Raw genomic sequence first — 55,899 nt, forward strand, 5'->3', positions numbered from 1 at the left:
CCCCGCAAATGGGTTGGGCCCGGTGCCGTTGCGAAACGCCTCCAGTTCCTTCTGGATCTTGGACTTGATCGGCGCCGAGAAGTTGATCCCCCAGCGCAGCGACGAGCTTTCCGACCGCGCGAAGTTGATCGGCCGGGTATCGAGCCGGATCAGCGTGCCATCGGCATCGCGGGTGAAGCGATCGGGGAAGGCCGCTTCGATCGCCGCCGTTGCTGCCGGGAAAGACGCAATCGGGTTGTCGGTGTGGGTGTTGGTGTAATTGGCGGTGAAATTGATGTCCTTGCCGCTCCACGGCTTGAGCGTCAGCCCGAGCTTGGCGACATGGCGGTTGTCGGCAACAAGATCGGCGTTGCCGCCGGCGAGCGTGGTCACCGTCGCGGTGGTGCCGGTGACATAATCGAACACGCGCACATTGGGCGTGCTGATGTTCGGATTGCCGAGCTGCGCCGCGGTCGGCGCCTCGTCGGCATCGCTGATCGAGCCGATCAGGCGGATCGCGGTGATCGGCGCCCAGTTGATCCCATAGCCGATCGTGGTCAGCGTGCCGAAGTCGGAGAGTTGCTGGGCCTCGGCGTTGACGTTGACCGAGAGGTTGCCGAGCCAGGGCAGCACGTTCTTGCTGCGGCTGGTGAGCGGCACGTCGAGATTGACGCGGCCGCCGATCGAATCGCGGCTGACCTGCCCCGCCCCGACCACGCCGGCACGATAGGAGCTGCTGTCGAAATCGCTGGTATCGGCCTCGATCCGCAGCGCGGTCGACACCGGGCCAGCGGGCAACGAGAACAGGCTGCCGTTGACCAAGGCGGTGGCGCTGCCGGTGCTCGAGGTGGAGTAAGCGCGGGTGGCGGGGCTCGCGGCAAAATCCGAGGCGGTCACCGGGCCGAGCGGGTCGGCGGTGGGATCGTTGGCATTGAGCCGCGCCTGGAAGGCGGTGGCGTCGACCCCGGTCTCGGTGAAGGTTTCGCTGTGGACGCGATCGTAGGTGCCGGTCACCGTCCATTGCCAGCCGGTGCCGATGCTGCCGTTGAGCGTGGTGCCGAGATGCGCGGACAGGGCCGAGTTGCGCTGCGCAAGCGGGGCGAAATCGCCGCCGTCGAGCACGCGGGTGAGGCTGGTGGCGCCGACATCGGCGGCGAAGGGATTGTCGGTCGGCACGGTGAGCGCCACCCGCGGCAGGCCGAACAGGCCGACGCTGTTGCTCGATTCGATCTCGGCATTGACCGTCGCCGACACGTTGCCGATCGGGCGGGCAAAGACCGCGTTGGTGTTGAGCGTCTGGCTGAACGGCAGCAGCGTGCGATACGGGCGCTGGTCAAAGCCGCTGGTATCGCCCGTGCTGTCGTCGCTCCCCGCGGCGATGTTGCGCTCCGATTCGGTGAGCGTCGAGCTTTGGGTATATTTGGTGTGGAGGTTGAAGCGCTTGCCCTGCTGGATCGTCAGCAGATCGACATCGGCCTGGGGGATGTTGCGGCCGCCATCGGTAGCGGCGCGATCGGCGAGCTCGACGGTGGTGGAATGGAAGCGGCGGCGCAGCACGATGTTCACCACGCGCTGATCGGCGCGATAACCGTATTTGAGCGCGACTTCCTCGGGCAGGATGTCGACGCGCGCGATCGCCTCGGTGGGGATGTCGCGGATCTCCTGGAAACCCGAGATGCGCTTGCCGTTGAGCAGCACCACCGGCGGGCCGCCGACGCCGCTGGTGGTCTGCGGCGCAAGCTCGGTGAGCAGGTCCGACACCGAGCTGACGCCATAGCTGCGGATGTCCGCCGGCCCGAGCTGTTCCTCGGGTGGGATGTCGCCGACCACCGAGCCCGGCAGGTTGCGGCTGCCGCGGACGATGATGTCGGGTTCGTCACCCTGATCCTGCGCCTGGGCCGCGGCCGCCGCCTTGGTCGCAGGCGCGGCGGCAGGCACCGGGGCCGCGGCCTGTTGCGCCTGCGCCATCGCCGGCCAGCTCGCCGCCACCATCATCGCCGCCACGTAACGCATGCCTACTCCCGAACTTCTGCGCGGCCTCTAGCGCACAATTGTCGCAGAACTATGCCGGGCATCATTAATGAAGCGGTCGACCAAATCCTGTTATGCAACCGAAAGGCGCGTGCCGCGCTTGCACCGGGCGAACTTGCACGGAACCGACCACGACGATGCCGCAACTTGAGGAAGCCGACTTGGACGACCGCCCGGACCCGATCGATGATGCCGCGCGGGAGAGGATCGGCCTTGGCGCCATGGACATGCGCTCGGTCGCCTCGCTGCTCGGCGGCGCGGCGCTGACCGCGGCCTCGGGCATGGGGCTCGCCTTCTACGCCGATCAGGTGGCGCGCGAGGCGGAGCGGCTGGTGCCGCCCGACGGCGCTTTCATCGAAGTGCCGGGCGCGCGGCTGCACGTGGTCGACACCGGCAAGCCGGGCGACACCAGGCCAGCGATCGTCATGGTCCACGGCCTCGGCGGCCAATCGCGCAACTTCGCCTATGCGCTGGTCGAGCGGCTCGCGCCCGATCACCGGCTGGTAGTGGTCGATCGCCCGGGCTCGGGCTATTCGCGCGTGCTCGGGCCGGGCGTGCCGGGGATCGTCGAGCAAGGGCTGATCATCGCCGCGCTGATCGAGACGCTGGGGCTGAAGCAACCGCTGATGGTCGGCCATTCGTTCGGCGGCGCGGTGTCGCTGGCGCTGGCGCTGGAACGGCCCGAGCTGGTGCGCGGGCTCGCGCTGCTGGCGCCGCTGACCCAGGTGGTGGGTCATGTCCCCGCGGTGTTCAGGGGATTGGCGGCGCTACCGGTGCCGGTGCGCCACGCCATGGCGCAGACGATCGGCACGCCGCTGAGCCGCGTCGCCGCGCCGCACATGCTCGACGCCGCGTTCGCCCCCGAGGCGGCGCCGGCCGATTTCGCGATCCGCGGCGGCGGGCTGCTGGCGCAGCGGCCGTGCAACATCGCCGCCGCCGCCGCCGATCTCGGCAAGGCCAATGAGACGCTGGCGGCGCTCGCCTTGCGCTACCCGGATATCACGGTGCCCGTGTCGATCCTGTTCGGGCGCGACGACCGGGTGCTCGATCCGGCGCTGCACGGCCAACGCACCGCGGACGCCATCCCCGGCGCGCGGTTCAAGCTGATCGATGGCGGCCACATGATCCTGGTGACGGCGCCGGACCGGACCGCCAAGTTCATCGCCAAGGCGGCGCGGCGGTAGGCCGCCATCAAGGCCGCTCAGGAAAGGGCGCGCAACCCTGCGGCATAGCGCCGGGCATTGGCGACATAGGTCGCCGCGGATAGCCTGAGGCCGGCGATCTCGGTGTCGGTGAGCGGCCGCACCAATTTGGCCGGCGCGCCGACGATCAGCGAGCCTGCGGGGAAGGTCTTGCCCTCGGTCACCAGCGCATGGGCGCCGACGATCGAATCGGCGCCGATCACCGCGCGGTTGAGCAGGGTCGCCCCCATCCCGATCAGGCTGTTGTCGCCGACGCTCGCGCCATGGACGATCGCGCGATGGCCGATGGTGACGCCGCGGCCGATGGTGGCGGGCACCCCGGGATCGGCGTGGATCACCGCGCCGTCCTGGACATTGCTGTCGTCGCCGATCGTGATCGGATCATTGTCGCCGCGCAGCACCGCGTTGAACCAGACCGACGCCCGCGCGCCGAGCGTGACACGGCCGATCACCTGCGCGCCGGGCGCCACCCACGCCTCGGCGCCGAGCTGCGGTGCCACATCGCCCAATGCGTAACAGGTCACGGCCACTTCCTTTATCAGCGGCGTCGATCGATATGCGCCGGCCGGTCGGCGTGCAACTTCGGCCCTTGAGCAGGCGACCGATTCGGACTCATTCGCGCCGAGCGCAGCGTGCCCGATTCAACGAATTTAGTGGCTATCGTGACGCCACGCATGGATTTCCGCGGCGGCCGATGCACCCGGCAACAGCCGATTACACTCGAATTGGTTGCTCAACGCCGCATTAAGAACCCGCTGCAATTTTCCTCGCACATCACGAGGCGGACGGTCCCGCCGGCGACAAACGAGGTCCAATCATGTTCAGCTGGTTCGAAAAGCAGGCGCCGATCCGCTTGAAATTCAAGGTGCTGACGCTGATCCAGCTGATCATGGGCGGCATCGGCATCGCCGTCGTCACCATGACCGCAACCGGCATGATCGGCGGCAGCCCGCTGTTCGACATCACGGTATCGGTGCTCACCGTGGCGGTGATGGTGATCTCGACGATCATCGCCGGCCGCATCATCTGCCGGCCTTATGTCAACACGGTGGTGCGGATGGAGGCGCTCGCCGCCGGCGATCTCGCCAGCCCGATCGACTATACCGATTACAAGGATTGCGTCGGCCGGATGACCCGGGCGATGGCGATCTTCGGCCGCAACATGGAAGAGGCCAACACCGTCGAGGCGCAGCGGCTGATGGCCAAGACGCTTGGCGAGGGGCTCGGCCAGCTCGCCTCGGGCAACCTCACCTTCCGCATCGACGGCGGCTTCCCCGCCGAATTCGAGAATCTGCGCACCGATTACAATCGCGCGATGACCGCGATGATGGATGCCGTCACCGCGGTGAGCCACGCCGCCGCCGGGATCAACAGCGGCGCCAGCGATATCCGCAGTGCGTCCGACGATCTGTCGATGCGCACCGAGCAGCAGGCTGCGAGCCTCGAAGAGACCGCCGCGGCGATGGACGAGATCACCTCCACCGTCCGCCAGACCGCGTCGGGCGCCAACCGCGCTAATTCGGTGGTCGCCGAGGCGCGCGTCGAGGCCGAGCAATCGGGCCAGGTGGTCGCCCGTGCGGTGGACGCGATGAGCGGGATCGAGCGCTCGTCGTCGGAGATTTCCGAGATCATCTCGGTGATCGACGGCATCGCCTTCCAGACCAATCTGCTCGCGCTCAACGCCGGGGTCGAGGCGGCTCGTGCTGGCGATGCCGGCCGCGGCTTCGCGGTGGTCGCCTCCGAAGTCCGTGCGCTCGCCCAGCGCTCGGCGGAGGCCGCCAAGGACGTCAAGACGCGGATCCTCGCCTCGTCGCAGCAGGTGGACGCCGGCGTCGAACTGGTCAGCGAGACCGGCAAGGCACTGCAGCGGATCATCGGCCGGTTCGGCGAGATCAGCACGCTCGTCTCGCAGATCGCCACCGCCGCCGACCAGCAGGCCAATGGCCTCCAGCAGGTCAACACCGCGGTGAGCGAAATGGACGGCGTCACCCAGCAGAACGCCGCGATGGTGGAGCAGGCGACCGCCGCGGCGCGGACGCTGTCGGCCGAGGCGGACGAACTCGCCCGCCAGGTGGCGCGGTTCGGAATCGAGGATGCGGGCAGCCCGGCGCGCGGCGGCGGCGTGGTCCACCGTCTCCAGGAGCGCGCCGCCGAGGCGGGCCGCAGCATCGCCCGCACCGCCAAGCGCGGCGGCGGCGGTCGCAGCCCCGCGGTGGCGGTGGCGGTCGACAATGACTGGTCGGCCTTCTGAGCCCTGCCCTCGCGCTGAAAGCACCTGCGATGACGGATCCCTATCCGCTCGGCACCAGTCTCGACACGGCGGCCGCCGGGCCCCTGCGCGCAGCGCTGCTCGGCTTGGTCGAGCGCCGCCAGCCTATGCTGCTCGACGGCGCCGGCGTGGCCCGGGTGGGCATTGCGTGCCTCCAGGTGCTGGCCAGCGCCCGCGCCACCGCGGCGGCCGATGGCCTTGGCTATCACCTCGCCGATGCCAGCGAGCCGCTGGCGGCAATGGCCACGCTCGCCGGGCTTGCCGTCGTGCTCGATCCCGTCAGCTCGAGAGATGACCGATGAACCTCGACGAGATCCAGCAGATCTTCTTCCAGGAGTGCGAGGAAGGCCTTGCGGCGATGGAGGCCAATTTCGGCATCGTCCGCCAGGGCGGTGGCGATCCCGAGACGATCAACACCATCTTTCGCGCGGTTCATTCGATCAAGGGCGGCGCCGGCGCCTTCGGCCATGAGCGGCTGCAGGCCTTCACCCACGATTACGAGACGCTGCTCGACCTGATCCGCAATGGCACGCTGACGCTGACACCCGAGCTGCTCGGCACCATCGTCGCCGCCTTCGATCTGCTCGCCGACCATGTCGCCGCGGCGCGCGACGGCGGCGCGGCGCCGGCCGACGGCGCGATGCTGGCGCGGCTGGTCGCGGCGGCACAGCCGGGCGCGCCCGAGGTGGCCGCGACGGATCCGGTCGCCGCGTCGCCAGTCGCCGCGGTGGCGACTGGCGACGATGGCTTCGACGATCTGTTCGCCATGTTCGACGCCGATGCGGGTGCCGACGAGGTCGTGCCGGCATGGCGCGTCAGCTTCCGCCCCGGCGCGAGCGCGCTGGAGCATGGCGGCGAGCCGCTGCTGCTGCTGCGCGAGTTGGCGCTGCTCGGCGGCGCGGTGATCGACGCCGACCTGTCCGTGCTGCCGCTGCTCGGCGACCTCGATCCCGAACAGCCTTACGTGAGCTGGACGGTGTCGGTGCCCGGCGGCGTCGCCGAGGACGACATTCACGCAGTGTTCGATTTCACCGACGGCGCGCTGCTGGTGGTGGCTCGCGAGGGCGCGGAGCCCCAGGCGGCCGACGAGGAGATGCTGGTCGATCTGTCGCCCGAGCCGGTCGCGGCGCCAGCGCCGCCGGTCGTGCACCCGGAGGCGGTGGTGCAGGATATCCTGCCAGCGGCCGAACCGGTCGCGGTGCGCGACATGCCGGCGCCGTCCGCGCCCGTCGCGGTCGCGCAGACCATCCGCGTCGATCTCGACAAGCTCGACCGGCTGGTCAACCTGGTCGGCGAGCTGGTGATCACCCAGGCGATGCTCGCGCAGCGATTGTCCGAGCAATCGATGGCGGGGATCGCCGAACTGACCGATCTCGAGCACCTCACCCGCGAGCTGCAGGAATCGACCATGGCGATCCGCGCCCAGCCGATGAAGACGGTGTTCAGCCGCGTTCCACGGATCATCCGCGAGCTCGAGACCGAGACCGGCAAGCGCGTCCGCCTCGATGTCGAGGGCGAGATGACCGAGGTCGACAAGACGGTGGTGGAGCGGATCGGCGAGCCGCTCACTCACCTCATCCGTAACGCCGTCGACCATGGCCTGGAGACGCCCGACGAGCGGGTCGCGATCGGCAAGCCCGCCGAGGGCGTCGTCCGCCTCTCCGCGGCGCATCATTCGGGGCGGATCGTCATCACCGTGGCCGACGACGGCCGCGGCATCGATCGTGCGCGGGTGCGCGCCAAGGCGGTGGAGCGCGGCATCATCGCCGTCGATGCGATCCTCACCGACGAGGAGATCGACAACCTCATCTTCGCGCCCGGCTTTTCGACCGCGGCGGCAGTGACCAACGTCTCGGGTCGCGGCGTCGGCATGGATGTGGTGCGCAAGAACGTCCAGGCACTGGGCGGGCGGATCGGCATCCAGTCGGTGCTCGGCGCCGGCTCGTCCTTCTCGCTCAGCCTGCCGCTGACGCTCGCGGTGCTCGACGGCATGATCGTCACCGTCGGCGACCAGACCTTCGTGATCCCGCTCGGCCATATCGTCGAGAGCCTCCGGCCGAGCCTCGGCGGGGTTAAGGTGATCGGACCCAACGCGTCGCTGCTCGACGTGCGCGGCGAATATGTGCCCGTCCACCGCGTCGCCGAGCAGCTCGGCATCGCCGGCGCACAGACCGACCCGACCAGGGCGGTGCTGATCGTGGTCGAATCCGACTCCGGCCAGGCGGTGCTGATGGTCGACAGCATCCAGGACCAGCGCCAGGTGGTGGTGAAGAGCCTGGAGGCCAATTACCAGGCGATCCCCGGGCTTGCCGGCGCCACCATCCTCGGCGACGGCCGCGTCGCGCTGATCCTCGACGTCGATGCGCTGATCTCGCGCTGGCGCGGCGATCCGCGTGCCGGGTGCCTGCCGATGCCGCTGAGCATCGCCGCATGAGCGCCGCGACCAGCCAGGCGATGCGGCCGATGGAATTCGTGTTCGACGCCGCCGATCATCGCGCGATCGCCGCCTTCGTCTATCGCGAAGCCGGGATCATGATGCCACCGGGCAAGGCGCAGCTCGTCTACGGCCGGCTCGCGCCGCGGGTGCGGACCCGCGGGCTGACCAGTTTCGCCGATTATGTCGCGCTGATCGAGCATGACGGCGACGAGCGCACCCTCGCGCTCGACGCGCTCACCACCAACCACACCAGCTTCTTCCGCGAAGCGCATCATTATGATCATTTCATCAAGCAGGAATGGCCGGCGCTCGAGCAGCGGCTCGGCAACGGCGGCCGGGTGCGGATCTGGTCGGCGGCCTGCTCGAGCGGCGAGGAACCCTATTCGCTGCTGATGGCGATGTTCGGCGCGTCGCTCGGCAACGGCCAGCGGCTCGCGCGTACCGACCTGCGCGTGCTCGGCACCGATCTTTCCACCGAGATCCTCGCCGCCGCCCATGCCGGCCGCTACGCGCTCGACGCAGTCAAGACCGTTCCCGCGCCGCTGCGCACGACCTGGCTGCGCCGCGCCGGCGATAAGGCGGAGGTGCAACCGCTGGTCCGCGAGGTCGTCGCGCTGCGCAAGCTCAACCTGCTCGAGAGCTGGCCGATGCGCCGGCCGTTCGACGCGATCTTCTGCCGCAACGTGATGATCTATTTCGACGAGGCGACCAAGGAGCGGCTGCAGGCGCGGCTCGCCGACCAGCTAGTCCCCGGCGGCATGCTCTACATCGGCCATAGCGAGCGGCTCGCCGCCTCGGTGGCGCCGCAGTTCGACTGCGTCGGCCGCACCTCGTTCCGCAAGGTGGCGGCATGACGGTACGCACCCTGGTGGTGGACGATTCCGCGTCGATGCGCGCGATGGTGAGCCATGTGCTCAGCCAGGACGCCGAGATCGAGGTCGTCGGCACCGCCGACGGCCCGCACGCCGCGCGCGAGATGATCAAGGCGCTCAACCCCGACGTGATCACCCTCGACGTCGAGATGCCGGGGATGAACGGGCTCGATTTCCTCGACAAGATCATGCGGCTGCGGCCGATGCCGGTGGTGATGCTGTCGACCCTCACCGGCCGCGGCGCCGAGGCGACGATCCGCGCGCTTGAACTGGGCGCGTTCGACTGTTGCGAGAGGCCCGGCGCCGCGTTTGGCGCAGAGGTGGCCGAGGGCCTGTCGCGGATGGTCAAGGCGGCGGCGCGAAGTCGTGCCCGCGCGCGGACGCTGGCGCCGTCGCGCGGCCCGGCCGACTACAGCCCGCGCGCCGATGCGCTGATCGCGATCGGCTCGTCGACCGGCGGCGTCGAGACGCTGATCGAGCTGCTCGCCGGCTTCCCCGCCAACTGCCCGCCGACGGTGATCGTCCAGCACATGCCCGCGCCCTATGTGCCGACCTTCGCGGCGCGGCTCGACCGATTGTCGGCACCGACGGTGAGCGAAGCCTATTCGGGCGCGCCGCTCAAAGCCGGCCAGGTCTATATCGCGCCGGGCGGCACCTACCATCTCGAGGTCACCGGCGGCACGCTGCGGCGCTGCCGGCTGGTCGCGGATGACAAGATGAGCGGGCATCGCCCCTCGGTCGACCGGCTGTTCCAGTCGGTCGCGCGCAGCGTCGGTGCGCCCGCGGTCGGCGCGATCCTCACCGGCATGGGCGCCGATGGCGCCGCCGGGCTGCTGGCGATGCGCGAGACCGGCGCGATGACGATCGGCCAGGATGAGGACAGCTGCGTGGTCTATGGCATGCCGCAGGCGGCGCACCAGATCGGCGCCGTCACCGTCCAGCTGTCGCTGCCGCGGATCGCGCCGCGACTGCTCCAGGAGTGCCGGGCATGATCGCGATGCCGACCCGCGACGGGCTGACGCGGATCAACATCATCCAGGGCGAGACCCGCGTCTCGGACGACCCCGGCGTGGTGCTCACCACGCTGCTCGGCAGCTGCATCGCCGCCTGCCTCTACGATCCGATCGGCCAGGTCGGCGGCATCAACCATTTCCTGCTTGCCGAGCCGGGCGCCGGCGACACCGATACCGCCTCGCTGCAACGCTATGGCGTCTATGCGATGGAGGTGCTGATCAACGCCATGCTGGCGATGGGCGCCGTCCGCTCCAACCTCAAGGCGCGGATCTACGGCGGCGCGGCGTTGCGCGACGGCTTCCGCGACATCGGTGCGACCAATGCGCTGTTCGCGCGGCGCTTCCTGCGCGACGAGCGGATCACGCTGGTCGGCGAGGATGTCGGCGGCACCGCCTCGCGACGGGTGGAATTCCGCCCCACCCTCGGCCTCGCGCGCTGCCGCACCGCTGCCGAGCGCGTGCCCGAGCGCCGCATGCCGCCCCTGCCCATCCCCGTCGCCGCCGTCGGCGATGTGGAGTTCTTCTGATGACCCGCCTTCCCCAGGAGCTGCCGTTGCAAGCCACGATCATGACCGTTGACGATTCCCCAAGCATGCGGATGCTGCTGCGCGTCGCGTTGACCGACCTTGGCTATGACGTCACCGAGGCGGAGGACGGCCAGCAGGCGCTGGAGCGGCTGGACGGCGGCTTGCCCGACCTGCTGATCACCGACATCAACATGCCCAACCTCGACGGCTTCGGCCTGATCGAGCGGCTGCGCGCCAACCCCGACAACCGCGCGCTGCCGATCCTGGTGCTGACCACCGAAAGCTCCGACGAAAAGAAGCAACGCGCGCGCGCCGCCGGCGCCACCGGCTGGATCGTCAAACCCTTCCACCCCGACAAGCTCGCGGCGGCGATCCGCCGCGTGCTGCACTGAGGATCATCCCATGTCCCGCCAGCTCATCACCTTCCAGATCGGCGACCAGATCCTCGGCGTCGACATCATGGCGATCCGCGAGATCCGCGCCTGGTCGCCCGCGACGCCGCTGCCCAACGTGCCCGCGCACGTCCGCGGCGTCGTCAACCTGCGCGGTGTGGTGCTGCCGGTGCTCGATCTCAGCCACCGCCTCGGCTGGGGGCTGACCAGCCCCAGCGCGCGCCACGTGATCATCGTGGTGCGGATCGGCGACCAGCTCCAGGGGCTGATCGTCGACGCGGTCAACGACATCGTCACCGTGCCCGACGACGGCATGCAGCCGCTTCCCGACATCGGCGACAATGCCGCCGCCAACTTCCTCGAGGGCCTCGCCACCATCGACCAGCGCCTGATCCTGGTGCTGGCGCTGGAGCGGCTGATCGACACCATCGCGCTCGCCCCCTCCTCCCCCTCTCTCGCCGAAGCGGCCTGATCCGGCCCGCCAGAAGGACGTACCAATGGTTGCCCCTACCAAGGTTCTCGTGGTCGACGACTCATTGACGATGCGCGCTTTATTGTCCGGCGCGCTCGAGCGAATTCCTAATGTCGTGGTGGTCGGATCCGCCGATGGTGCCGACGAGGCGCGCTCGATGACCGAGCAGCTCCGCCCCGACGTGATCACGCTCGATGTCGAAATGCCCGGCATGAGCGGTCTCGAATACCTCGCCGAGGTGATGGCCAAGCGGCCGATGCCGGTGATCATGTTCTCCACCCGCACCGAAGCCGGCGCCGAAGCCTCGGTGGAGGCGCTGCGGCTGGGCGCGATCGATTGTTTCCCCAAGCCCAAGGTCGCGGTCGCCGCCGAGTTCGACAAGATCCTCGCCAAGCTCGGCAAGCGGATCAAGGCGGCCAAGGGCATGGTGGTACACGCGCCGGGCGAGGCCAAGCCTGCCGCCACCGGCGCCACGTCCGCACTCGACTGGAACGGGCGCCTGCTCGCAGTCGGCGGCGAAGCGTCGAGCACCCAGGCGATGTTCGCGCTATTCGCGCAATTTCCCGCCAACTGCCCGCCGACGGTGGTGGTGCAGCATCTCGGCCCCGGCTTGGCCGAGACGCTGATCGCCAAGCTCGGCGAGCAGGTCGCCCCAAAGGTCGTGCTCGCCGCCGACGGCATGGAGCTCGAGCAGGGCACGATCTATCTCGCGCCGCCGGGCGACAGCCATGTGGTGGTCGATGGCTGGCCGAACGGCCGGCTCAAGATGCTTAGCCGCGATCCGGTGGCGGGCGAGCGGCCATCAATCTCGATCCTGTTCGCCTCGGTCGCCAAGGCGGCTGGCGGCGAAGCGGTGGGCGTGCTGCTCGGCGCCGACGGCGAGGATGGCGACGCCGGAATCAAGGCGTTGCAGGCGGCCGGCGGCTACGGCCTGGTACCGGCCGAGAAGCGCGCGGACGGCTTCGTGCTCGGCCGCCGCATGGTTTCGCAGCCGGTGCCCGGCGACCAGCTCGGGCGCAGCATCCTCAAGCTGTGCAGCAAGTGATGCTGGATCCTGCTCTCGCGCGGGCGCTGGCGGACGAGCTGGTGGACCTTACCCATCTGCTCTCCGAGCTCGCCTACGATCTCGCCGCCCATCCCGAGACGCTGCGGCGCCACATGCACAGCCTGCAGGCGGTGGATCGCGTCACCCAGACGCAGCTCGCGGTGGCCGAGCTGCTGCGCGCGACCGGGCCGATCGAGCGGCGGCTGGCGGCGGTGACGCTGGAAGACATGGCGGTGCGCCTGAACGACCGGCTGGCGCGTTATAGCGCCGAGGATGCCGCTGCGTGACCGCCGACGTTGTCAGGCAACGCCACGCGTTCGACCCTCGCGCGGTAGCGGTGGGTGCCGCCGCGCTTGCTTTCGGGTTTTACGGGGGTATTTCAGCGGCAGCCGAGGAAGAGTGAGATGACCATGGACGGCACCACAGCAGCATGGCGGATCGCGCGCGAGGAGCATGCGGACGCCTGGAGCGGCCATGCCCAGCATGACGCGACCGGCATCGGCGCGGCCGATCGGCGCGGCCCGGCGCGCGGCAAGGCCGGCAAGAACGATGGCGACGACGACGATCTCGTGCTGGCCGCGCTCGCGCGCGGCATCATCGCCGCCCGCCGCGCGCTGGGCGACGGTTTCGATCCCGCGCTGTTCGCCGATCCGGGGCTCGACATCATGCTGTACCTGTTCGCCGAGGGGCTGGACGGCGCTGGCGTGACCACCAACGCCTGCTGCGGCGCAGCGAGCGTGCCGCGGACCACCGCGCTTCGCTGGATTAAGCTGCTCGCCGATCGCGGCCTCGTCTCCAGCAGCGGCAATGCCAGCGATCGCCGCGTCACCATGCTTCACCTGACTGCCACGGGCCGGGCCGGTATCGCTGCCTGGCTGGCTCAGGCGGAGGTCATGCTCGCGCCACGCCTGTCGCTTCCGGGTCGCTGATCCGGCAGCCGAGATATTCCATCGCCTGGCTGACGTGGATCGCAGCCAGCAACTGATCTTCGGCGTCAAGCAACCGCAGCGCCTCGCCGAGGAGGGCGCAGACATGCTGATGGGCCGCCGTTGCCATCGGTTCGCTCACCGAGCCGATCCGACATCGACGCCAACGTCGACGCGGCACGAACGCCTGAAGCGCCTCTGCCGAACATCTGCACGCTGGATATCAACGAACTGGCTCACGGCGACTCCCTCGTGGATTATACAGATAATAACGCCTAACATGCGTTAGTGCTACTGCCATGTCAGGTAAATGATGCGTTCGACCGCATAAATGTTTCGCCGTGGCCTGCAACCAACTGTTTCGGCGACATTAATCGTCTTCGTCTTCGAACCCAACCAGCGCCAAGGCGCGCGCCTTGATCTGGCGGGTCATGCACCAATGGACCAGCGCGTCTTCACGGCCGTGCGTCACCCACACCTCGCGCGGCGCGATTTCGGTCAGCGTATCGATCAATTCGTCCCAATCGGCGTGATCGGACAGGATCAGCGGCAGCTCGACATTCTTCTGCCGGGCACGCTGGCGGACCCGCATCCAGCCGCTCGCCATCGCCGTGATCGGATCGGGCAGCCGCCGCGACCAGCGATCGTTAAGCGCGCCGGGCGGGCACATCACAACATGGCCAGCCATCTCCGCCTTCTTGGCGTCGGCGACCAGCCGCAGCTCGCCAAGCGGCACGCCGAGCTCGGCATAGAGGTCGCACAATCGCTGCAGCGCGCCGTGGAGGAAGATCGGCGCGTGGTGGCCGCGGGCGCGCAGCTCGGCGATCACCCGCTGCGCCTTGCCGAGCGCATAGGCGCCGACCAGCACGCAACGATCGGGGTTGGCGTGGAGGCGCTCGATGAGCTTGTCGATCTCGTCGCCGGTGTCGGGGTGGCGGAACACCGGCAGCGCAAAGGTCGCCTCGGTGACGAACACGTCGCATTTGACCGGCTGAAAGGGCGTGCAGGTAGGATCGGCGCGGCGCTTGTAATCGCCCGAGACGACGACGCGCTCGCCGCGATGGTCGAGCACGATCTGCGCGGAGCCGAGCACATGGCCGGCGGGGACGAAGCCGACATCGACGCCGCCGCTGCCCTCGGGCCCCATCCGGATCGTCTCGCCATAGGCGACCGGATGGCCGGCCTGCTCGCCGTAGCGCGCGTCCATGATGGCCAGCGTGTCCGGCGTCGCCCACACCGCCTGATGGCCGCCGCGGGCGTGATCGGCATGGCCGTGCGTCACCAGGGCGCGCGCGACCGGCTCGGACGGATCGATCCAGGCATCTGCGGGACGCACGTAAATGCCGTGAGGGTGGGGTTCGACCCAGTCGCCGAGCTTCGCCATGATACCTATATGGGTGAGATGACGGCTTGTTCCATTCCTCGGCGCCTTTGCTCCGTGCCGCTGCAAGCGCAGCGGCGCAGGAGCGCCGGCGCCTGACCGCTCTCCCCGCCCCCCTTGCCGATTGGTTCGCGCAGCGCGGCTGGCAGCCGCGGCGGCACCAGCTCGCGATGCTCGAGCAGGGCCGCGCCGGGCGGCATGCGCTGCTCGTCGCGACCACGGGTGCCGGCAAGACGCTGTCGGGCTTTCTGCCGAGCCTCGCCGAGCTGATCGAGACGCCTACGCAAGGGCTCCACACGCTCTACGTCTCGCCGCTCAAGGCGCTGGCGGTGGACATCCAGCGTAACCTCGTCACCCCGCTCGACGAAATGGGGCTGGACGGCGTGATCCGGGTCGAGACCCGCACCGGCGACACCCCGTCCGATCGCAAGGCGCGCCAGCGGGTCAAGCCGCCGCAGATCCTGCTGACCACGCCCGAATCACTGTCGCTGCTGCTGAGCTATCCCGACAGCTTCACCATGTTCGAAGGGCTGCGCACGATCGTCGTCGACGAGGTCCATGCCTTCGCCACCGGCAAGCGCGGCGACCTGCTCTCCTTGTGCATGGCGCGGCTGCAGCGGATCAGCCCGGGCCTGCGCCGGGTGGCCTTGTCGGCGACGGTGGCGGATGCCGACGGCTATCGTGCCTGGCTGGCGCCCGATGGCGACATCGACACGGTCAGCTTGGTGCAGGGCGAGGCCGGCGCCGATCCGGACATCGCGATCCTGCTGCCCGAGGGACGCGTGCCCTGGTCGGGCCATTCGGGGCGTTATGCCGCCGAGCAGGTGATGGCCGAGATCGAGACCCACAAGACCTCGATCATCTTCTGCAACACCCGCAGCCTCGCCGAGCTGATCTTCCAGGATCTTTGGAAGGTCAATGCGATGAGCCTGCCGATCGGCGTCCATCACGGCAGCCTCAGCCTGGAGGCGCGGCGCAAGGTGGAAGGCGCGATGGCGGCCGGGCGGCTGCGCGCGCTGGTCGCGACCGCCAGCCTCGATCTTGGCGTCGACTGGGGCGATGTCGATTGCGTGATCCAGATGGGCGCGCCCAAGGGCTCGAGCCGCCTGCTCCAGCGGATCGGCCGCTCCAACCACAGGCTGGAGGAATCGAGCGAGGCGATCCTGGTGCCGGGCAACCGCTTCGAATATCTCGAAGCGCGCGCCGCGCTCGACGCGGTCGAGGCGGGCGAGCTCGATCCCGACATCTTCCGCCCCGGTACGCTCGACGTGCTCGCGCAGCATGTCATGGCCTGCGCCTGCGCGGCGCCGTTCGAACAGGCCGGCTTGCTCGACGAGATCCGCAGCGCGCTGCCATATTCGGCGCTCGACGACGCGACGTTCGAGCGCGTGCTCGGCTTCATCCGCGACGGCGGCTACAGCCTCAAGGCCTATGACCGGTTCAAGCGGCTGACCCAGGACGCCGATGGATTGTGGCGGGTCAGCCACCCGCAGTTCGTGGTCCAGCACCGGCTCAATGCCGGGATCATCGTCGAGGCGACGATGCTCACCGTGCGCTTCAAGAACGGCCGCAGCCTCGGCAAGGTGGAGGAAGGCTTTGCCGCGAGCCTCACCCCCGGCGACACCTTTTTCTTCGCTGGCATCTCCTGCGAAGTGGAGCGAATCGACACCGAGGATCTGGTGGTACGCGCCTCGTCCAGGCCGGCGCGGATCCCGACCTATGGCGGCTCGCGGATGCCGTTGTCGACCAGCCTTGCCGATCGCGTCCGCGGCTTTCTCGATTCGCCCGGCGAATGGGCGCGCTTCCCCGACGACGTGCGCGAATGGCTCGAGTTCCAGCGGCTGCGCTCGGCGCTGCCGCGGCCCGGCCAGCTGCTGGTCGAGACCTTCCCGCGCGAGGGGCGCCACTACATGGTCGCCTACAGCTTCGAGGGCTGGAACGCGCATCAGTCGCTCGGCATGCTGATCACCCGACGGATGGAAGCGCAGGGGCTCAAACCGCTGGGCTTCGTCGCCAACGACTATGCGATCGCGACCTATTCGATCGAGAAGGTCACCGATCCCGCCTCACTGTTCAGCGCCGACATCCTTGAGCATGAGTTCGTCGACTGGGTCCAGCAATCGCACCTGCTTAAACGCGCGTTTCGCGAGGTCGCGGTGATCGGCGGGCTTGTCGAGCGCCAGCACCCCGGCAAGCGCAAGACCGGGCGCCAGGTGACCTTCTCGACCGATCTCATCTACGACGTGCTGCGCAAGTACGAGCCGACCCATCTGCTGCTCCAGGCGGCATGGGACGATGCGCGGGCGCGGATGACCGATGTCGGGCGCCTCGCGGGTCTGCTCGACCGCTCCGCCGAGACGATGCTCCATGTCGATCTCGACCGGGTGACGCCGCTCGCGGTGCCGGTGCTGACGCTGATCGGCCGCGAGAAGGTGGCGACCGGCTCGGCCGACGATGCGCTACTGATCGAGGCGGAAGCGCTGGCGGCAGAGGCGATGCGGATCGATTGAACGACGCGTCCCGCGCTAGACGGCGACCTGTTCGCCGAGCTCGACCACCTTGCCGGGCGGGATGCGCAGGAAGTCGGTGGGGTCGCTGGCGTTGCGCTGCATGAACATGAAGATCCGATCCTGCCACAGCGGCATGCCGACATCCGCATCGGGCTTCAGCGTGTTGCGGCCGATGAAGAAGGAGGTCTTCATCGGATCGAGCCCCAGGCTCTCGGCCTTGCCGCCGACGCCGAGGTCGTGCGGCACGTCGGGCGTTTCCATGAAGCCGTAGCTCAGCACCACCGAGGTGAAATTGTCGTCCAGCCGCTGCACGGTGGCGCGGTGCGCGGCGTCCACCACCGGGCGATCCTTGATGCGGATCGTCGCGACCAGATTGTGGGCGTGGAGCACCTTGTTGTGCTTGAGGTTGTGGAGCAGCGCGCCCGGCGCGTCATCGGGGTTGCCGGTGAGGAACACCGCGGTGCCCTCCACCCGCTCGGGCGGGCGCTTGGCGAGCGCCGCGGCGAGATCGGCGAGCGGGATGCTCTGGCGCTGCTCGAAGGTGCGGACGATGCCCTTGCCACGCACCCAGGTGGAGATCAGCAGGCCGATCCCGGCGGCGATCAGCAGCGGCACCCAGCCGCCCTCGATCACGCGCAGGATGTTGGCGCCGAAGAAGATCAGGTCGAGCACCAGGAACGGCAGGATCGCGGCCAGCGCCAGCGCGCGCGGCCAGTGCCAGACGTGGCGCGCGACGATGTAGCCGAGCAGCGTCGTCACCACCATCGTACCGGTGACGGCGATGCCGTAGGCGGCGGCCATCGCCGACGAGGTCTTGAACTCGATGATCAGCACCAGCACGCCGATCAGCAGCAGCCAGTTGATCGCGGGCAGATAGATCTGCCCGGCGAAGGCGGCCGAGGTCTGGCGGATGCGCATCCGCGGCAGCAGGCCGAGCTGCACCGCTTGCTGGGTGAGCGAGAAGGCGCCGGTGATCACCGCCTGGCTGGCGATCACGGTGGCGAGGCCGGCGAGCACGATCAGCGGCCCGCGGAACGATTCGGGCGCCATCAGGAAGAACCAGTCCTGGTTGACGAACGGCTTGCCCGCGCGCGCGGCTTCCTCGAGCCGGGCGAGCGCGAAGGCACCCTGGCCAAGATAGTTGAGCATCAGCGCGGGAAAGGCGAGCGCGAACCAGCCGATGCGGATCGGCAGCCGGCCGAAATGGCCCATGTCGGCGGTCAGCGCCTCGGCGCCGGTGACGGTGAGGAATACCGCGCCGAGCACGAACAGGCCGGTGACGCCGTGGCTGGCGAGGAACTCGATGCCGTAGATCGGCAGCAGCACCCGGAAGATCGAGGGCTCGTCGGCGATATGCCACAAGCCAAGGCCGCCGATGGTCAGGAACCAGACGATGCACACCGGGCCGAACAGCGCCGCCATGCTCGCCGTGCCGCGGCGCTGCATGAAGAACAGCGCGATCAGGATGACGATGGTGAGCGCGCGGATGCTGCTTTCGTTGAACACATGCGCCGCGCTCGGGATGGTGCGCAGCCCCTCCATCGCCGACAGCACCGACAAGGCCGGGGTGATGATCGCGTCGCCATAGAAGAGCGACGCCCCCGCGGCGCCGAGCACCAGCGCGATCGTCGAGCGGCGGCCGAGCGCGCGCCGGGCCAGCGCCGCGAGCGCGAGCACCCCGCCCTCGCCGTGATTGTCGGCGCGCATCAGGAACAGCACGTATTTGACGGTGACGATCAGCGTCAGCGTCCACAGCGCCAGGCTGAGCACGCCGAGGATCTCCGACGGATCGATGCCGTCGCCTGCCGACTGCCCGAGTGCTTCGCGAAAGGCGTAAAGCGGGCTGGTGCCGATATCGCCGAACACCACGCCGATCGCGCCAATGGTGAGGCCGATCAGCGCGGGATGCGGCTGATGATGATCGCTGGGTTCCACTGCGAGCGACATGCGCGCGTCTAATCCTTGAAGGGACGTCGTTTGGACAAAGAACTGGGCTTCGACAAAGAACTGGCCCCCCGGCAGAGGACGGGGCGCTTTACGCTTACTGCGGCAGGGCGCAAGCCCTTACCTATTGCGCTGCACAAGTCGCTGATTTGCGGCTTGATCGGGGCGCGTGACGGCGGCATGGCGGCGGCATGGTTCCCTTTTCGTTCGGCGGTCACGATCTGTATGCCCTGCCCCAGGGCGCGCTGTTCTGGCCGGCGCGACGGGCCTTGCTGGTCGCCGACCTCCATTTCGAAAAGGCGAGCTGGTTCGCGAGCCGCGGCCAGATGCTGCCGCCCTATGATTCGATCGCGACGCTGGCCGATCTCACCGCCTTGGTCGCCGCCACCGGCGCGACCGAAACCTGGTGCCTCGGCGACAGTTTTCATGACAGCGCCGGTTGCGAGCGGCTGCCGGCGCGCGCGCAGGAGATGCTGCGCGCGTTGACCGAGGCCACCCGCTGGACCTGGATCACCGGCAACCACGATCCCGCGATCCTCGACCGCTGCGGCGGCGAGGTGGTGGACGAGGCGGTGGTCGATGGGCTGGTGCTGCGCCACGAGGCGATGCCGGCGGAGACCCGGCCCGAGCTCTCCGGCCATTTCCACCCCAAGCTGCGGCTGCGGGTGCGCGGCAAATTGGTGTCGCGGCGCTGTTTCGTCGGCACCGGGACCAAGCTGATCCTGCCGGCATTCGGTTCGCTGACCGGGGGCCTCGATGTCGACCACCCCGAGATCGTCCGCGCCACCGGCCGCGGTGCCGAGGCGCTGGTGCCGGTGGAGCAGCGGCTGCTGCGGTTTCCGATCGCCGCCTGATCGGCCACCGCGCGCCGCGACGGCGGGTGGCTAGCGCGCGAGGGTCGGGAAGCCGGCCTTGAACGCCGCGACCTTGGGCTTGTCCCAATGGACGATATAGGGGTGGGTCGGGTTGCGGTCGAAGAACTGCTGGTGATACGCCTCGGCCGGGTAGAAGCCGCCCTGCTCGATGCGGGTGACGATCGGGCGCGGGAAGCTGTGCGCGGCGCCGAGCTGGGCGATATAGGCCTTGGCCACCGCCGCTTGGCGCGGATCCTGCGGGAAGATTGCCGAGCGATAGCTCGGGCCGCTGTCCGGCCCCTGGTGGTTCAGCGACGTCGGATCATGGGCGATCGAGAAATAGACGCGCAGCAGCGTCGCATAGCTCACCTGGCGTGGATCGAACGCGACCTTGATCGCCTCGGCATGGCCGGTGGTCTCGGTGGAGACCTGATCATAGGTTGCGGTGTCGCGGCTGCCGCCGGCATAGCCCGCGGTCACGGCGCGCACGCCCTTCACCCGCTCGAATACCGCCTCCATGCCCCAGAAGCAGCCGCCGGCGAACACCGCGGTCTGCACGCCGGGGGTCGCGGCCACGTCGGCGCGCGCGACCGGCAGCGGCACCGCGCGCTCGGCCTGCGCCGCGCCAAAGGAGGTGAACAGGGCGGCGCCGCCGACCAGGGCGGCGATCGCGAGGGGGAATTTGCTCATGACACCCATATGGGGATCACCCCTGCCCGGGCCAAGACGTCAGCGCGCGAGCGGCGCCGCCGTGACTGCGGCGGCGACCGGTGCGGCATGATGGCGGTCGAGCACGCCTGGGTGGCACGCCAGCAAGGCGATCGCGCCGACGGCGAACCCGCCGGCGAACTGTACCAGGAAGCTGGACTTGAGGAGGTTGACCATGATCGGGCCTTCGGATCTCGTTGGCGACTGACGAACGGCGGGGAGCCGGTATCATCCGTGCCCCTACCATGCTGCTAGTGACGTGTTGATGAACCCCGGCTGGGCGGGCCGTTCATCCCCGGCTTAGGTGAGCGCGGCGCAGGCCGCCTGGATGCGGGTGCAGGCCTCGCGGAGGATATCGTCCGAGGTCGCGTAGCTGATCCGGAACGCCGGCGAGAGGCCGAATGCCGCGCCCTGCACCACCGCGACCTTGGCGTCGTCGAGCAGATAGCCGACCATCGCCTCGTCGCTGTCGATCAGCTTGCCCGATGGCGTGGTCTTGCCGATCAGCTCAGGAAAGGACGGATAGACGTAGAAGGCGCCTTCGGGCGTCGGGCAGGTCATGCCGGGGATCGCGTTGAGCATCGACACGACGAGGTCGCGGCGGCCCTGGAAGGCGGCGTTGCGCTCGGCGAGGAACGACTGGTCGCCGTTGAGCGCCGCGGTCGCCGCCGCCTGCGCGATCGAGCAGGGGTTGGAGGTGGACTGCGACTGGAGCTTGGCCATCGCCTTGATCAGCCACGACGCGCCGGCGGCATAGCCGATCCGCCAGCCGGTCATCGCATAGGCCTTGGAGCAGCCGTTCACCGTCAGCGTGCGCTCGAAGAGCTCGGGCACGACCTGCGCGATCGTCGCGAACCGGAAGTCGCCGTAGACGATATGCTCGTACATGTCGTCGGCCATCACCCAGACGTGCGGGTGGCGCAGCAGCACCTCGCCCAGCGCCTTGAGCTCGGCCGCTGAATAAGCGGCGCCGGTGGGGTTGGACGGCGAATTGAGCACCAGCCACTTGGTGCGCGGGGTGATCGCCGCCTCGAGCTGCTCGGGCGTGATCTTATAGCCCTGGTCGGCGCCGGCAGCGACGAATACCGGCACGCCGCCGCAGAACTGGACGATATCGGGGTAGGACACCCAATAAGGCGCGGGCACGATCACCTCGTCGCCCGGCTCCACCGTCGCGACCAGCGCGTTGAACAGCGTGTGCTTGCCGCCAACGTTCACGCTGACCTGATCGGGCGTGTAGGTGAGGCCGTTGTCGCGCGCGAACTTGGCGACGATCGCCGCCTTCAGCTCGGGAATGCCATCGACATTGGTATATTTGGTCTTGCCGTCGCGGATCGCCTGGATCGCGGCGTCCTTGACGAAATCGGGGGTGTCGAAATCCGGCTCGCCGGCGCCGAGGCCGATCACGTCGACGCCCGCCCGCTTCAGTTCCAGCACGCGGCTCGTGATCGCGAGCGTGGGCGACGGGCTGATGCGCCCGAGGGCGGCGGAAGCGTGCATGGGAAAGAGCCTTAGCTGTGTAAGCGGGCGGGCCTATAGACCCGCCAGCGCTTATTCCGCAACTGCGAGACGCGCGGGAATCAACCCGCGCAACGCATTCCCGACGAAAAAGCTCCCGGCAAGGTCGGCGCGCGACAGCTCGCCCTCCCGCGCCCGGCCGGTCGCGAGCAGCTCGGCGCGAAGCACGCCCGGCAGCAGCCCATGCCGTAGCGGCGGCGTCACCAGCACGCCGTCCCGCTCGACGAACAGCGAGGTGAAGCTGCCTTCGGTGAGCCGGCCGTCATGCTCGAACACCACTTCGTCGGTGCCCGCCGCGCGCCGCGCCGCATCGTAGAAGCCGCGGTCGCTGGTCTTGTGGGCAAGGCGGAAGTCGCGCGGCGCAACCGGCAGCGGCACCACCGCGACCGCAAACGGCGCGACGGGGGCAGGCGGCGCCGGCGCCACCTCGATCGCAACCGCACCGCTCGCCGCCAGCAGCAGGCGGAGACGGCAGGGCCGGCGCAGGCGAAAGGTCGCGGCCTGAAGGTCGTTGCGCGCCGCGTGGCGATCGAAGGCAAAGCCCAGCGCCGCGGCGCTTGCCTTCATCCGCGCGAGGTGGCGCTCGAGCAACGGCAGGCCCTCGACAGGGTCGAACGCCATGGTCTCGATCAGGTCCAGCCGGCGCTGCCCGGCGGTGACGAACGCACCCTTGGCGACGCATTCGTGCCACTCGTCGTCGACCCGGCTGTCGGCGACCACCCCCGAGCCGAGCCCGAGGGTCGCATGCTGGTCATCGCCGCGGATCGCGAGGGTGCGGATCGCGACGTTGAACACCGCGCCGCCCGGACTGATCCGGCCGATCGCGCCGGTATAGGCGTCGCGAGCCGAGGTCTCGACCGCGGCGATCACCTCGGCGGCGCGCTGCTTCGGAGCGCCGGTGATCGAGCCGCAGGGGAACAGCGCCTCGAGCGCGTCGACCGCGTCGCGGCCGGGGCTAAGCGTCGCGGTGACGGTGGAGGTCAGCTGGTGGACGGTGGGATAGGTCTCGACGGTGAACAGCGCCGGCACCGCGACGCTGCCGGGGACGGCGATGCGCGCCAGATCGTTGCGCATCAGATCGACGATCATCAGATTTTCCGCCTGCTGCTTGGCGTCGTCGCGGAGCGCTGCCGCCTTGACGGCATCGGCATCCGGCGTGTCGCCGCGGGTGGCGGTGCCCTTCATCGGCCGGCAGGTCAGCTGGTCGCCGTCGAGCGCAAAGAACAGCTCGGGCGACAGCGACAGCAAGGTCGTCTCGCCGGTCGCCACCACCGCGCCATAGCCCGCCGCCGCCTCGCGCCGCAGCCGCGCATAGAGCGCCAGCGGATCGCCGAGGAAGGCGACCTCGGTGCGCATGGTCAGGTTGGCCTGGTAGATATCGCCGGCGCGGATCAGCTCGATCACCTGGGCAAAGGCGCGGTCGTATGCCTCGCGGTCGGCGATGCCGCGCGGCGGCAGCGCACGCGCGCCGGCCGGATCGGGCAGCAGCGCCGTCAGCGTGGCGGCATCGAGCAGCTGATAATCGTCGAACAGCCCGAACCACAGCAACGGCTCGCTGCTCGCAGCCGTGTCGATGGCGCGCGGCATCAGCGCCGAGCCGGCCTCATACGCGAGGTAGCCCGCTGCATGCAGGCCCGCCTGCTGGGCGGCGCGCAGCGCGGCGAGCGCGGGGCGGACCTGTTGCGGCGCATGCGCGGTGACGATGCGGATGGGATTGCGATACAGCCGCCCCGGCGCGGGGGAGCCATCGCCCGCGCCGCGGGCATCGTCCAACAATACGAACGGCGCGTTAAACATGCCCGACAGATGCACGCCGGTGACGCCGCGGCGCAAGCGGCGAGTTGCCCCCCGGCTACGCGCCGCCTATTCCCCAAGCCATGGACAATCCTCCCTTACGTGCCGCGCCCCCCTTGCGTGCCGCGATCGTGCCGGTGACCGCGATCCAGCAGAACTGCACGCTGATCTGGTGCACCGCGACGATGAAGGCGGCGGTGATCGATCCGGGCGGCGATCTGCCGCGGATCAAGGCCGCGATCGCCCAGGCCGGGGTCACGGTGGAGAAGATCCTCCTCACTCACGGCCATATCGATCATGCCGGCGAGGCCAAGCCACTCGCCGACGAGCTCGGCGTGCCGATCGAGGGACCCAACGAGGCGGATCGCTTCTGGCTGGCCCGGCTCGACGACGATGGCGCCGCCTATGGCATTCGTGGCGTGGTGTTCGAGCCCGACCGCTGGCTGGTGGAGGGCGACACGGTGACGGTCGGCGATCTGGTGCTCGATGTCTACGAGACTCCTGGCCACACCCAGGGCCATGTCATCTTCCATCACGCCCCCTCCAAGTTCGCGCAGGTCGGCGACGTGTTGTTCCAGGGATCGGTCGGGCGATCGGACCTGCCGGGCGGCAACCACCAGCAGCTGCTCAAGACCATCGTCGAGAAGCTGTGGCCGCTCGGTGACGACACCGCCTTCATTCCTGGCCATGGCCAGCCGAGCACGTTTGCGCACGAGCGGCGCAACAACATGTTCGTTAGCGATCGGGCGCTGGCAGAATAAACAGGGGCTCACCCTTCAGCCTACCGTCACCCCGGAGAAAGCTGGGTCTCTCGCCACGGCGAGACACGCTTGCGGTAAAAGATCCCAGCTTTCGCTGGGATGACGGGAGCCGCAGCGGCTCCGGCAAGCTTGCAACCCACCGAGAAATCGCTATAGGCCCCCGCTTCGCGATGCGCCCGGCGGTTAAGCCGCGCCCCGCGCAATCGGCTCCATGCCGGTTGCCGTGGCGTCCCTCCGGGCCTATCGGATCTTTCAGATTCGCTTCAAGAACAAGGTGCCGAAATGGCCGTCCCTAAGAGAAAAACTTCGCCCTCCAAGCGCGGCATGCGTCGTGGCCATGATTCGCTCACCGTGGCGTCGTTCCAGGAATGCCCGAACTGCGGCGAGCTGAAGCGTCCGCATAACCTGTGCAACGCCTGTGGCCATTACAACGGCCGCGAGATCGTCTCGGCCGAGGGCTGATCCCTCTAATTACTGGATAAGCGCTGAGCCATGTCCGACAATTCCTGGATCGCCGTCGATGCGATGGGCGGCGATGAAGGGCTTGCGGTCATGCTCGCGGGCGTCGCGCGTGCGCGCCGGCGCCACGAGGGCATGCGCTTCCTGCTGGTCGGCGACGAATCGGCGATCGCCGAGGAGCTGAAAAGCCACCCGAACCTCAGCCAGCACAGCGAGATCGTCCACGCCCCCGAGACCGTCGGCTCGAGCGACAAGCCGAGCCAGGCGATCCGCCGCGCCAAGACGACCTCGATGGGCATTGCCATCGATCTGGTGAAGAAGGGCCGCGCCGGCGCCGCCGTGTCGGCAGGCAACACCGGCGCGCTGATGGCGATGGCCAAGCTCGCGCTGCGCACGCTGCCCGGGATCGACCGGCCGGCGCTCGCCGCGCCGTTGCCGACGCTCGGCGACAATGACGTGATCATGCTCGATCTCGGTGCCAACACCGAGTGCGACGCGCGCAACCTCGTCCAGTTCGCGGTGATGGGCGCCGCTTATGCGCGCACCATCCTTGATCTCGATTCGCCCAGGGTCGCGCTGCTCAACATCGGCAGCGAGGATCAGAAGGGGACCGACGAGATCCGCGACGCCGCGGCGGTGCTGCGCGGCGCGACGCATCTGCCGCTGAGCTTCACCGGCTTTGTCGAGGGCAACCAGCTCGCGCGCGGCGACCATGACGTGATCGTCTGCGATGGCTTTGCCGGTAACATCGCGCTCAAGACCGCCGAGGGCACCGCACGCTTCGTCGGCGACCTGCTCAAGCGCGCCTTCACCAGCTCGGTGCGCTCCAAAGTCGGTTTCCTGATCTCGCGCCCGGCGACCCAGCTGTTGCGCGATCACCTCGACCCCAACAACCACAACGGCGCCGTCTTCCTCGGCCTCAAGGGCATCGTCGTGAAGAGTCACGGCAGCGCCAACGAGCTCGGCGTCGCCACCGCGATCGGCAATGCCGCCAAGATGGTGCGCGCCGATCTCACCCGCCGGATCGCGGACGATCTCGGCAATTTCGAGAAAGCCGCATGATCCGATCGGTCGTCCTCGGCACGGGGTCGGCACTGCCCACCCGCCGCGTTTCCAACGCCGATCTGGCGGCGACGCTCGACACCAGCGACGAATGGATCGTCGAGCGCACCGGGATCCGCTTCCGCCACATCGCCGGCGACGGCGAGACCACCGCGACACTGGCGCGTGACGCCGCGACCCGCGCGCTGGAGGCCGCCGGGATCGCGGCGACCGAGATCGACCTGATCGTGCTCGCCACCGCGACGCCGGACCAGACCTTCCCCGCCACCGCCACCAAGGTGCAGGCGATGCTCGGCATCGACGACTGCGTCGCGTTCGACGTCGCCGCGGTTTGCTCAGGGTTCCTCTATGCGGTGCAGGTGGCTGATGCGATGCTGCGCAGCGGCGTCCAGCGCCGCGCGCTGGTGATCGGCGCCGAGACCTTCAGCCGCATCCTCGACTGGGAAGACCGCACCACTGCGGTCCTGTTCGGCGACGGCGCCGGCGCGATCGTGCTCGAGGCGCAGGACAGCGCCGACGAGGGCGGCCGCGGCATCCTCGCCACCAAGCTCCACGCCGACGGCCGCCATAACGAGCTACTCTATGTCGACGGCGGGCCGTCGACCACCGGCACCGTCGGCAAGCTGCGCATGAAGGGCCGCGAGGTGTTTCGCCACGCCGTGGTCAATCTCGCCGCGGTGATGGGCGAGTCGCTCGCGATCGCCGGCCTGGCGACCAGCGACGTCGACTGGGTGGTGCCGCACCAGGCCAACGCCCGGATCCTCGATGCGACCAGCCGCAAGCTCGGGCTGCCGGCCGACAAGGTGGTGATGACGGTGGACCGTCACGCCAACACCTCCGCCGCCTCGGTACCGCTGGCGCTCGACGCGGCGGTGCGCGACGGGCGGATCCGGCAGGGGCAGATCGTGGTGCTGGAGGCGATGGGCGGCGGCTTTACCTGGGGCGCCGCAGTGGTTCGCTTCTGACGGGCTATACCGTAGTATTAACGTAAAGCAAGAAAAGCCGTTTTCAGTCCCGCTGACCACTGTATAAAGCATTGCAGGAGTTGGCTTTGATCAAGGGAGTGGGAATAACATGCTGATGACCACAACGGGCACGCTGACGCGCGCGGACCTTGCCGAATCACTGCACAGGCAGGTGGGGCTTTCCCGCGCCGACTCGGCGACGATCGTCGAACAGATCCTCGGCGAGATGTGCGGTGCGCTGTCCCGCGGCGAGAACGTCAAGATCTCCGGCTTCGGCACCTTCGTGCTGCGCGACAAGGGCGAGCGGGTCGGCCGCAATCCCAAGACCGGGGTCGAAGTGCCGATCGCGCCGCGCCGCGTGCTTACCTTCCGGGCCAGCCAGATGATGCGTGAACGCATCGTCGACGCCGGCTGAGCCTATGGCGACGTCCCCCAAGGCGAGCGGGGCGTTCAGAACGATCGGCGAGGTGTCGGACGAGACCGGCCTGCCGCAACATATCCTGCGCTATTGGGAAACGCGCTTTCCCCAGCTGAAACCGCTGACCCGCGCCGGCAACCGCCGCTACTATCGCCCCGACGACGTCGCCCTGGTGCGGCGGATCGATGCCCTGCTCAATCATCAGGGCTATACCGTCAGGGGCGTCCAGCAGCTGCTGGCGCAGGCCGATCCCCCCCTGCCCGCTGCTCGCCACGGCGCCGGCGACGCGATCCCGGCACTGCGGGCGATCCGCGATCTGCTCGCCACGGCGCTCACCGAGGATCGCGGCTGATCCCGTCATGTTACGGTGCCCTACCTTACCGCTCGCGAGTGGCGGCAAACTTCACCTTGGCATAGCGATCGGCGATATAGCCGACCTCCCAGGCGCTCTTGGCGAGAAATACCGGGTTGCCGTCGCGATCCTTGGCCATCGCCGAGCGGTTGAGATCCATGAACGCCTTGAGATCGGCGGGGTCTGCGGCCGATACCCAGCGCGCGGTGTCGAACGGCGCCGGCTCCAGCCCGGCCGCCACCTTATATTCCGCGTCCAATCGGCTGAGCAGCACCTCGAGCTGGAGCTGGCCAACGACGCCGATGATCCAGTTGGAGCCGATCTCGGGGTAGAACACCTGGGTGACCCCCTCCTCGGCCATGTCGTCGAGCGCCTTGCGCAGCTGCTTGGTCTTGGTCGGGTCCTTGAGCTGGACGCGGCGCAGGATCTCGGGCGCGAAATTGGGCAGGCCGGTGAAGCGGACGTCGGCGCGCTCGGACAGCGTGTCGCCGACCCGCAGCGTGCCATGGTTGGGGATGCCGATGATGTCGCCGGGGAAGGCCTCGTCGGCGACTTCGCGGTTCTGCGCGAAGAACAGGATCGGCGAATGCACCGCAATCGGCTTGCCCGACCCCGAGGGCGTGAGCTTCATGCCCCGCTTGAAGGTACCCGAGCATAGCCGCATGAAGGCGATGCGATCGCGGTGATTGGGGTCCATGTTGGCCTGGACCTTGAACACGAAGCCGGTCACCTCGTCATTGTCCGGCGACACCGGCGCGGGCTCGGCCGGCTGGGCGCGCGGCGGCGGGGCATAATCGGCGAGCGCGCCGATCAGCTCGGCGACGCCGAAATCCTTGAGCGCCGAGCCGAAATAGACCGGGGTGAGATCGCCGTGGCGGTAGGCCTCGGCGTCGAAGGCGGCATAGCCGGCCTGGGCGAGTTCGATCTCCTCGGCCCAGCGCTCCGACAGCACCGGCGCCGTTTCAGTCTTGCCGAGGAAGGCGCGGCTGTCGCCCTCGGGGCGACTGATGGTGTTGGTGACGAGATCGAGCACGCCCTCGAACTCGCCGCCCATCCCCACCGGCCAGCTCATCGGCGCCACGTCGAGCGCGAGCATGTCGGCGATCTCGTCGAGCAATTCGAAGATCGGCCGGCCCTCGCGATCGACCTTGTTGACGAAGGTGATGATCGGCACCGAGCGCAGCCGGCAGACCTCGAACAATTTGCGCGTCTGCGGCTCGATGCCCTTGGCGGCATCGATCACCATCACCGCCGAATCGACCGCGGTCAGCGTGCGATAGGTGTCTTCGGAGAAGTCTTCGTGGCCCGGGGTATCGAGCAGGTTGAAGGTGATGCCGTTGCGCTCGAAGGTCATCACCGACGACGTCACCGAGATGCCGCGCTGCTGCTCGATCTTCATCCAGTCGGAGCGCGCGCGGCGGTTGGCGCCGCGCGCCTTGACCTCGCCGGCGAGATGGATCGCGCCGCCGAAATAGAGCAGCTTCTCGGTCAGCGTCGTCTTACCGGCGTCCGGGTGGGAAATGATCGCGAAGGTGCGGCGGGGGGAGGTCACAGGCGGAAATCTCGGGCTGAGGCGCGATGGGGGCGCGTGGCAGACAAGGGAAACGGGAATGGCAGCAGCCGCCCGCCATCGTTTACCGCGGGACGGCACGGTGGGCGACCGGTAGCAAGGATCATCGCGCCCTTTGCCAGATGTGGTCGGTCTAGGACAGGGGCAAGATCCGGCCCCCGCGACAACGACCTCCGTCACCCCAGCGCAAGCTGGGGTCTTCCGCGGCTCCTGTCCCCCCGCCCCAAGGAGATCCCAGCTTTCGCTGGGATGACGGATTGAAGCGGATGACGATCAGCGCCTGAGCGTGACGCTCATCGTGATCTCCTTGGCTTCACCGGCCGCTATCTCGAACACGCCGGGCTTATCGTGGAAGTCGCCGGTGAAGTCATGGGGATCGGCGATACCGTGCCACGGCTCGACGCAGACGAAATGCGCGTCGGGCTTGGTCCAGATGCCGAGCCGCGGGGTATCGGGAAAGGCGATCGCGAGCGATGGCCCCGCGCTGGCGCCATAGCTCAGCGCCTGCGAGTGGATCGGATCCCACACCAGTGCGTCGGGCATGAACAGTTCGTCGCGCAGCACCATCTCGCGGCCATCGACCGGCGATGGCGCCTCGGTCGCGGCGATGGTGCCGTCGGAGGCGATCTGCTTGACCGCGCCTGGCTCGTCGGCGGCAAAGACGATGCGGTGATCGGCGCGATCATGGCCATAAGGCAGCGGCCAGGCGAAGGCCGGGTGGAAGCCGAACTGCGCAGGCAGCGCGGTCTCTCCCGGGTTGGCGATCCGTACCGCGAGCGTCAGGGTCGCCGCCTCGAGCCGGAACGCGATCTCGAGCCGGAAGGCAAAGGGGTAGAAGCGGCGGGTGTGCTCGCTGTCGGCGAGCGCGAACACCACATGGCTGTCGCCCTGCTCGACCATGGTGAACGCCAGATCGCGCGCAAAGCCATGCTTGGGCATGGGATATTCCTGGCCGTCGAGCCGGATTACGCCCCCGTTGGTGACGCCGATCACCGGGAACAGCACGGGCGCGTGCTTGGGCCAGAAGGCGGGATCGGCATCGGTCATCAACTCGGCGCCGTCGGCGTCGTGCAGATGGGTGAGCTCGGCGCCATGCGGGTTGATCGCGGCGGCAAGCTCCGGCGTGCGGATCCAGATCAGGTGGGTCATCGGTTCATGCTCCTGTTGGTCGGGATCAGCCGCGCAAGGTGGCGCCCTGCTTGGCCGCGGCGGCGACCACCTTGTCGGCGATCGCCTTGAGGCCATCGTCGGTGAAGCTCTTGTCGGCGGGCTGCAGCACCACCTCCACCGCTACCGACTTCATGCCCTCGTCCACCCCGGCGCCGGTGAAGACGTCGAACACCCGCGCCGAGACGATCGCGACCTTGTCGGCGCCGCGGACGGCGCGGATCAGCGCGTCCGCCGACAGCGCGGCGGGCACCAGGAAGGCGAAGTCGCGGCGCACCGCCTGCAGCGCCGGTGGCGCGAACGCCGGGCGCATGAAGCCGGCGGCGCGCTTGGCGGGCAGCGCATCGAGATACAGCTCCACCGCCGCGACGGCGCCGTCGAGATCGAACGCCTTGAGCAGGCTCGGATGGAGCATGCCGAACCGGGCAAGGATGGTCTTGGGGCCGAGCCGCAGCGTCCCCGACTGGCCGGGGTGCCAGGCCTCTCCCGCCTCGCCCATCACCTGGAGGTTGTCGACCGGCGCGCCCGCTGCGGCGAGCAGCGCCAGCGCCTCGGCCTTGGCGTCATAGGCGTCGAACGCGGCGGCCTTGCCTTCGCGCCAGCCGCGCCCGCGGCGGTCGCCGGCGAGCACCACGCCGAGCGTCGGCCGCTCGGCGTCGGCGAGGTAGCGGCGGCCGATCTCGAACAGTCGGACGCTGCCGGCACCGCGCTTGATGTTGCGCTCGGCGGCGGCGAGCAACCCGGGAAGCAGCGACGGCCGCATCACCTTGAGGTCTTCGCTGATCGGGTTGGCGAGCGTCCAGGCGCCGCCGCCGAACGCGTCGGCCTGGTCCTGCGGCAGGAAGCTCCAGGTCACCGCTTCGTCGAGCCCGCGCGCGGCCGCCGCGCGGCGAACGCGGCGCTCGAGCTTCTGCTCGGGCGTCGCGGTCGGCGTGGCGACGCCGGGCACGCGCGGCAGCGGCACGGGGGCGACCTTGTCGATCCCCTCGATGCGGATCACCTCCTCGACCAGATCGGCGGCACCCTCGACGTCGCGGCGCCAGCTCGGCACGGTGACCTGCCAATCGGCGTCGACCGTGAAGCCGAGCGCTTCGAGTATGGCCCGCTGGCGGTCGGCGGCGACCGCGAGCCCGCCCAGCGTCTCCGCCTTGGCGGGATCATAGCCGATCACCCGCGGCGCGAGCGGCGGCTGGCCGGCGCGGGTGACCGCCGAGGGCGTGCCGCCGCACAGATCGATCACCAGCCCGGTCGCGATCGCCAGCCCCTCGTCGAGGAACGCGGGATCGACGCCGCGCTCGAAGCGCTGGCGAGCATCGCTGGTGAGCAGCAGTTTCTGCCCGGTGCGGGCGATATGGGCGGGATCGAAGAAGGCGCATTCGATCAGCACGTCGACTGTCTCGGCGGTAACGCTCGAATGCTCGCCGCCCATGATGCCGCCGATGTCGTGGACCGCCGCGTCGTCGGCGATCACCGTCATCGTCGGGTCGAGCGTGTAGGTCTTGCCGTTGAGCGCGAGGACCTGCTCGCCATCGGTTGCCAGCCGCGCGACCAGGCCACCGCTGAGCTTGGCGCGATCATAGACGTGGAGCGGCCGGCCGAGATCGATCGAGACGTAATTGGTAATATCGACGAGTGCCGAGATCGGCTTCTGCCCGATCGCGAGCAGGCGGCGGCGCATCCAGGCGGGAGCCTCGCCGTTGACGACGCCCGACACGCCCTGCGCGTAGAAGGCGGGGCAGCCGGCGGGATCGTCGGTGCGGACATCGGGCCCGGCGCCCTCGCCCTCGATCATCGGCACGGCGAGCGGCTTCAGCGTGCCGAGCCCCGCCGCGGCGAGATCGCGGGCGATGCCGCGCACGCCCATGCAATCCTGGCGATTGGGGGTGATGCTGACGTCGATCACCGCGTCGTTAAGCCCGGCATAGTCGGGATAAGGCGTGCCGACCGGGGCATCGGCGGGAAGCTCGATGATTCCGTCATGATCGTCGCCGAGCTCGAGCTCGCGGGTCGAGCACATCATGCCGTTGGATTCGACGCCGCGGATCGCCGCAACCTTGAGCGTGACATCGAGCCCGGGGACATAGGCGCCCGGCGCCCCGAACACGCCGACCAGGCCGGCGCGCGCATTGGGCGCGCCGCAGACGACCTGCAGCGGGCCGTCGCCGGCGTCGATCGAGAGCACCTGAAGCTTGTCGGCCTGCGGGTGACGCTCGGCGCTCAGCACCCTGGCGACGCGGAACGCGCTCAGCGCCGCCCCCGGATTATGGACGCCCTCCACCTCCAGGCCGATGCGGGTGAGGCCGAGCACGATCTCGTCGAGCGTGGCGTGGGTGTCGAGGTGCTGCTGAAGCCAGCTGAGGGTGAATTTCATGCGCCGACTCCTCCCGACAGCGTGGGTACGTCGAGGCTCGAGAAGCCGTAATGCTTGAGCCAGCGGCTATCGCCATCGAAGAAGGCGCGCAGATCGTCCATGCCGTATTTGAGCATCGCCAGCCGGTCGATCCCGCACCCGAAGGCAAAGCCCTGCCACTCGTCGGGATCGTAGCCGCCGGCGATCAGCACCTCGCGGTGGACCATGCCGCTGCCCAGCACTTCCATCCAGCCGCCGTCGGCATCGTCGCCGCTGCCGCCGATCACGCGCTTGCCCTTGACCAGCGTATAGCCGACGTCGACCTCGGCCGACGGCTCAGTGAAGGGGAAATAGCTCGGGCGCAGGCGAAGCGTGATGTCGTCGCGCTCGAAGAACGCCTTGAGGAAGGTCTCCAGCGTCCATTTGAGATGGCCCAAGGTGATGCCCTTGTCGATCACCAGCCCCTCGACCTGATGGAACATCGGCGTGTGGGTGGCGTCGCTGTCCGACCGATAGGTGCGGCCGGGCGCGATGATGCGGATCGGCTGGTTGCCGCCCGCGGCCTTCATCGTCCGGATCTGGACCGGCGAGGTATGGGTACGCAGCACCATCTTGGCCGGCGTTGCGCCGGCGAAACCCGCCGCATCGCTCGCGACATAGAAGGTGTCGTGCATCGCCCGCGCTGGGTGCGTCTCGGGAATGTTGAGCGCGGTGAAATTGTGCCAGTCATCCTCGATCTCGGGCCCGGTGGCGACCGCGAAGCCAAGGTCGGCGAAGATCTCGGCGAGCTCGTCCATCACCTGGCTGACCGGGTGGATGGTGCCGGCTATCGGCGTCTCTGCGGGCAGCGTCATGTCCAGCGTCTCGGTGGCGAGGCGGGCATCGAGCGCGGCGCGCTCCAGCGTCGTCTTGGCGGCGGCGATCGCGGCGGTCACCGCCTCGCGCACGCCCTGGATGCGCGGTCCTTCGATCTGCCGCGCGTCGGGATCCATCTTGCCGAGCGTTTTCAGCAATTGGGTGACGCTTCCCTGCTTGCCCAGCGCCTCCACCCGCACCGCCTCCAGCGCATCAAGGCTCACCGCAGCATCGATTCCGGCGATGAGGTCGGCGCGGAGTTGGTCTAGATCGGTGGTCATGGTCTGTCCGTTCTGTGTACGCGAAGGCTCGAACCGCAGTCGCGGCCCCGGGTCAAGTCAAACCCGGCTGCCGAGCAGCACGCCGCCAAAGCCGATGAAGACGATTCCGGTGCCGCGGTTGAACGCGCGCTGGCGATCGGCCGGCGCCAGCCACCGCGCGAGGCTGCGGCCGCCGAACGCATAGACCGCATACCAGAAGCCCTCGATCACGACGAAGCTCGCCACCAGGATTGCGAGCTGCGTCCAGAACGGCCGGCTGGCATCGAGGAACTGCGGGAACAGCGCCGCGGCGAAGATGATCAGCTTGGGGTTTGACATGCCGGTGCCGAACCCCGCCGCGTAGAGCGCGGGGGCGGCATGGCGGGTATGCGGATCGACCGCGACGTCGCCGCCGACCGGCGCGCGCCACGCCTTGATGCCGAGCCAGATCAGATAGGCAGCGCCGGCATAGCGCAGCAGGTCGAACACCCGCGGCGATGCCTTGAGCAGCGCGCCGAGCCCGGCCGCGGAGGCGACCAGGCAGATCAGCACCGCGCTCATCAGCCCCGCCATTGACGCGAGCGCACGGCGCGGGCCGTGGTGGATGCTCTGGATCATGACGTGGAGCATGTTCGGCCCTGGAATCGCCGAGATCAGGAAGACGGCGGTGACGTAGAGCCACCAGGTGTTGATCGCCATGGCTGGTCCTTTGGTGCTGCGTCACGCCAGCACCAGCCGGGTGACGAGACGGAAAAGGGCGCCGGTGTTGCCACCGACGCCCCTTTGCAAACCGTACGCTACAGGTCGCTGTCAGGCGGCCTGGGGCAGAGCCGCCTTCGCCTGCGCGATGATCGCGCTAAACGCTGCACCCTCGTGCATCGCGATGTCGGCCAGGACCTTGCGGTCGAGATCGACGCCGGCGAGCTTGAGGCCGTGCATGAACTGCGAATAGGTCAGGCCCTCGGCGCGGACGCCGGCGTTGATGCGCTGGATCCACAGGCCGCGGAAGGTCCGCTTCTTAACCTTGCGATCACGATACGCATATTGACCGGCCTTTTCGACGGCCTGGCGGGCGATGCGGATGGTGTTCTTGCGGCGGCCATAATAGCCTTTTGCCTGTTCAAGAATCTTCTTGTGCTTGGCGCGGGTGGTTACACCCCGTTTGACGCGTGCCATGTCCTGGTCTCCTTATCTAAGGCCGTACGGCGCCCAAGCCTTCACCGTCGCGGTGTCGGCCTTCGACAGCACCTTGGTGCCGCGATTCTGGCGGATGTACTTGCCGTTGTGGTGGAGCAGGCGGTGGCGCTTGCCGGCGACGCCGTGCTTCAGCAGACCGGTGGCGGTGAACTTGAAGCGTTTCTTGACGCCGCTTTTCGTCTTCAGCTTGGGCATTTTGGTCCTTTCGGTTGATCAGCGGATGCAACGAACCGCCGCGGCAGCCCACACTGGCCGGGCGATTCTCTCCACGCATACGCTGGGGAAGCGGGGCGCATAGCTCGCGGCCCGAGCAATTGCAACCGATGCGGAACCGGAACGAGGTACGAAGCGATTCCGCCTGCATGGATACACCGGCCCCTCCGTCGGCAGACGCCGCACCCGCCTCCCCCGTGCCGCGCCGGCGGATGGCGCGGCCGTGGCGGATCGCGCGCAACGTGGTGCTCGGCCTCATCGCCCTCGTCGCCGCGATCTGGCTGATCCTGTTCATCACCAAGGGCCGCTTCCTCAAACACCCGTTCGAGCGCTTCGTCGGCGGCCAGACCCACCGCCCGGTGCGGATCGACGGCGATTTCCAGCTCTATTTCGCGCCGCTCAAGATCAAGCTGCTCGCCGAGCGGATGACGATCGCCAACCCTGCCTGGGCAACCAAGCCCTATCTGTTCCAGGCCGACAAGCTCGACACCATGATCGCCCCGCTGTCGCTGCTGTTCGGCAAGCGCCGGCTCTACTGGCTCGACCTCGAGAAGGGTGCGGTCGATCTCGAATGGAATGCGGCACACACCACCAACAGCTGGACCTTTAGCGAGGCCAAGGGCGGCAAGCCGCTCGATTTCCCACGGATCGACATTGCCACCGTGCGCGGCACCACCGTCCGCTACAAGGACCCGCGGATGCGGCTGCTCGCCGACCTCGCCATCGAGGATATCCGCTCCACCAACGCGAGGATCGGCAAGGCGGTGGGCGTCAGCGGCACCGGCATGATCCGCGACACGCCGTTTCGCGTCACCGCGCAGCTGCTCGCGCCCGACGCCACCGTCAACCGCGGCCGCAACGAGCTCACCCTGCGTGCCTGGGCCGCGCATAACGTGATCGACGTCGCCGGCACCCTGCCCTCGATCGCCGACATCGAGAACGTGCCGCTGCAGACTCGCGCGCAGGGGCGCAATCTTTCCGAGCTGCTCGGCATCATCGGCGTCGCCTTGCCCAATACCCGTACCTACCGGCTCCATGCGCAGCTGGTGAAGAACGGCGACGCCTATCGCTTCACCCACCTCGCCGGCACCTTCGGCAACAGCGACGTCGCCGGGCAGCTCACCATCACCAACGGCGAGCGGCTCAAGCTCGATTCGACGATCGCCACCAAAAGCCTCGACATCATCGATGCCGCGCCGTTCCTCGGCTACAACCCGGATATCGTCGCGGCCAAGGGCACGGTGGCCGCCGCCGCCGCGACCGGTGCCGCGCCGCAGCGGCTGTTCCCCGACGCGGCGCTGCCGATCGAGACCATGCGGCGCTTCGATGCCGATCTCAAATGGACCATCGGCGTCGTCAAGTCGCGCAACGTGCCGGTCTCCAACGTCGATCTCACCCTGGCGCTCGACCATGGCCGGCTGGCGCTGTCGCCGCTGACCTGGGCGATGGCGCGCGGCAACGTCTCGTCCGACTTCATCTTCGACACTCGCCAGCGGCCGAGCGCCGACAGCTACGACATCCGGCTGTCGCCGACCCCGATGGGCCGCCTGCTCGCCGGCTATGGCGTCGCCGAAGCGGGCACGACGGGCACGATCAAGGGCCGCATCCAGCTCGCCGGGCGCGGCGACACCATCCATGATTCGCTCAGCACTGCACACGGCAGGATCGCGTTCGTGATGCCGCACGGGCAGTTGTGGACCCGCAACGTCCAGCTCGCCGAGCTCGACCTCGGCACCTTCGTCCAGAAGATGTTCGAGGATAAGCTCAAGAAGCCCGTCGAGGTGAATTGCGGTCTGGTCGGCTTCACTGTCCGCAACGGCGTCGCCGCGGCGGACCCGATCCTGATCGACACCACCAAGAACGTGATCGTCGGCCGTGGCGGGTTCAGCTTCAAAACCGAGGCGGTCGACCTCGCCTTCCGCGCCGACGGCAAGAAGTTCAGCCTGTTCTCCGGCCAGTCGCCGGTCGGCGTGCAGGGCTATTTCTCACAGCCCAAGCTCAATGTGCTGAGCGGGGCCTTGCTCGGTCGCGCCGGTGCCGGGCTCGGCCTCGCGCTGGTGGCGACGCCGGTGGCGGGGATCCTCGCCTTTGTCGACATCGGCGATGCCAAGTCGGCGGCGTGCGGCCCGGTGCTGGCCGGCGCGAGCGCGAGCGCGCAGCGCACCACCAAGGGCAAGCCGCGCGACGACGTCGGCCATGGCACCACCGCGACCGCGGAGGATGGCAAGAAATCGGCGGGTGAGCGCAAGAGCCAGAAGAAGAAGTTCCTCGGGATCTTCTGACGAGGAAGCTTGTCCTAGTCGTCACCCCAGCGAAGGCTGGGGTCTTGTGCGGTCTGGCCGGTCGATGGCGCGGTCGCTGGAGACCCCAGCTTGCGCTGGGGTAACGGGTTCAAGCGTGGTCGTGTCCGTTGCCATGATCGTGCCCGTGATCATGCTCGCCGGCGACGCCGTGGAGCGCCTCCAGCACGTCGTCGGTCCGCGCCGGGTCGCCGATCGCGAGGACGTGGCCGGTGCTGGTCGCGGTGAGCGGATCGCCGTTCCAGTCGCACATCCGCCCGCCCGCGCCCTCCACCACCGGTACCAGCGCGGCATAATCGTAGAGCTGCAGCCCGGATTCGGCGACCACGTCCAGATAGCCGCTCGCGAGCAGCCCGTAATTGTAGCAGTCGCCGCCATAGACCGGCCCCTGGCGCGCGTGGCCGCCTGAGGCGGCGGCGACCAGCGCAAGATAGTGCGGCACGTCGCCATCGCCGAACAGGTGCGGGCTGGTGGTCGCGACCACCGCGCCCTCGAGCGCCGCGCACGTCCGCGTGCGGGTGGGCGCACCGTTGAACAGCGTCGGCCGCCCGGCGACGCCAAGCCAGCGTTCGCGCTGCACCGGCTGGTCGATAATCCCGAGCACCGGCCAGCCATCCTCGACCAGCGCGATCAGCGTACCGAAGATCGCCCGGCCGACGGTGAAGCTGCGCGTGCCGTCGATCGGATCGAGCACCCATTGGCGGCCGGTGACGCCATCCTTGACGCCATATTCCTCGCCGATCACGCCATCGCCCGAGCGCTCGGCATCGAGCAGCCGGCGCATCGCCGCTTCGGCCTCGCGATCGGCGAGCGTCACCGGCGATTTGTCCGCCTTCAGCTCGACGCCGTGCGGCTGGCGGAAATAGGGCCGGATGACGGCGCCGGCGGCGTCGGCAAGGCGGAGGGCGAGATCGATGTCGGCGCGGGTGACGGGCATGGCAACGTGCCTATCGCGTCGCGCCGCCGCGCGCTAGGACGAGCGACCAATCGATCAGGAGAGTTTCGCGATGCGTCTGCTGCCTACCCTTGCCGCCACCATCCTCGGCGCGATCCTGATGACCGCCCCCGCCGGCGCGGCGCTCGCCCCCGGCGCCAAGGCGCCCGATTTCACCACCCGCGGCGCGATCGCCGGCAAGGTGTTCCAGGTTCATCTCGCCGAGCAGCTCAAGAAGGGGCCGGTGGTGCTGTACTTCTTCCCCGCGGCCTTCACCGGCGGCTGCAACGCCGAGGCTCATGCCTTTGCCGAAGCGATCCCCGATTTCCAGAAGGCCGGCGCGACCGTGATCGGCATGTCCGCCGACGACGTGTCGACGCTGCAGCGCTTCTCCGCCGAGAAGTGCGCAGGCAAGTTCGCGGTGGCGAGCGCCGGCCCGCGCGTGGTCAGCGGCTATGCCGTCGGCAACGCCGGGGGATCGCGCACCACCCGCACCAGCTATGTGATCGATCGCCACGGACGCATCGTCTTCGTCCATGACGATGCCGACGCCGCCCACCATGTCGAGATGACGCTCGCGGCGGTACAGAAATTGGCCCATTCCTGATCTTTCCTGCAACTCAATCCTAACCAATCGCGATTATCCCCTGCGGATCGAACGGGGGTGGCGGAATGCGCGGGAGTGTCGCGGCAAGGCGGGGAAGCAGGGACGATCTGTATCTACAGATCGGCCGTTTTCTTGCTGACCACGGCCTTCCTCCGGAGCCCGCGCATTACAGCTTTGCCTTTAACGTCCTCACCGATCCCGATGGCGTCATCGCCACCGCGGTGGCGCGGCTGACCGACGGCGGGGTGCGGCTGCGCAGCAGCGACATCGAGAAGCTCGGCGGCACCGTGGTGTTCCGGCCGGACGGCGGCGCGGGCGAGTTCGGCGGTGCCCATACCGACCAGGACGATGCGGCGCAGCTCGTCGCCGAAACCCAGGCGCAGGTCGACGGCTTTGCGACGATGATGCGCGCGATGCACGACGAGACCCGCGGCTTCGGCCGCGATCTCGCGCAGAGCGCCGCCGCGATCGAGCGCAGCACGCCGGGCAACACTACTGCGGGCCTCGACGAGATCGCACGGATTACCGGCTCGATGCTCAGCCGCATCCACGATGCCGAGAGCCGGCTCGCCCGCGCCACCACCGAGGCCGATGCGTTGCGTGCCAAGCTCGCCGAGGCGAATGACAGCGCCCGGCGCGATCTGCTTACCGGCCTGCCCAACCGCCGCGCCTTCGAGGAAGCCTTCGTCACCCGCATCGAGGCGGAGGGGCCCTATTGCCTCGCGGTGTGCGACATCGATCGCTTCAAGCGGATCAACGACGATCATGGCCACCCGGTCGGCGATCGCGTGCTCATCGCCGTCGCGCAGACGCTGGCGGAAACCTGCCAAGGCCAGCTCGTGGTACGCCATGGCGGTGAGGAATTCGCGATCCTGTTGCGCGGCATCGACCTGTGCAAGGCGGCTGATCACCTCGATTACGTCCGTGCCGCGGTTGCCGACCGGCGCTTCCGGGTGCGCGAGAGCGACCGGCCGATTGGCCAGGTGACGCTGTCGATCGGCGTGACCGCGGTGCAGCAGGGCGAGCAGAGCGACGCCGCGTTCGATCGCGCCGATCGGCTGCTCTACACCGCCAAGGCGGATGGCCGCGATCGGGTCTGCGCCGCCTGACGGTCGGTCGCGATGCACCACGCGGGCCCACTATCCAAAGGTCGGCGGATTTTACCACGTTGGTCTGGCGGATTACGCCACATTGCCCGCTCAGTCGGTGCCCCGTCCCAGCGTTATCCGGGATTTACCGGCACTTGGGTAAACTGGCACGGCCTCTGCAATGTCCCAAGCATCGCTGCCGGATGGTCCGGCGCCGCGATGATCAAAGGACCAAGCCCATGTTTCTCCGCCTCGAAGCTGCCCAGCGCGCCCTCTTCTCGGTCGCCGCTGCCCTGCTGTTCGCCGCCGTAGCCGTCAGCGCCGCCGTCCCCGTGATGCCGATCGCCTGATCGTCACTCCAGCCGGAGCATTGCCATGTACCGCAGCCTCTTCATCGGTCTCGCCGCTTTCTGCACCACCGCGCTGGTGATCGCCAGCCAGGGCAGCGTCACCCTGGGTTAAGCCCCAGGGCCCCCTTCGGCGTCAACCGGAACGCGCGGCCTCGCCGCCGCGCCGTCCCGCTCTCTCTCGTTCACGCGCTGGCGAGCGCCCCATCCGGCCCGATCAGCGCTTCCTCGCCCCGGCCATAGGTGCCGATCACCACGCCCGCGGCGAGCACATGCCCCGCCATCGCCTCGATCATCGCCCCGCGGCCCGGACTGTCACCCGGATCGCCCGCCCCCGCATCCAGCGCGAACAGCTGGAAGGCATAACGGTGCGCGCCATGGCCCGTCGGCGGATCGGGTGGCAACCAGCCTTCGCGCAGGAACGAATTGCGGCCAATGTCGCGGCTGCCGGTACCCGGGCCGTCGGCGACGATCGAGCCTTCGGCGAGCCGACCGGCATCTGCCGCCAGTCCCCAGACAATCGCATGCACCAGCGGCTGCAGCGCCGGCGCGTCGGCGTCCTCGACCAGCAACGCCAGGCTGGCGGTGCCCGCCGGCGACGATCCCCAAGTCAGCGGCGGCGACACGCCCGTGCCGTCGGCGGTGAACCGCTCGGGCAGCCGCGCGCCATCGGCGAAGGCCGGGCTCGACAGCGCAAGCCACTGGAACTCGCGCCCTTGCGGGCTGAGTTCGGGGCGGACGATCGCCAGTTTCTCGGCACCGGCGCGGACGTCGCTCAGCGCCTTGCCGAGCCAGGCGGGGACATGTTCGAGCATCGCATCTACTCCGAAGGGCAATCGCCGGGGCGGGTCGCCGGAGCGCCGCCGGCGTACCAGCGGCTGGCGTTCCCCATCGTGCTGGCGTCATGGTAGCAGGCCTCGGCCGTGTTGCCGTCGGCGCGGACCAGCAGCGTCCAATTATGGTCGCTGCAATTGTGCGCCTCGCAGCCATGGGCACCGAGCGAGGGACCGCGCTGGAAGATCGGCGTGGTGGTCGCCTCATGCGCGGTCATGGTCCGGCGGATCTTGTCGTCCCCCACCGCGCCGACCAGCGCATTGGCGACCTCGGTGCGATCGTAGAAGGTCACACCCTCTACCGCCTCGGTGGGATAATGGCCCACATAGGCGCTGATCGGCTTGCTGTGCCCTTGCCCCGGCAGCGGCGTCGGCGCCTGAAGCGGCGGCGGCACGAACGCCGCGGCTGCCGCGTTATTGTCGGCGGGCTGATCGTGATGCCCGCAGCCGCCGAGCAGCAGGACCGTACCGAGCGAACAGAGGAGCAAGCGCATGGGCAGGATAACGCCACAACATCCGTTACGGTTGCGAACCCGATGAGCGGGCCGCTCGATCGCTTCGTCGAGGCTCAACAGGGCGTGTACGCGTCCGCGCTCGCCGAGCTGCGCCGTGGCCACAAGACCAGCCACTGGATGTGGTTCGTGTTCCCACAGATCGCCGGGCTCGGCCGCAGCGCCACCGCACAGCATTATGCGATCCGGGACCGTGCCGAGGCGAGTGCCTATCTGGCCCACCCGCTGCTCGGCCCTCGGCTGGTCGAGGCGACGCAGGCGGTCACCGCGGCCACGGGAAGCGCGGAGGCGATCCTCGGCGGCATCGACGCGATCAAGCTGCGCTCGTCGATGACGCTGTTCGCCGCGGTTGCCGATGATCCGGCGCCGTTCGCGGCCGCGCTCGCCCGCTTCTTCGCCGGCGAGCCCGACCCGGCGACGCTGGCGCTGATTAGCTGAGCGCGCCGAGTCGGGTGATGAGCGCCATCGCGTCGGCGGTGGCATGGCCCGCGGCGGTGTTGTCGTAGATCGTCCAGCTGTCGATGCCTTCGGCCCGCTCGGCGCCCACCGCCGCGGCATGGCCTGCGATCGCCGTCTCGTCATAGCCCGAGTAATAGATCCGTGGACTGCCGTGGAGCCGGCGATAGGCGAGTCCCGGCCAGCCGCCGGTCGCGGCAGCCTCGGGCACCCGCGCCGGATCGGCCGCCACCCGCGCCACCCGATGCGCGACCAGGCATTGGTCCGCCTCGGCGCCAAACCAGCTTCCGTGGCGCGGCTCGCAAACCAGCGCGCCGCCAAGGGTGGCGCCGGCCTGGGCAAAGAAGTCGTCAACAACAGCGCGGTCGAAACCGAGGCTCGGCGGCAGCTGGACGACCAGCGGCCCGCGCTTGTCGCCGAGCGGCGCAATTCCGTCGGCGAAGCGCGCCAGCAGCTCGCCGGTGTCGACCAGCCGGCGCTCATGGGTGATCGTCTTGGGCAGCTTGAGCGCGAAGCGGAAGCCGGCGGGAACGCTCGCCGCCCAGCGCGCATAGGTCGCAGGCCGGTGCGGGCGATGGAAGCTCGAATTGATCTCCACCGCGTCGAACACCGCGGCATAACGCTCGAGATGGCTGCCCGCGCCGGGAAAGTCGCCCGCCAGCGCAGTCGGGATCGACCAGCCGGCGGTACCGATCCGCGCGCCGCTCAGAACAGCCGGCCGCCGTTCGGCACCGGCTCGCTCGGCCCGATCAGCACCACCTTGCCGTCCGCATCGGGGAAGCCGAGCGTCAGCACCTCCGACATCACCGGGCCGATCTGGCGCGGCGGGAAATTGACCACCGCGGCGACCTGGCGGCCGATCAGCGCGGCTGGCGTGTAATGCTCGGTGATCTGCGCCGACGAGCGCTTGATGCCGATCGGCGCGCCAAAGTCGATGCGCAGCTTCAACGCCGGCTTGCGCGCCTCGGGGAACGGCTCGGCGGCGACGATCGTGCCGACGCGAATATCCACCGCGAGGAAATCGTCAAAGCCGATGGTCGCCGCGGCCGCGGCGGCGGGATCATGCGCGGCGTGCATCAGAAATCGACATTGTCGTAATGCGCCGGCGGCCCGATCATCTCCATCCGCTCGGAGAGCAGCGGGCGGAAACTCGGCCGGCTCTTGAGCCCGCGGTACCAGCGCGCCGTCTGGTCATGACCCTTCCAGTCGATCCCGCCGAGATAGTCGGCGACCGAGATCTGCGCCGCCGCGGCGAGATCGGCGAGACTCATCGTCGCGCCGCCCAGCCAATTGCGGTGATCGAGCAGATAATCGGTGTAGTCGAGGTGGCTGACCGCGGCCTTCATCGCCTCGCGCAGCCCCTTGGCGTCGGGCGCGGCGCGATGCGCGAGCCGCTTCACCACCCGCTCGTGGAGCAGCGGCCCGGTGACGTCGCGGTAGAAATGGGTGTCGAACCAGGTGACGAGGCGGCGGATCTCGGCGCGGTTGGCGGCGGGGCCGTTGATCATCGCCGCCTTGTCGACGGTTTCCTCGAGATATTCGCAGATCGCCGCCGAATCGATCAGCGGCGCGCCGTTGCGCGAGGCATCGACCATCACCGGCGTCTCGCCAGCGGGGTTCATGTCCATGAACTCGTCGCGCCGCTCCCAGGGCGATTCGCGCACCAGCTCATAGCCGACGCCCTTCTCGCCGAGCAGCAGGCGCACCTTGCGGCTGAACGGGCACAGGGGGAATTGGTAAAGCTGCCACATGACGCCCTGTTAGGCGCAGCGTGGCGGCGATGCCAACCCTGTACCCATCCTTCCCGTTCGCCCTGAGCCTGTCGAAGGGCATGCATCTCACAATGCTTCAACAAGCTCAGCACGAACGGCAGGTTACTCCGCCGCGACCAGCTCCGCGGTGTCGTCGAGCGGATGGCTCTGGCGGCTGAGCATCTCCTTGGGCACCACCTGCCAGAACTGGCCGGCGACGCGCTCCCAATCGGCGAGCAGCCCGCGCGTCCACTTGCTGTCGGTCGCCGTGAGGTGGCGCTCGACCAGCGCGCGGAGCACGCCTTCCCAATGCGCCGAGGCGAGCCGCTGCCAGGTAATGTTCTCGGGGTTGGCGCGGGATGCGAAATCGCCGTCGGGATCGTAGACGAAGGCCATCCCCCCGGTCATGCCTGCGCCGAAGTTCTGGCCGACCTTGCCGAGGATCACCGCGACGCCGCCGGTCATATATTCGCAGCCGTTGGCGCCGCAGCCCTCGACCACCACGGTGGCGCCCGAGTTGCGCACCGCGAACCGCTCGCCCGCCTGCCCGGCCGCGAGGAGCGTGCCCGAGGTGGCACCGTAGAGCACGGTGTTGCCGAGGATGGTATTGTCCTGGCTGGCGAGCGGCGAGCTCACCGCCGGGCGCAGCACGATGATCCCGCCCGACAGGCCCTTGCCGACATAGTCGTTGGCATCGCCGAACACCTCGAGGGTGATGCCCTTGCACATGAACGCGCCGAGGCTCTGCCCCGCCGAGCCGCGCAGCCGGATGGTGACATGGCCGTCGGCGAGCTTGGCCATGCCGAACCGCCGGGTGATCTCGCTCGACAGCCGGGTGCCCACCGCGCGGTGAGTGTTGCGCACCGAATAGGTGAGCTGCATCTTCTCGCCACGGCTGAACACCGCCGCGGAATCTTTGATGATCTGCGCGTCGAGGCTGTCGGGCACCTCGTTGCGGAAGGTGCTCAACGAAAAGCGGCGCTCGGCGTCGGTGGCGTCGACCTTGGCGAGGATCGGGTTCAGGTCGAGATCGTCGAGATGCTCGGCGCCGCGGCTGACCTGGCGGAGCAATTCGGTGCGGCCGATCACCTCGTCGAGGCTCTTGCAGCCCAGGCGGGCGAGGATGTCGCGCACCTCCTCGGCGATGAAGGTCATCAGGTTGATGACCTTTTCCGGCGTGCCGACGAACTTGTCGCGCATCGCCTGGTCCTGGGTGCAGATGCCGACCGGGCAGGTATTACTATGGCACTGGCGGACCATGATGCAGCCCATCGCCACCAGGCTGAGCGTGCCGATGCCATATTCCTCGGCGCCGAGGATTGCGGCGATGACGATGTCGCGACCGGTCTTCAAGCCACCGTCGGCGCGCAACCGGATGCGGCCGCGTAGGCCGTTGAGGGTGAGCACCTGATTGACCTCGCTGAGGCCCATCTCCCACGGCGTGCCGGCATATTTGATGCTGGTCTGCGGCGACGCGCCGGTGCCGCCATTGTGGCCGGCGATCAGGATGACGTCGGCATGCGCCTTGGCGACGCCGGCGGCGACGGTGCCGATCCCGGCCGAGCTCACCAGCTTGACGCATACCCGCGCGCGCGGGTTGATCTGCTTGAGATCGTAGATGAGCTGCGCGAGATCCTCGATCGAGTAGATGTCATGGTGCGGCGGCGGGCTGATCAGCGTCACGCCGGGGGTTGCGTGGCGCAACTTGGCGATGAACTCGGTGACCTTGAACCCGGGCAGCTGGCCACCCTCGCCAGGCTTGGCGCCCTGCGCGACCTTGATCTCGATCTCCTCGCAGGCGTTGAGATATTCGGCGGTGACGCCGAACCGGCCGCTGGCGATCTGCTTGATCGTCGAATTGGCGTTGTCGCCATTGTCGTACGGGCGATAGCGCTTCTTGTCCTCGCCGCCCTCGCCCGACACCGCCTTGGCGCCGATCCGGTTCATCGCGATCGCCAGCGTCTCATGCGCCTCGGGGCTGAGCGCGCCCAGCGACATGCCCGGGGTGACGAAGCGCTTGCGGATCTCGGTGATCGCCTCGACCTGATCGACCGCGACGCCTTCGTTCGGGAAGTTGAACTGGAGCAGGTCGCGCAGATAGACCGGCGGCAGATCGGCGACGCCGCGGCTGAACTGAAGGTAGCTGGTATAGCTGTCGGTCGACACCGCGGTCTGCAGCAGATGCATCAGCTGCGCGGAAAAGGCGTGGGTCTCGCCGGTGTGGCGCTGGCGATAGAAACCGCCGACCGGCAGCCGCGCCACCGCCTCGTCGAACGCCGCCTCGTGGCGAACCATCGCCGAATAATGCAGCGACGCGTAGCCCTCGCCCGAGATCTTGGCGGGCATGCCCGGGAACAGATCGTTGACGAGGCTGCGGCTGAGGCCCACCGCCTCGAAATTATAGCCGCCGCGGTAGGACGAGATCACCGCGATGCCCATCTTGCTCATGATCTTGAGCAAGCCGTCCTCGATCGCGCTACGGTGGCGCTTGAGGCATTCGGCAAGCGACAGATCGCCGAACAATCCACGCGCCTGGCGATCGACGATCGCGGCCTCGGCGAGATAAGCGTTCACCGTGGTCGCGCCGACGCCGATCAGCACTGCGTAATAATGGGTGTCGAGGCATTCGCCGCTGCGGACGTTGATCGAGGCATAGGAACGCAGGCCGCGGCGGACGAGATGGGTGTGCACCGCGGCGACCGCGAGCACGCCGGCGATGGCGACGCGGTCCGGACCGACGGCCTCGTCGGTGAGGAACAATTCGCTCTTGCCCTGGCGGACGGCTTGTTCTGCCTCCTGGCGGATGCGCGCGATCGCCTCGCGCAGCTTCTCGGGGCCGCCGGCGGCGTCGAAGGTGCAGTCGATCTCGGTGACGCTGGTGGCGAAATGCGCTTTCAGTCGCGCCCAATGCTCGCCGGTCAGCACCGGCGATTCGAGCACCAGCACGCGGTCGCGCTGGTCCTGAGTATCGAGGATGTTGGCGAGATTGCCGAACCGCGTCTTGAGGCTCATCACATAGCGTTCGCGCAGGCTGTCGATCGGCGGGTTGGTGACTTGGCTGAAGTTCTGGCGAAAGAACTGGCTGATCAGCCGCGGCTTGTCTGAAATCACCGCGAGCGGCGTGTCGTCGCCCATCGAGCCGACCGCTTCCTTGGCGGATTCGGCCATCGGGCTGAGGATCAGCTCCATGTCCTCGAGCGTCTGCCCCGCGGCGACCTGGCGGCGGGCGAGCTCGGCGCGATCATAGCGCACGACGCTGTCGTCGGGCGCGTCGGGCAGGTCGTCGAGCGTGTGGAAGGCACCGATCATCGCCGCATAGTCATGCTCGGCGGCGATCCGGTTCTTGATCTGGCGATCGTCGAGCACCCGGCCCTGATCGAGATCCACCGCGATCATCTGCCCCGGGCCGAGCCGGCCCTTGGCGACGATGGTGCTCTCCGGCACCACGACCATGCCGCTCTCCGAGCCGACGATCAGCAGCCCATCCGAGGTGCGGGTGTAGCGCAGCGGCCGCAGCGCGTTGCGGTCCATTCCCGCGACCGCCCAGCGGCCGTCGGTCATCGCCAGCGCCGCCGGGCCGTCCCACGGCTCCATCACGCTTGCGAGGTAATTGTACATCGCGGCGTGATCGGCCGGGGTGTCGTCGCTCATCGCCTCGGGCACCAGCATCAGCTTGGCGGTCGGCGCGTCGCGTCCCGAGCGGCAGATCGTCTCGAACACCGCATCGAGCGCCGCGGTGTCTGAGGCGCCCGCCGGGATCACCGGCTTGATGTCTTCCGAATGCTCGCCGAACGCGAGGCTCGCCATGCGGATTTCGTGGCTGAGCATCCAGTTCTTGTTGCCGCGGATGGTGTTGATCTCGCCATTATGAGCGAGGCACCGGAACGGCTGCGCCAGCCACCATTGCGGGAAGGTGTTGGTCGAATAACGCTGGTGGAAGATCGCGACCCGCGATTCGAAGCGCTGGTCCTGGAGATCGGGGTAGAAGACCGACAGCGATTCCGCGAGGAACAGGCCCTTGTAGACGATCGAGCGGCACGACAGCGAGCAGATGTAGAAGCCCTGGATCTGCGCGGCGATGACGCGCTTCTCGATCCGGCGGCGGACCAGATAAAGGTTCTTCTCGAACTCTGCCGCCGTCACCTCGTCGGGTAGCGGCCCGGCGATCATGATCTGCTCGATCTCGGGCCGCGTGGTCTGCGCCTTGAGGCCGATCACCGAGACGTCGACCGGCACCTGCCGCCAGCCGTAGATGGTATAGCCCGCCTCGATGATCGCGCTCTCGACGATCGTCCGGCAGCTCTCCTGCGCGCCGAGATCGGTGCGCGGCAGGAAGATCATGCCGACCGCGAGCCGGTTCGGCAGCACCTTGTGCCCCGAAGCGACCACGGCATCGTCGAAGAAGCGATGCGGCAGATCGATGTGCAGCCCTGCGCCATCACCGGTCTTGCCATCGGCGTCGACCGCGCCGCGGTGCCACACCGCCTTCAACGCGTCGATCGCCGACTGGACGACGCGGCGCGAGCCTTTGCCGTCGGTCGCGGCGACGAGGCCGACGCCGCAGGCATCGGATTCCATGTCGGGGCGGTACATGCCTTCTTCGGCGAGGCGGGCGCGTTGATCGATCATGCGGACGGTTCCTTCTGCCCGGCGTCGCGCCGAGGGGGCGGGCCGTGCGCCAACAGCGGCACGACCCGGCTTTACTAGGTTAGGCGGTGACGAGCTGGCGCTCGGCCGGAGCGCCGGCCCTGGCGCGCGCCTTCAGCCATTTGTGCATGGTGCCGGCGACGTCACGGCCATCGCGGATCGCCCATACCACCAGGCTGGCGCCGCGGACGATGTCGCCCGCCGCGAACACGCCGTCGAGGCTGGTCATCAGCGTCTTGCCGTCGACCAGCACCGTCCCCCAGCGGCTCACGCCAAGCTCGGGCGCGCCGAACAGCGCCGGCAGATCCTCGGCGTCGAAGCCGAGTGCCTTGATCACCAGATCGGCATGGAGGGTGAAGTCGCCGGCCGGATCGGGCTCGGGAGCGCGGCGGCCGCTCGCATCGGGAGTGCCGAGTCGCATCTTGCGCGCGCGCACCGTGCCGTCTTCGTCGAACGCCGCGGGCGCCGAGAGCCAGACGAACTCGGCGCCTTCCTCCTCGGCATTGCCCACCTCGCGCTGCGAGCCCGGCATGTTGGCGCGATCGCGGCGATAGAGGCACTTCACGCTCGCGGCACCCTGGCGGATCGCGGTGCGCACGCAGTCCATCGCGGTGTCGCCGCCGCCGATCACCACGACATGCTTGCCTTCGGCGTTGAGCTGCCCGTCGTCGAACGCCGGCACCGCATCGCCGAAGCTCTTGCGGTTGGAGGCGATCAGATAATCGAGCGCGGCGACGCTGCGGCCCTGGTCGGCGTCGCCGTTCGAGCCGGGCAGGTCGAGCGCCCGGGCGCGGTAGACGCCGGTGGCGATCAGCAGCGCATCGTGACGGCGGCGCAATTCGTCGAGCTTGGCATCCTCGCCCACCGCGAAGCCTTCGTGGAAGACGATCCCGCCGGCCTTGAGGCGGTCCACCCGCCGGGTAACGATGTGCTTCTCGAGCTTGAACCCGGGGATGCCATAGGTCAGCAACCCGCCGGCGCGGTCGTGGCGATCGTAGACATGAACCTGATAGCCCTGCCCGCGGAGGTATTCGGCGGCGGTGAGCCCGGCCGGCCCGGCGCCGATCACGCCCACCGACTGCCCGCGCGCCGGGCCTGCCACCAGCGGCTCCACCCAGCCATTGTCCCAGGCGCTGTCGGTGATGAACTTTTCGACCGAACCGATCGTCACCGCGCCATGGCCAGTGAACTCGATCACGCAATTGCCTTCGCACAACCGATCCTGCGGGCAGATGCGGCCGCAGATCTCGGGCATCGTCGAGGTCGCGTTGCTGAGCTCATAGGCCTCGCGCAGCCGTCCTTCCGCCGTGAGCCGCAGCCAGTCGGGGATATGGTTGTGCAACGGGCAATGTACCGAGCAATAGGGCACGCCGCATTGCGAGCAGCGCCCGGCCTGGTCCTCGGCAGTGGGCACGGCATAACGCTCGGCGATTTCGCGGAAATCCTCCGCACGCATCTCCGGCTCGCGCTTGGCCGGATAGGCCTGCTCCCGCGAAACGAACTTGAGCATTGAATCGTGCGCCATACAGCCTCCGTAGCTCGCCGCTACGCAGGTTGCATGGCTTTGTCACGCATTAAACTGCAATTATGTCAGCTAAGCTGACCCACTTGGCTGTTCAAAGTGGCTCACCAAGTGCGATATGCGCGAACTTAGCGAAGTTACGGTCCGTTGCGGCCCTATACCGACAGCAGCCAGATGATCGCCGCGCCGCCGGCGACGATCCGGTAAAAGGCGAACGGCACGAAGCCGACGCGCGTGACCACGCCGACGAACCATTTGACGACGAGCAAGGCGACGATGAACGCGACCAGGAAGCCGATCCCGATGGCGCCAAGGCCGACGCCCTGCCCGCTCAGCAGCTCGTGGCGGTTCTTGACCAGCTCGAGCGCGGTCGCGCCGAGCATGGTCGGGATCGCCAGGAAGAAGCTGAACTCTGCCGCGGTGCGCCGCTCCACCCCGAGCGACAGCGCACCGAGGATGGTCGCGCCCGACCGGCTGACCCCCGGCACCATCGCCAGGCACTGGATGAAGCCGATCCCGAGCACCTTGGGCAGCGGGATGTCGGCGACACCGACGATGTCGCTCTTGGGCGCGAGCCGCTCGACGACGATGATCGCGAGGCCGCCGACCACCAGCGCCACCGACACCACCATCGCGTTGCCGAGCAGCGCCTCGATATGCTTGTGGATGGCCAGGCCGATCACCGCGGCGGGTAGGAAGGCGACGAGCAGGTTGCGCACGAAGCGGATCGAGGTTGGGTCGCGCTTCAGCAGCCCCGAGCCGACCGCCCAGAAGGTGCGCCAATACAGCACCACGATCGCGAGGATCGCGCCAAGCTGGATGACGATGTTGAACACCTCCCACTTCGCCGCGTCATAGCCGAGCAGCTTGGTGGCGAGAATGAGATGGCCGGTGGAGGAGACGGGCAGGAATTCGGTGACCCCCTCGACGATGCCGAGGAGGATGACGGTGAGCAGGTCCATGAACTTCCGTTCCGATCAGGCGGCGAGGGTTTCGGTGCGACGCCCGAAGCGCCCCGACCGGCGAAAGCGGACTAGCCAATCGGGCGCGACGCTGGCCAGCGGGGTGGGCGTGACGCCGAGCGCGGCCAGCCCGTCGGCACCGGCGGCGACCACATTGTCCTGCTGCAGCATCAGCCACTGATCCTTGGTGATCGGCGCGCCCGGCAGCCGTGCGAGCAGCGCGCCGAGGCCATCGGGCAGGTTGATGATCGACGGCGAGCGGCCGAGCGCGGTCGCGATCCAGTGGATGATCGCGCCCATGCTCATCACATCGGGCCCGCCGAGCTCGAAGGTGCGCCCCGCAAACGCCGGGTCAGCCGCCGCGGCCGCGACCGCATCGCCGACATCGCCCGCGAACACCGGCTGGAACTTCACGCCCGCGCGCAGCACCGGCACCACCGGCGCCTTGGCGACCATGCCGGCAAAACGGTTGATGAACTGGTCCTCGCGGCCGAACACGATCGACGGGCGGATGATCACCGCGCCCGGAAAAGCGGCGCGCACCGCTGCCTCGCCGCGGCCCTTGGAGCTGCCATAAGCCGAGGCGGCACCCGCATCGGCGCCGATCGCCGACAGATGCACCAGCGTGGTGACGCCGGCGGCCGCCGCAGCCTTGGCGACGGTTTCCGCGCCGCCGACGTGGATCCGCTCGAAATCGCCCGCGAGCACACCGACCAGGTTGATGACGATATCGGCACCGGCAACGGCACGCGCGATCGTCTCGGGCTTGGTCACGTCCGCGGCGACGAACTGCGACTGGCCGAGGCCGCCCTGCGTCCGCAGATACCAGGCATGACGCGGGTCGCGCTCGGCGATCCGCATCCGCGCGCCGCTGCGCAGCAGCGCCCGCACCACATAGCGCCCGAGGAAGCCACCGCCCCCGATCACCGTCACCAGTTTGTCCTTCATCGTCCGGCCTTTTCGCTCGCTTTGATCGCGCCACCGCCCTTGCCCCGCGAAAGGCGTGTTGACAAGCATCCCGACCCTCCCCTAGAGGCGCCGGCCTACCCCGTGCCCAGATGGCGGAATTGGTAGACGCACCAGCTTCAGGTGCTGGCGATCGCAAGGTCGTGGAGGTTCGAGTCCTCTTCTGGGCACCACTTTTCGTCTCTGGATGCGTCCAGAGACGTCCAGCAAACGGCTGGTTTACAGGCATATCTTGGCGATGATCGCTGGCAGCCGTCCGGGTTGATCCGGCTGAATCCAGCAAAAGAGACAAAGTGGTCTCATTGCGTGGCTGTTGGGTCGAACCGGAAATCCGGGAGCCACGACCATGCTGACACAGCTCCAGGTCAACGCCGCCAAGCCCAAAGCTAGACCGTACCATCTCGCCGACGGATAGGGGCTGGTTCTCGCCGTCCAACCGAGCGGGTCCAAGCTGTGGCGGATCCGATATCGATATGGCGGCCGACAAAAGACGCTGCACATGGGTCGCTGTTGACCCTGTCGTTCGCCGATGCGCGGCGCTCATGCCGAAACTGCTAGCCGCGGAAGGCGTCGCTGCCGGCCGGCCCGTCATCTGGGGCGTCGATGACGGTCCGAAGGTGGAGATTGGGCGCTCCAGAATTCGCGTCGCCTATCGAGCTCGAAAATCCGTGCCTTCCGTCATGTACTAACGTGGCGTGATCAATAGGGGCGTCCACCGCTTTTTACGCCCCGGGATATCAAGGCGATCGCAAAGTGCGTCCGCCCGCCCTGGCTTACGACCTAGAGTGGACGTTTAGGCCATCCTTCCCGCTTGCTCGCTTCGGACATTTGTTAATCTGCGGGCCTGACCCCTGCGATGCCTGACAGAAGCTACTGCCTGCATTGGAACCGCTTCCCATCCCTGACGGTCATGTCACGCTTGCTCGAACACCCGAATGCTTGTGAACCAGATGCCTTTCAGGCCGCATCCGCAGTCTGCCTGCCGATCTGGTCCGTGAGGTCGTGCGCCAATGGACAATTGCTGGCCAGATGAGGCGCGGGCCGAGCAAAACCCGGATCCCAACGATCAAGCAGCATCAGCAAACGGCTTTAATCGTTCACCCACGACATCGTAGCGAGCGCCATCAACCAGCACCTGCGGGATGACCGGGCGGCAATTGTAGGTGGACGCCATCGATGCCCCATAAGCGCCGGTGGTGTGGAACACTGCCAGATCGCCGCGGACCACCCGATCGATGTCGCAGCCCAATGCGAACGTATCGCCCGTTTCGCACACCGGGCCGGCGATGTTGGCAACCATGCGTCGGCCGTTGGGCACCACCGCCTCGAACCGGTGGACGGCGCCATACATGGCGGGCCGAGCCAGATCGTTCATCGCCGCGTCGACGATCACATAGGGGTGTCGAGCACCCGGCTTGACCCAGATCACCCGGGTCAGCAGCACGCCCGCGGCGCCAACGATGATCCGCCCGGGCTCGAAGGTCAGCGCCACCTGCCAGCCGCGCGTCACGCGGTCGACCATCGCGGCATAGTCAGTGAGCGAAGGCGTGATCTCGTCCACGGCATAGGGAATGCCGAGCCCCCCGCCGAGATCGACCTGGCTGATGGCATGGCCACGGCCGCGCAATAGGGCGACGAGCTCGCCGATGCGGCGATACGCCTGCTCCAGCGGCCCGAGCTCGTGCAGCTGGCTGCCGATGTGGATCGCGACGCCGCGCAGGTCGAGACCCTCGTGCCGAGCAAGCCGATCGTACAGCGCGGCCGCGTCGGCGATTGGCACGCCGAACTTGTTCTCGCGGCGGCCGGTCGAGATCTTGGCGTGGGTGCCGGCATCGACGTCTGGGTTGATCCGCAGCACCGCCGGCGCGCGCAGGCCCCGCGCCGCTGCCAGCGCGGAGAGCACCACGCCCTCCTCTTCCAGCTCAAGGTTGAACTGGCCAATGCCGGCGTCGAGCGCCTGGATCATCTCGGCATCGGTCTTGCCGACGCCCGAGAAAACGATGTCCTGCGGTGTCATTCCGGCCGCCAGCGCGCAGCTCAGTTCGCCGCCCGAGACGATGTCGGCGCCATAGCCGCGCGCGGCGAGTAGGCGGAGCAGCGCGATGTTAGGATTGGCCTTGACGGCAAACGCCAGCCGGGCGCCGCCGATCCGCGCCAGCGCGCCCGAAAAGGCGTCGGCCGACGCACGCAACGCGGCCGCCGAATAGACGTGGGCGGCCGTTCCCACCTCGTCGGCGATGCGGGTCAGAGGCACGTCTTCGACATGGAGGATGCCGTTGCGGAGAGCGAAATGAGCCATGGTTTCTCGGCTATTGGAGGATCAGGCGTCCGACCCGTCGGCGCGTCGGCGATGGCGGCGGATGCGCTCGGCATGGATCACCGTGGCGGTGTTGAAGTGGCCGCGGCGTTCGGCGCGCCAGGCGACGGCGACCCGCTTGCCGTTGATCATCAGGGTCAGCCCGAACAGCACGAGCGGGAAGAGCAGGAGGATCAGCGGCGAGCCGTCCATCGTCAGCGCCGCGGCACAGGCGCCCAGGCTCAGCACTGCGCCTGCCACGCGCCACGTCAGGTCGCGCTTTTTCATGCGCCCTGGCCCGAGCATGCCGGATCGCAGATAACGAAAGCAGCCGCACGCGCCAGCGCGTCGTCGATGGCGGGCCGATGCGCGCCCGACCACAAGGCGATGTCCGCAGGGAAGTCGGCTTCGTCGCGCAGCGCGGTCTGCGCATCGGCTAGCTCGAACGCGACGCCGATTGCTGGATCGCTCAGCTTCAGCGCCGCTGCGCGGGCCTGGCCGATCAGCGCCGGCGACCCGTCGATGCCGCGTCCCTCGATGGCCGTGAAACCGAGTTCGCGCGCCCGCCTGCAGGCACGGAGCAACAGCGATCCGGCCGCGCAATCGGCATCGACGATGCGTATCGCATGACGATGCCGCAGCCGGAGATCGACGAGTGCCTGGTTCAACGCCGGCCAGCGGGGATCGTGCAGCGCCCGCCTGCCGCCCGGCACCATGGTGGACGCTCCGCGTGTCGATGCCGGCGTGAGTGGTTGGCGAAGAGCGATGGTCTTCATCGCCCCGCTCCCTGCCCCGCCTGCCCCGCCTGCCCCAACGCATGCTCATGCGCGGCAACCGGCGCAAAGGACACGAGCGGCGCGAGCGGCTCTGCTGCGATCATCACCGAGCCATGGTAGATCTGCCGCTCCGCGCGGGCGAAGCTCATCGCCGCCGCCTGCGAGACGAACCGGCCTTCGAGGCACTTGTTGCTGTCCTGGACCAGCCAGTGGCCGGCGGTGTCCTGTCCGACGTAGATGATCGGCCCGGCTTGGTCAGGCTCCGATACGGATGCCGACAACATGTATCGATCCTTTAAGTCAACGCGAGCGGTAGAAGCTCGCGGACGCCCAATTACGGTGCGGCGCATAGTGTTGCGAGATCGATTCAGGCATTCCGCATAGTGGCGGCATATAGCG

The 55,899-nt window shown here is 68.4% G+C and carries 55 protein-coding genes and 1 tRNA gene; 26 read left to right on the forward strand and 30 right to left on the reverse strand.

Annotated features, from left to right (window positions below):
• Positions 1-1,992 (reverse strand): TonB-dependent receptor (locus OXR60_RS09565; RefSeq protein ID WP_267395655.1); only part of this gene is annotated, 1,992 nt, incomplete at its 3' end.
• A gap of 179 nt (positions 1,993-2,171) precedes the next feature.
• On the opposite strand from OXR60_RS09565, the gene OXR60_RS09570 reads away from it, so the two are divergent.
• A complete protein-coding gene (locus tag OXR60_RS09570; protein ID WP_267395656.1) occupies positions 2,172-3,194 on the forward strand; it encodes an alpha/beta hydrolase in 1,023 nt (340 codons plus the stop codon).
• Between the two features lie 17 nt (positions 3,195-3,211).
• On the opposite strand, the gene OXR60_RS09575 is transcribed toward OXR60_RS09570, so the two are convergent.
• Positions 3,212-3,742: a gamma carbonic anhydrase family protein gene (locus OXR60_RS09575; RefSeq protein WP_267395657.1), complete on the reverse strand. Its 531-nt coding sequence runs from the start codon at positions 3,740-3,742 to the stop codon at positions 3,212-3,214.
• Positions 3,743-4,029: 287 nt separating this feature from the next.
• Here OXR60_RS09575 and OXR60_RS09580 point away from each other — a divergent pair, with 287 nt between their 5' ends.
• From OXR60_RS09580 to OXR60_RS09630, 11 genes are all read left to right on the forward strand, one after another.
• Complete coding sequence (locus OXR60_RS09580) at positions 4,030-5,463, forward strand: methyl-accepting chemotaxis protein (RefSeq protein WP_267395658.1); 1,434 nt, start codon at positions 4,030-4,032, stop codon at positions 5,461-5,463.
• A 29-nt stretch (positions 5,464-5,492) separates the two neighbouring features.
• Positions 5,493-5,783, forward strand: a complete 291-nt coding sequence (locus OXR60_RS09585) for an STAS domain-containing protein (RefSeq protein ID WP_267395659.1) — start codon at positions 5,493-5,495, stop codon at positions 5,781-5,783.
• Positions 5,780-7,915, forward strand: coding sequence for a chemotaxis protein CheA (locus OXR60_RS09590; RefSeq protein WP_267395660.1), 2,136 nt, complete (start codon positions 5,780-5,782; stop codon positions 7,913-7,915). Before OXR60_RS09585 ends, OXR60_RS09590 begins: the two co-directional genes overlap by 4 nt.
• The gene (locus OXR60_RS09595; RefSeq protein ID WP_267395661.1) at positions 7,912-8,772 is read left to right on the forward strand and encodes a CheR family methyltransferase; all 861 of its coding nucleotides are present in this window, start codon (positions 7,912-7,914) and stop codon (positions 8,770-8,772) included. The genes OXR60_RS09590 and OXR60_RS09595 overlap by 4 nt, the downstream gene beginning before the upstream one ends.
• Positions 8,769-9,782, forward strand: a complete 1,014-nt coding sequence (locus OXR60_RS09600) for a chemotaxis response regulator protein-glutamate methylesterase (protein ID WP_267395662.1) — start codon at positions 8,769-8,771, stop codon at positions 9,780-9,782. Before OXR60_RS09595 ends, OXR60_RS09600 begins: the two co-directional genes overlap by 4 nt.
• Positions 9,779-10,330 (forward strand): chemotaxis protein CheD, encoded by a 552-nt coding sequence (locus OXR60_RS09605; protein WP_267395663.1) that lies wholly within the window; start codon positions 9,779-9,781, stop codon positions 10,328-10,330. Before OXR60_RS09600 ends, OXR60_RS09605 begins: the two co-directional genes overlap by 4 nt.
• Positions 10,331-10,356: 26 nt before the next feature.
• Positions 10,357-10,722: a response regulator gene (locus OXR60_RS09610; RefSeq protein WP_267395788.1), complete on the forward strand. Its 366-nt coding sequence runs from the start codon at positions 10,357-10,359 to the stop codon at positions 10,720-10,722.
• A 10-nt stretch (positions 10,723-10,732) separates the two neighbouring features.
• A complete protein-coding gene (locus tag OXR60_RS09615; RefSeq protein WP_267395664.1) occupies positions 10,733-11,194 on the forward strand; it encodes a chemotaxis protein CheW in 462 nt (153 codons plus the stop codon).
• A 25-nt stretch (positions 11,195-11,219) separates the two neighbouring features.
• Positions 11,220-12,239 carry a chemotaxis protein CheB gene (locus tag OXR60_RS09620; RefSeq protein ID WP_267395665.1) on the forward strand — a complete coding sequence of 340 codons (1,020 nt, stop codon included), beginning with the start codon at positions 11,220-11,222 and terminating at the stop codon, positions 12,237-12,239.
• Positions 12,239-12,526, forward strand: coding sequence for a hypothetical protein (locus OXR60_RS09625; RefSeq protein ID WP_267395666.1), 288 nt, complete (start codon positions 12,239-12,241; stop codon positions 12,524-12,526). Before OXR60_RS09620 ends, OXR60_RS09625 begins: the two co-directional genes overlap by 1 nt.
• A gap of 117 nt (positions 12,527-12,643) precedes the next feature.
• The gene (locus OXR60_RS09630; RefSeq protein WP_267395667.1) at positions 12,644-13,168 is read left to right on the forward strand and encodes a MarR family winged helix-turn-helix transcriptional regulator; all 525 of its coding nucleotides are present in this window, start codon (positions 12,644-12,646) and stop codon (positions 13,166-13,168) included.
• Here OXR60_RS09630 and OXR60_RS09635 read toward each other — a convergent pair.
• Both OXR60_RS09635 and OXR60_RS09640 read right to left on the reverse strand, forming a co-directional pair.
• Positions 13,131-13,307, reverse strand: a complete 177-nt coding sequence (locus tag OXR60_RS09635; RefSeq protein ID WP_267395668.1) for a hypothetical protein — start codon at positions 13,305-13,307, stop codon at positions 13,131-13,133. The genes OXR60_RS09630 and OXR60_RS09635 overlap by 38 nt on opposite strands.
• A 228-nt stretch (positions 13,308-13,535) precedes the next feature.
• Positions 13,536-14,549 carry a ligase-associated DNA damage response exonuclease gene (locus OXR60_RS09640; RefSeq protein WP_267395669.1) on the reverse strand — a complete coding sequence of 338 codons (1,014 nt, stop codon included), beginning with the start codon at positions 14,547-14,549 and terminating at the stop codon, positions 13,536-13,538.
• A 92-nt stretch (positions 14,550-14,641) separates the two neighbouring features.
• Here OXR60_RS09640 and OXR60_RS09645 point away from each other — a divergent pair, with 92 nt between their 5' ends.
• Positions 14,642-17,056: a ligase-associated DNA damage response DEXH box helicase gene (locus OXR60_RS09645; protein ID WP_267395789.1), complete on the forward strand. Its 2,415-nt coding sequence runs from the start codon at positions 14,642-14,644 to the stop codon at positions 17,054-17,056.
• A gap of 15 nt (positions 17,057-17,071) precedes the next feature.
• On the opposite strand, the gene OXR60_RS09650 is transcribed toward OXR60_RS09645, so the two are convergent.
• Positions 17,072-19,003, reverse strand: a complete 1,932-nt coding sequence (locus tag OXR60_RS09650) for a potassium transporter Kup (protein ID WP_267395671.1) — start codon at positions 19,001-19,003, stop codon at positions 17,072-17,074.
• A gap of 188 nt (positions 19,004-19,191) precedes the next feature.
• On the opposite strand from OXR60_RS09650, the gene pdeM reads away from it, so the two are divergent.
• Positions 19,192-19,854 (forward strand): ligase-associated DNA damage response endonuclease PdeM, encoded by a 663-nt coding sequence (gene pdeM, locus OXR60_RS09655; protein ID WP_267395673.1) that lies wholly within the window; start codon positions 19,192-19,194, stop codon positions 19,852-19,854.
• A gap of 30 nt (positions 19,855-19,884) precedes the next feature.
• On the opposite strand, the gene msrA is transcribed toward pdeM, so the two are convergent.
• The 4 genes from msrA to pabB all read right to left on the reverse strand — a co-directional run bounded on the left by msrA (position 19,885) and on the right by pabB (position 23,877).
• Positions 19,885-20,544 carry a peptide-methionine (S)-S-oxide reductase MsrA gene (gene msrA, locus OXR60_RS09660; RefSeq protein WP_267395674.1) on the reverse strand — a complete coding sequence of 220 codons (660 nt, stop codon included), beginning with the start codon at positions 20,542-20,544 and terminating at the stop codon, positions 19,885-19,887.
• Between the two features lie 39 nt (positions 20,545-20,583).
• On the reverse strand, positions 20,584-20,739 hold the full coding sequence (locus OXR60_RS09665; RefSeq protein ID WP_267395675.1) for a hypothetical protein: 156 nt from the start codon (positions 20,737-20,739) through the stop codon (positions 20,584-20,586).
• A gap of 123 nt (positions 20,740-20,862) precedes the next feature.
• A complete protein-coding gene (locus OXR60_RS09670; protein ID WP_267395676.1) occupies positions 20,863-22,062 on the reverse strand; it encodes a pyridoxal phosphate-dependent aminotransferase in 1,200 nt (399 codons plus the stop codon).
• A 51-nt stretch (positions 22,063-22,113) separates the two neighbouring features.
• Positions 22,114-23,877 carry an aminodeoxychorismate synthase component I gene (gene pabB, locus OXR60_RS09675; RefSeq protein WP_267395790.1) on the reverse strand — a complete coding sequence of 588 codons (1,764 nt, stop codon included), beginning with the start codon at positions 23,875-23,877 and terminating at the stop codon, positions 22,114-22,116.
• A gap of 80 nt (positions 23,878-23,957) precedes the next feature.
• Here pabB and OXR60_RS09680 point away from each other — a divergent pair, with 80 nt between their 5' ends.
• The 6 genes from OXR60_RS09680 to OXR60_RS09705 all read left to right on the forward strand — a co-directional run bounded on the left by OXR60_RS09680 (position 23,958) and on the right by OXR60_RS09705 (position 27,891).
• The gene (locus OXR60_RS09680) at positions 23,958-24,635 is read left to right on the forward strand and encodes an MBL fold metallo-hydrolase (protein WP_276046498.1); all 678 of its coding nucleotides are present in this window, start codon (positions 23,958-23,960) and stop codon (positions 24,633-24,635) included.
• Between the two features lie 282 nt (positions 24,636-24,917).
• Positions 24,918-25,097: a 50S ribosomal protein L32 gene (gene rpmF / locus OXR60_RS09685; RefSeq protein ID WP_267395677.1), complete on the forward strand. Its 180-nt coding sequence runs from the start codon at positions 24,918-24,920 to the stop codon at positions 25,095-25,097.
• A 30-nt stretch (positions 25,098-25,127) separates the two neighbouring features.
• The gene (gene plsX / locus OXR60_RS09690) at positions 25,128-26,156 is read left to right on the forward strand and encodes a phosphate acyltransferase PlsX (RefSeq protein ID WP_267395678.1); all 1,029 of its coding nucleotides are present in this window, start codon (positions 25,128-25,130) and stop codon (positions 26,154-26,156) included.
• Complete coding sequence (locus tag OXR60_RS09695; protein WP_267395679.1) at positions 26,153-27,121, forward strand: beta-ketoacyl-ACP synthase III; 969 nt, start codon at positions 26,153-26,155, stop codon at positions 27,119-27,121. Before plsX ends, OXR60_RS09695 begins: the two co-directional genes overlap by 4 nt.
• A 115-nt stretch (positions 27,122-27,236) precedes the next feature.
• Positions 27,237-27,536 (forward strand): integration host factor subunit alpha, encoded by a 300-nt coding sequence (locus OXR60_RS09700; RefSeq protein WP_267395792.1) that lies wholly within the window; start codon positions 27,237-27,239, stop codon positions 27,534-27,536.
• Between the two features lie 4 nt (positions 27,537-27,540).
• Positions 27,541-27,891 carry a MerR family transcriptional regulator gene (locus OXR60_RS09705; RefSeq protein ID WP_267395680.1) on the forward strand — a complete coding sequence of 117 codons (351 nt, stop codon included), beginning with the start codon at positions 27,541-27,543 and terminating at the stop codon, positions 27,889-27,891.
• Between the two features lie 25 nt (positions 27,892-27,916).
• Here the strand turns inward: OXR60_RS09705 and OXR60_RS09710 are convergent, their stop codons facing one another.
• The 7 genes from OXR60_RS09710 to rpmI all read right to left on the reverse strand — a co-directional run bounded on the left by OXR60_RS09710 (position 27,917) and on the right by rpmI (position 35,485).
• Positions 27,917-29,443 carry a peptide chain release factor 3 gene (locus OXR60_RS09710; RefSeq protein ID WP_267395681.1) on the reverse strand — a complete coding sequence of 509 codons (1,527 nt, stop codon included), beginning with the start codon at positions 29,441-29,443 and terminating at the stop codon, positions 27,917-27,919.
• Between the two features lie 291 nt (positions 29,444-29,734).
• Entirely contained in the window at positions 29,735-30,610 is an 876-nt protein-coding gene (locus OXR60_RS09715) for an aldose 1-epimerase family protein (protein WP_267395682.1), read from the reverse strand.
• Positions 30,611-30,635: 25 nt separating this feature from the next.
• The gene (pheT, locus tag OXR60_RS09720; RefSeq protein WP_267395683.1) at positions 30,636-32,999 is read right to left on the reverse strand and encodes a phenylalanine--tRNA ligase subunit beta; all 2,364 of its coding nucleotides are present in this window, start codon (positions 32,997-32,999) and stop codon (positions 30,636-30,638) included.
• On the reverse strand, positions 32,996-34,114 hold the full coding sequence (gene pheS, locus OXR60_RS09725) for a phenylalanine--tRNA ligase subunit alpha (protein ID WP_267395684.1): 1,119 nt from the start codon (positions 34,112-34,114) through the stop codon (positions 32,996-32,998). The genes pheT and pheS overlap by 4 nt, the downstream gene beginning before the upstream one ends.
• A 57-nt stretch (positions 34,115-34,171) precedes the next feature.
• On the reverse strand, positions 34,172-34,792 hold the full coding sequence (locus OXR60_RS09730) for a LysE family translocator (protein WP_267395685.1): 621 nt from the start codon (positions 34,790-34,792) through the stop codon (positions 34,172-34,174).
• 111 nt (positions 34,793-34,903) lie between these two features.
• Positions 34,904-35,269: a 50S ribosomal protein L20 gene (gene rplT, locus OXR60_RS09735; RefSeq protein ID WP_267395686.1), complete on the reverse strand. Its 366-nt coding sequence runs from the start codon at positions 35,267-35,269 to the stop codon at positions 34,904-34,906.
• Positions 35,270-35,281: 12 nt separating this feature from the next.
• Positions 35,282-35,485 carry a 50S ribosomal protein L35 gene (rpmI, locus tag OXR60_RS09740; RefSeq protein WP_267395687.1) on the reverse strand — a complete coding sequence of 68 codons (204 nt, stop codon included), beginning with the start codon at positions 35,483-35,485 and terminating at the stop codon, positions 35,282-35,284.
• A gap of 167 nt (positions 35,486-35,652) precedes the next feature.
• Here rpmI and OXR60_RS09745 point away from each other — a divergent pair, with 167 nt between their 5' ends.
• Complete coding sequence (locus OXR60_RS09745; protein ID WP_267395688.1) at positions 35,653-37,785, forward strand: AsmA family protein; 2,133 nt, start codon at positions 35,653-35,655, stop codon at positions 37,783-37,785.
• Positions 37,786-37,894: 109 nt separating this feature from the next.
• Here the strand turns inward: OXR60_RS09745 and OXR60_RS09750 are convergent, their stop codons facing one another.
• Complete coding sequence (locus OXR60_RS09750; protein ID WP_267395689.1) at positions 37,895-38,740, reverse strand: inositol monophosphatase family protein; 846 nt, start codon at positions 38,738-38,740, stop codon at positions 37,895-37,897.
• A gap of 70 nt (positions 38,741-38,810) precedes the next feature.
• Here OXR60_RS09750 and OXR60_RS09755 point away from each other — a divergent pair, with 70 nt between their 5' ends.
• Both OXR60_RS09755 and OXR60_RS09760 read left to right on the forward strand, forming a co-directional pair.
• A complete protein-coding gene (locus tag OXR60_RS09755; RefSeq protein WP_267395690.1) occupies positions 38,811-39,344 on the forward strand; it encodes a peroxiredoxin in 534 nt (177 codons plus the stop codon).
• 65 nt (positions 39,345-39,409) lie between these two features.
• The gene (locus OXR60_RS09760; RefSeq protein ID WP_267395691.1) at positions 39,410-40,453 is read left to right on the forward strand and encodes a GGDEF domain-containing protein; all 1,044 of its coding nucleotides are present in this window, start codon (positions 39,410-39,412) and stop codon (positions 40,451-40,453) included.
• 511 nt (positions 40,454-40,964) lie between these two features.
• Here the strand turns inward: OXR60_RS09760 and OXR60_RS09765 are convergent.
• Together OXR60_RS09765 and OXR60_RS09770 are read right to left on the reverse strand one after the other, a co-directional pair.
• Positions 40,965-41,594 (reverse strand): YbhB/YbcL family Raf kinase inhibitor-like protein, encoded by a 630-nt coding sequence (locus OXR60_RS09765; RefSeq protein ID WP_267395692.1) that lies wholly within the window; start codon positions 41,592-41,594, stop codon positions 40,965-40,967.
• Positions 41,595-41,599: 5 nt separating this feature from the next.
• Positions 41,600-42,106, reverse strand: a complete 507-nt coding sequence (locus tag OXR60_RS09770; RefSeq protein WP_267395693.1) for a hypothetical protein — start codon at positions 42,104-42,106, stop codon at positions 41,600-41,602.
• A 42-nt stretch (positions 42,107-42,148) separates the two neighbouring features.
• Here OXR60_RS09770 and OXR60_RS09775 point away from each other — a divergent pair, with 42 nt between their 5' ends.
• Positions 42,149-42,562: a DUF1810 domain-containing protein gene (locus OXR60_RS09775; RefSeq protein WP_267395694.1), complete on the forward strand. Its 414-nt coding sequence runs from the start codon at positions 42,149-42,151 to the stop codon at positions 42,560-42,562.
• On the opposite strand, the gene OXR60_RS09780 is transcribed toward OXR60_RS09775, so the two are convergent.
• From OXR60_RS09780 to OXR60_RS09810, 7 genes are all read right to left on the reverse strand, one after another.
• A complete protein-coding gene (locus OXR60_RS09780) occupies positions 42,555-43,289 on the reverse strand; it encodes a DUF72 domain-containing protein (protein ID WP_276592138.1) in 735 nt (244 codons plus the stop codon). The two genes, OXR60_RS09775 and OXR60_RS09780, sit on opposite strands and share 8 nt — an antisense overlap.
• Positions 43,286-43,657: a tRNA-binding protein gene (locus tag OXR60_RS09785; RefSeq protein WP_267395695.1), complete on the reverse strand. Its 372-nt coding sequence runs from the start codon at positions 43,655-43,657 to the stop codon at positions 43,286-43,288. The genes OXR60_RS09780 and OXR60_RS09785 overlap by 4 nt, the downstream gene beginning before the upstream one ends.
• Positions 43,657-44,331: a glutathione S-transferase family protein gene (locus tag OXR60_RS09790; protein WP_267395696.1), complete on the reverse strand. Its 675-nt coding sequence runs from the start codon at positions 44,329-44,331 to the stop codon at positions 43,657-43,659. The genes OXR60_RS09785 and OXR60_RS09790 overlap by 1 nt, the downstream gene beginning before the upstream one ends.
• Positions 44,332-44,454: 123 nt before the next feature.
• Positions 44,455-48,960 (reverse strand): glutamate synthase large subunit, encoded by a 4,506-nt coding sequence (gene gltB, locus OXR60_RS09795; protein ID WP_267395697.1) that lies wholly within the window; start codon positions 48,958-48,960, stop codon positions 44,455-44,457.
• A 79-nt stretch (positions 48,961-49,039) separates the two neighbouring features.
• Positions 49,040-50,503, reverse strand: coding sequence for an NAD(P)-dependent oxidoreductase (locus tag OXR60_RS09800; RefSeq protein WP_267395698.1), 1,464 nt, complete (start codon positions 50,501-50,503; stop codon positions 49,040-49,042).
• Between the two features lie 152 nt (positions 50,504-50,655).
• Positions 50,656-51,462: an undecaprenyl-diphosphate phosphatase gene (locus tag OXR60_RS09805; protein ID WP_267395699.1), complete on the reverse strand. Its 807-nt coding sequence runs from the start codon at positions 51,460-51,462 to the stop codon at positions 50,656-50,658.
• 15 nt (positions 51,463-51,477) lie between these two features.
• Entirely contained in the window at positions 51,478-52,410 is a 933-nt protein-coding gene (locus OXR60_RS09810; protein WP_267395700.1) for a complex I NDUFA9 subunit family protein, read from the reverse strand.
• 104 nt (positions 52,411-52,514) lie between these two features.
• On the opposite strand from OXR60_RS09810, the gene OXR60_RS09815 reads away from it, so the two are divergent.
• Positions 52,515-52,601: transfer RNA gene (locus OXR60_RS09815), tRNA-Leu, on the forward strand.
• Positions 52,602-52,846: 245 nt separating this feature from the next.
• Complete coding sequence (locus OXR60_RS20000) at positions 52,847-52,942, forward strand: Arm DNA-binding domain-containing protein (RefSeq protein ID WP_346015425.1); 96 nt, start codon at positions 52,847-52,849, stop codon at positions 52,940-52,942.
• A 552-nt stretch (positions 52,943-53,494) separates the two neighbouring features.
• Here OXR60_RS20000 and lysA read toward each other — a convergent pair.
• The 4 genes from lysA to OXR60_RS09835 are packed head-to-tail and all read right to left on the reverse strand — an operon-like array spanning position 53,495 to position 55,784.
• Complete coding sequence (lysA, locus tag OXR60_RS09820; protein WP_267395701.1) at positions 53,495-54,727, reverse strand: diaminopimelate decarboxylase; 1,233 nt, start codon at positions 54,725-54,727, stop codon at positions 53,495-53,497.
• A 21-nt stretch (positions 54,728-54,748) separates the two neighbouring features.
• Positions 54,749-55,012 (reverse strand): hypothetical protein, encoded by a 264-nt coding sequence (locus OXR60_RS09825; protein ID WP_267395702.1) that lies wholly within the window; start codon positions 55,010-55,012, stop codon positions 54,749-54,751.
• Positions 55,009-55,500 (reverse strand): SAM-dependent methyltransferase, encoded by a 492-nt coding sequence (locus tag OXR60_RS09830; protein WP_267395703.1) that lies wholly within the window; start codon positions 55,498-55,500, stop codon positions 55,009-55,011. Before OXR60_RS09830 ends, OXR60_RS09825 begins: the two co-directional genes overlap by 4 nt.
• The gene (locus OXR60_RS09835; protein ID WP_267395705.1) at positions 55,497-55,784 is read right to left on the reverse strand and encodes a hypothetical protein; all 288 of its coding nucleotides are present in this window, start codon (positions 55,782-55,784) and stop codon (positions 55,497-55,499) included. Before OXR60_RS09835 ends, OXR60_RS09830 begins: the two co-directional genes overlap by 4 nt.
• Positions 55,785-55,899: the final 115 nt, after the last annotated feature.

Origin of the sequence: Sphingomonas sp. GC_Shp_5 (assembly GCF_026540855.1) — a bacterium.
GTDB lineage: Bacteria > Pseudomonadota > Alphaproteobacteria > Sphingomonadales > Sphingomonadaceae > Sphingomonas.

Coding starts and splice junctions, on each gene's coding strand:
- OXR60_RS09760 (WP_267395691.1), top strand. CDS start 39,410: ATGCGCGGGAGTGTCGCGGCAAGGCGGGGAAGCAGGGACGATCTGTAT.
- OXR60_RS09830 (WP_267395703.1), bottom strand. CDS start 55,500: ATGAAGACCATCGCTCTTCGCCAACCACTCACGCCGGCATCGACACGC.
- pheS (WP_267395684.1), bottom strand. CDS start 34,114: ATGACCACCGATCTAGACCAACTCCGCGCCGACCTCATCGCCGGAATC.
- pabB (WP_267395790.1), bottom strand. CDS start 23,877: ATGTTTAACGCGCCGTTCGTATTGTTGGACGATGCCCGCGGCGCGGGC.
- rplT (WP_267395686.1), bottom strand. CDS start 35,269: ATGGCACGCGTCAAACGGGGTGTAACCACCCGCGCCAAGCACAAGAAG.
- OXR60_RS09625 (WP_267395666.1), top strand. CDS start 12,239: ATGCTGGATCCTGCTCTCGCGCGGGCGCTGGCGGACGAGCTGGTGGAC.
- OXR60_RS09775 (WP_267395694.1), top strand. CDS start 42,149: ATGAGCGGGCCGCTCGATCGCTTCGTCGAGGCTCAACAGGGCGTGTAC.
- OXR60_RS09715 (WP_267395682.1), bottom strand. CDS start 30,610: ATGACCCACCTGATCTGGATCCGCACGCCGGAGCTTGCCGCCGCGATC.
- OXR60_RS09620 (WP_267395665.1), top strand. CDS start 11,220: ATGGTTGCCCCTACCAAGGTTCTCGTGGTCGACGACTCATTGACGATG.
- rpmF (WP_267395677.1), top strand. CDS start 24,918: ATGGCCGTCCCTAAGAGAAAAACTTCGCCCTCCAAGCGCGGCATGCGT.
- OXR60_RS09640 (WP_267395669.1), bottom strand. CDS start 14,549: ATGGCGAAGCTCGGCGACTGGGTCGAACCCCACCCTCACGGCATTTAC.
- OXR60_RS09805 (WP_267395699.1), bottom strand. CDS start 51,462: ATGGACCTGCTCACCGTCATCCTCCTCGGCATCGTCGAGGGGGTCACC.
- OXR60_RS09705 (WP_267395680.1), top strand. CDS start 27,541: ATGGCGACGTCCCCCAAGGCGAGCGGGGCGTTCAGAACGATCGGCGAG.
- OXR60_RS09665 (WP_267395675.1), bottom strand. CDS start 20,739: ATGGTCAACCTCCTCAAGTCCAGCTTCCTGGTACAGTTCGCCGGCGGG.
- plsX (WP_267395678.1), top strand. CDS start 25,128: ATGTCCGACAATTCCTGGATCGCCGTCGATGCGATGGGCGGCGATGAA.
- pdeM (WP_267395673.1), top strand. CDS start 19,192: ATGGTTCCCTTTTCGTTCGGCGGTCACGATCTGTATGCCCTGCCCCAG.
- OXR60_RS09650 (WP_267395671.1), bottom strand. CDS start 19,003: ATGTCGCTCGCAGTGGAACCCAGCGATCATCATCAGCCGCATCCCGCG.
- OXR60_RS09835 (WP_267395705.1), bottom strand. CDS start 55,784: ATGTTGTCGGCATCCGTATCGGAGCCTGACCAAGCCGGGCCGATCATC.
- OXR60_RS09730 (WP_267395685.1), bottom strand. CDS start 34,792: ATGGCGATCAACACCTGGTGGCTCTACGTCACCGCCGTCTTCCTGATC.
- OXR60_RS09670 (WP_267395676.1), bottom strand. CDS start 22,062: ATGCACGCTTCCGCCGCCCTCGGGCGCATCAGCCCGTCGCCCACGCTC.
- OXR60_RS09750 (WP_267395689.1), bottom strand. CDS start 38,740: ATGCCCGTCACCCGCGCCGACATCGATCTCGCCCTCCGCCTTGCCGAC.
- OXR60_RS09790 (WP_267395696.1), bottom strand. CDS start 44,331: ATGTGGCAGCTTTACCAATTCCCCCTGTGCCCGTTCAGCCGCAAGGTG.
- OXR60_RS09585 (WP_267395659.1), top strand. CDS start 5,493: ATGACGGATCCCTATCCGCTCGGCACCAGTCTCGACACGGCGGCCGCC.
- OXR60_RS09825 (WP_267395702.1), bottom strand. CDS start 55,012: ATGAAAAAGCGCGACCTGACGTGGCGCGTGGCAGGCGCAGTGCTGAGC.
- OXR60_RS09600 (WP_267395662.1), top strand. CDS start 8,769: ATGACGGTACGCACCCTGGTGGTGGACGATTCCGCGTCGATGCGCGCG.
- msrA (WP_267395674.1), bottom strand. CDS start 20,544: ATGAGCAAATTCCCCCTCGCGATCGCCGCCCTGGTCGGCGGCGCCGCC.
- OXR60_RS09595 (WP_267395661.1), top strand. CDS start 7,912: ATGAGCGCCGCGACCAGCCAGGCGATGCGGCCGATGGAATTCGTGTTC.
- lysA (WP_267395701.1), bottom strand. CDS start 54,727: ATGGCTCATTTCGCTCTCCGCAACGGCATCCTCCATGTCGAAGACGTG.
- OXR60_RS09680 (WP_276046498.1), top strand. CDS start 23,958: ATGGACAATCCTCCCTTACGTGCCGCGCCCCCCTTGCGTGCCGCGATC.
- OXR60_RS09700 (WP_267395792.1), top strand. CDS start 27,237: ATGACCACAACGGGCACGCTGACGCGCGCGGACCTTGCCGAATCACTG.
- pheT (WP_267395683.1), bottom strand. CDS start 32,999: ATGAAATTCACCCTCAGCTGGCTTCAGCAGCACCTCGACACCCACGCC.
- OXR60_RS09785 (WP_267395695.1), bottom strand. CDS start 43,657: ATGCACGCCGCGCATGATCCCGCCGCCGCGGCCGCGGCGACCATCGGC.
- OXR60_RS09605 (WP_267395663.1), top strand. CDS start 9,779: ATGATCGCGATGCCGACCCGCGACGGGCTGACGCGGATCAACATCATC.
- OXR60_RS09615 (WP_267395664.1), top strand. CDS start 10,733: ATGTCCCGCCAGCTCATCACCTTCCAGATCGGCGACCAGATCCTCGGC.
- OXR60_RS09630 (WP_267395667.1), top strand. CDS start 12,644: ATGACCATGGACGGCACCACAGCAGCATGGCGGATCGCGCGCGAGGAG.
- rpmI (WP_267395687.1), bottom strand. CDS start 35,485: ATGCCCAAGCTGAAGACGAAAAGCGGCGTCAAGAAACGCTTCAAGTTC.
- OXR60_RS09770 (WP_267395693.1), bottom strand. CDS start 42,106: ATGCGCTTGCTCCTCTGTTCGCTCGGTACGGTCCTGCTGCTCGGCGGC.
- OXR60_RS09810 (WP_267395700.1), bottom strand. CDS start 52,410: ATGAAGGACAAACTGGTGACGGTGATCGGGGGCGGTGGCTTCCTCGGG.
- OXR60_RS09590 (WP_267395660.1), top strand. CDS start 5,780: ATGAACCTCGACGAGATCCAGCAGATCTTCTTCCAGGAGTGCGAGGAA.
- OXR60_RS09765 (WP_267395692.1), bottom strand. CDS start 41,594: ATGCTCGAACATGTCCCCGCCTGGCTCGGCAAGGCGCTGAGCGACGTC.
- OXR60_RS09745 (WP_267395688.1), top strand. CDS start 35,653: ATGGATACACCGGCCCCTCCGTCGGCAGACGCCGCACCCGCCTCCCCC.
- OXR60_RS09695 (WP_267395679.1), top strand. CDS start 26,153: ATGATCCGATCGGTCGTCCTCGGCACGGGGTCGGCACTGCCCACCCGC.
- OXR60_RS09755 (WP_267395690.1), top strand. CDS start 38,811: ATGCGTCTGCTGCCTACCCTTGCCGCCACCATCCTCGGCGCGATCCTG.
- OXR60_RS09580 (WP_267395658.1), top strand. CDS start 4,030: ATGTTCAGCTGGTTCGAAAAGCAGGCGCCGATCCGCTTGAAATTCAAG.
- gltB (WP_267395697.1), bottom strand. CDS start 48,960: ATGATCGATCAACGCGCCCGCCTCGCCGAAGAAGGCATGTACCGCCCC.
- OXR60_RS09800 (WP_267395698.1), bottom strand. CDS start 50,503: ATGGCGCACGATTCAATGCTCAAGTTCGTTTCGCGGGAGCAGGCCTAT.